Here is a 57,671-nt window from a genome sequence, read left to right on the forward strand (position 1 = left end):
CACGGCCCGCCCGTCCTCGGGGTGCGAGGTGCGCTTGACGAGACCGGTGTCGACCAGCGGAGCCACCTGCCGGGTGACCGTGGAGGAGTCGATCCCCATGCTCGCGGCGAGCGCCTTGACCCCCATGGGGCCTTCCTTGTCCAGGCGGTTGAGCAGCAGATACGCGGCGCGGTCCATGGAGTTGCGCACCTGCCCGACGCCGCCGAGCCGGGTCTGTTCGGCACGGCGGGCGAACACCGCCACCTCGTGCTGCAGCGTGTCGAGGAGACCGGTGTCACCGAGGGTCGTCATGTCCATCGACATTTCAGGTGTTGTGGGCATGGCCGGGGGCTCACTTCATGAAGAGTGCTGGTGTGGGGGACAGAGTACGCGGACGGGGGGTGAGCCGTACCGGCGCTGCGCAAACCGGTCTCGGAGCTTGGTCACACCCGAGCCTTTGGCCTGTGAACTGCGAGACTTGAGTCATGAGCTACAGCACGGCTGACTCCTTGCGCCCCGTCACCCTCGACGACGTACGCGGCGCTCAGAAGATGCTCACGGGCGTGGCGCGGGTGACCGCGATGGAGGGCAGCAGGCACCTGTCCCAGCTGGCCGGCACGCCGGTGCACCTCAAGTGCGAGAACCTCCAGCGGACCGGTTCGTTCAAGCTGCGCGGCGCCTATGTGCGGATCGCCGGGCTGCTGCCCGAGGAGCGCGCCGCCGGAGTCGTGGCGGCCAGCGCCGGGAACCACGCCCAGGGCGTGGCCCTGGCCTCCGCGCTGCTCGGCGTGCACGCCACGGTGTTCATGCCCAAGGGCGCCCCGCTGCCCAAGATCAGCGCGACCCGCGAGTACGGCGCGGAGGTACGGCTGCACGGCCAGGTGGTCGACGAGACGCTGGCCGCCGCCCAGGAGTACGCGGCCGAGACCGGCGCGGTGTTCATCCACCCCTTCGACCACCCCGACGTCATCGCCGGTCAGGGCACGGTCGGCCTGGAGATCCTGGACCAGTGCCCGGAGGTCGGCACGATCGTCGTCGGTATCGGCGGCGGCGGGCTCGCGGCCGGGATCGCGGTCGCGGTGAAGGCGATCAGGCCGGACGTACGGATCGTCGGGGTCCAGGCGGAGGGCGCGGCCGCGTATCCGCCCTCGCTGGCGGCCGGGCGTCCGGTCTCCGTGCAGAACCCGGTGACGATGGCCGACGGCATCAAGGTCGGACGGCCCGGCGATGTGCCGTTCGCGCTGATCGAGGAGCTGGTCGACGAGGTCCGCACGGTCGGCGAGGACCAGCTCTCCGCCGCCCTGCTGCTCTGTCTGGAGCGGGCCAAGCTGGTGGTGGAACCGGCCGGCGCCGCCCCGGTCGCCGCCCTGCTCGCCGAGCCCGGCGCCTTCGCCGGGCCGGTCGTCGCCGTGCTGTCCGGCGGCAACGTCGATCCGGTGCTGATGCAGCGGGTGCTGCGGCACGGCATGTCCGCACAGGGCCGCTACCTGGCGGTACGGCTGCGGCTGACCGACCGGCCGGGTGCCCTCGCCACGCTCCTCGGGGTGCTGTCGGCGGCCGACGCCAACGTCCTGGACGTGAGCCACGTCAGGACCGACCCCCGGCTCGGGCTGTCGGAGGCGGAGGTCGAACTGCACCTGGAGACCAAGGGGCCGGTGCACTGCACCGAGGTCGGGCAGGCGCTGCGCGAGGCCGGTTACACGGTCATCGACTGAGCGGGTCGGCCACTCCCGTCGGGAAACGGCCAGGTCGGGAGCGCTTCATTCACTCGTTCGGGGAAATCCGTCGACGAACGCGATACATCGCGTTATGGTGTGTCGCGTGGCCATGGCCGCGCCCGCCTGCCGTCGCGCCGGCGAAAACCATAGGCGGACCGAAGCGCGCATCCCTAGCCTTTTTCGAAGAATCCTCGATGACGTGGAGACTCATATGCCAGGCGCCATCTATGCCGAAGGCCTGGTGAAGACCTTCGGTGACGTAAAGGCCTTGGACGGCGTCGACCTCGATGTCCCCGAAGGCACGGTCCTCGGACTGCTCGGGCCGAACGGCGCGGGCAAGACGACGACCGTCCGCTGCCTGACGACCCTGCTCCGCCCCGACAGCGGCAAGGCGGTCGTCGCGGGCTTGGACGTGGTCAGGCAACCGGACGCCGTACGCCGCTCCATCGGCCTGTCCGGACAGTTCGCGGCGGTCGACGAATACCTGACCGGCCGTGAGAACCTGCAGATGGTCGGCCGTCTCTACCAGATGCGGGCGAAGCAGGCGAAGGCCCGCGCGGTCGAGCTGCTGGAGCAGTTCAACCTCGCCGACGCCGCCGACCGCCCCACCAAGACCTACTCCGGAGGCATGCGCCGCCGCCTCGACCTCGCGGCCGCCCTGGTCGTCTCGCCGCCCGTGATGTTCATGGACGAACCGACGACCGGCCTCGACCCCCGCAACCGCCAGCAGCTGTGGGAGGTCATCAAGCAGCTCGTCTCCGGTGGTACGACGCTGCTGCTCACCACCCAGTACCTGGAGGAGGCCGACCACCTCGCCCACGACATCGCCGTCGTCGACCACGGCCGGGTCATCGCCCAGGGCACCTCCGACCAGCTCAAGGCCCGCACCGGCGGCGAGCGCGTCGAGGTCGTGGTGCACGAACGCGACCACATCCGGACCGCCGCCGAGGTACTGCACGGCTTCGGCAAGGGCGAGACCACCGTCGAGGAGCACACCCGCAAGCTCACCGTCCCCGTCACCGGCGGCGCCAAGCTGCTCGCCGAGGTCATCCGCGAGCTGGACACCCGGGGCATCGAGATCGACGACATAGCACTGCGCCGCCCCACCCTCGACGACGTCTTCCTGTCCCTGACCGGACACGTGGCCGAGGAGAAGGCCGAGGACAGCGGCGAACAGGACCAGAAGGACACCGGCAAGGACACCGGCAAGGACACCGGCAAGGACAGCCGCAAGGAGACCGTGAAGTGAGTGCCGTCACCGACACCGTGCGGGTAGCCGCTCCGGGCAACGCCGTCACCCAGTCCTTCCGCGACTCGATGGTGGTTGCCAAACGCAACCTGATCCGGATGTCCCGGATCCCCGAGATGCTGATCTTCGGGCTCATCCAGCCGATCATGTTCGTGGTGCTGTTCACCTACGTGTTCGGCGGCTCGATCCAGGTCGGCTCGTCCACCTCCACCCAGGCCTACCGCGAGTTCCTGATGGCCGGCATCTTCGCGCAGACGGTGACCTTCGCCACCGCGGGTGCGGGTGCCGGCATCGCCGACGACATGCACAAGGGCCTCATCGACCGCTTCCGGTCGTTGCCCATGGCGCGCGGTGCGGTGCTGACCGGCCGGACCATCGCCGACCTCGTGCAGACCGCGCTCACCCTCGTCGTGCTGGCCGTCGTCGCCCTGATCGTCGGCTGGCGCACCCACGAGAACCTCGGCAAGGTGCTCGCCGGCTTCGGCCTGCTCCTGCTGCTCGGGTACGCGTTCTCGTGGATCGGCGCGCTGATCGGCCTGTCCGTACGCACCCCCGAGGCGGCGACCTCGGGCGGCCTGATCTGGCTGTTTCCGCTGACGTTCATCTCGAACGCGTTCGTGGACGCGAGCCACCTGCCGGCCTTCCTGCGCCACATCGCGGAGTGGAACCCGTTCAGCGCCACCGTCCAGGCCAGCCGCGAGCTGTTCGGCAACCTTCCGCCGGGCTTCCACGCGTCCGACGCCTGGCCCATGCAGCACCCGGTCTGGGCCTCGCTGATCTGGTCGGTCGCGATCATCCTGGCCTTCCGGACGCTCGCGGTCCGCAAGTACCGCTCGGCCACGGCGTGACACGAACCACGACCGCGTGACACGAACCACCACCGCGTGATGCGGACCACGACCGCGTGATGCGGACCACGACAAAGCCCCCGGCGTCCCATGGACGCCGGGGGCAGGTGTCTGTTCGCGTCAGCCGGAGTAGGGCTCGGCCTTGAGGATCCTCACCGAGGCCTTCTTGCCGTTCGGCAGCTCGTACTCCGCGTCCTCGCCCACCTTGTGTCCGATGACACCGGTGCCCAGCGGGGACTGCGGCGAGTAGGTCTCGACGTCGGCGCTGGCGTATTCGCGCGAGGCCAGCAGGAACGTCATGGTGTCGTCCTCGTCACCGTCGAAGGCGATGGTCACCACCATGCCGGGCGCGACGGCGCCGTCCGTGGAGGTCGGAGCCTCGCCGACCTTGGCGTTCTCCAGAAGCTGGGTCAGCTGGCGCACACGGAGCTCCTGCTTGCCCTGCTCCTCCTTGGCCGCGTGGTACCCGCCGTTCTCGCGCAGGTCGCCCTCCTCGCGCGCGGCCGCGATCTTGGCGGCGATCTCCGTGCGCGCAGGACCAGACAGGTACTCCAGCTCGGCCTTGAGCTGGTTGTACGCCTCCTGGGTCAGCCAGGTGACGTTCTCGCTGGTCTGGGTCACAGGTGCTCCTCGTCGGTACTGGGAATACAAAGCATCGCCCTACCCAGAAGCATGTTCCTCCATGGAAGGGCGAAACCACGAGCCTAACAATTCAACGGCGGAAGGGGGAGGACATAAGCCATCAGAATCACGTCAACGCAGGTGAGGGCCTACGTATTCATGGCTGACGTCAGTCGGCGTGGCAGCCGAGCAGCTCCGCGGTGGTGCCCCGGGCCGTCGTACGGAGCGTGACCACCCGGTCGACCTCGGTGGCGGAACCGGTGAAGCGGAAGTCGGCCCGGCCCACCTCGGAGCCGTCCGCCGCCTGGGAACGCAGTGTGCAGTAGCCGGAGGCGCCGGAGTCCTTGTGGACCTCCAGATGCACCTGGACCGCGCTGTCCGAGGCGTCGAAGGCGACGACCTGGGCGCTGATCTCGCTCTTCACGACGTAGTGGTAGGCGAAATAGCCGACCAGGGCGAGCAGCAGGGCGCCGAGGACGGCGCCGGTGATCTTGAGCCTGCGGTCGGCGACCTCGTCCGAGGAGCGGCCGTAGCGGCCCTCGGGCAGCCGCGTACTCGCGGTACTCATGATCGTCCTCCCGGCAAGAACCACTCCCGGACCCGGCCAGACCCGGACCCCGGAATTATTCGTCCCCTGATTCGGTCACTATAGAAGCGCCGATCGCACCCGAAGACACCGGGGCGCTGACTTACTGAGGATTGAGTCTTGACTGACCAGCTGCGACTGATGGCCGTTCACGCCCACCCCGACGACGAGTCGAGCAAGGGCGCGGCCACCATGGCGAAGTACGTGTCCGAGGGGGTGGACGTGCTGGTGGTGACCTGCACGGGCGGGGAGCGCGGCTCCATCCTCAATCCCAAGCTGCAGGGCGACAAGTACATCGAGGAGCACATCCACGAGGTACGCAAGAAGGAGATGGACGAGGCCCGCGAGATCCTCGGCGTCAAGCAGGAGTGGCTCGGCTTCGTCGACTCCGGCCTGCCCGAGGGCGACCCGCTGCCGCCGCTGCCCGAGGGCTGCTTCGCCCTGGAGGACGTCGACAAGGCGGCCGGCGAGCTCGTCCGCAAGATCCGCGCGTTCCGCCCGCAGGTGATCACCACCTACGACGAGAACGGCGGCTACCCGCACCCCGACCACATCATGACCCACAAGATCTCGATGGTGGCCTTCGAGGGCGCGGCCGACCCGGAGATGTACCCGGAGGGCGAGTTCGGCCCCGTCCACCAGGCGCAGAAGCTCTACTACAACCAGGGCTTCAACCGTCCCCGCACCGAGGCCCTGCACAAGGCGCTGCTGGAGCGCGGCATGGAGTCGCCGTACGGGGACTGGCTGAAGCGGTGGAACGAGTTCGAGCGCACCGAGCGCACCCTGACCACGCACATCCCGAGCGCGGACTTCTTCGAGATCCGCGACAAGGCGCTGATCGCCCACGCCACCCAGATCGACCCGGACGGCGGCTGGTTCAAGGTTCCGATGGACCTCCAGAAGGAGGTCTGGCCGACCGAGGAGTACGAGCTCGCGAAGTCGCTCGTCGATACCTCCCTCCCCGAGGACGATCTCTTTGCGGGCATCCGCGACAATGCCTGACATGAGCGCAAGCGCAAGTCTGGCACTGACGCACCTCGTCCCCCTCGCCAAGGAGGTCGACGAGAACAAGGTCACCCCCGGGGTCCTCGGTTTCATCGTCTTCGCGGTGATGGCCGTGGCGGTCTGGGGCCTGATGAAGTCCATGAACAAGCACATGCAGAAGGTCGACTTCAAGGAGTCCCCGAACGCCAAGGCGGATCCGGGGACTCCCACAGCCGACCCCAAGGGCTGACCGGCGTCACGCCCCGGCCGGTACCGGCACCCCCATCACCTCACGGGCGTGCCGGCTGGGCACCATGCCCAGCCGCCAGGCCTGCCAGCCGGACTCCAGGGTCACCCCGCGGTCCAGCAGCAGGCCGTACGCCGTGAGGTACTCGGTCAGCTTCTCGTCGCGCAGCGGGTGGGCCGCCCGGGAGAGCTGGGCCAGGTCCTCCTGGGCGACCGCCGTACCCACCTCCACTCCGCCCGGTGCGGCGTAGGGGAGCAGGGTGCAGCGCAGGAAGCGCGCCCAGTCCTCGCCGCGGCGGTCGCCGTACGACGAGAACAGGGTGACCGCCTCGTCGCACAGGGCCAGGGCCTGCTGAGTGCGGTTGTTGCCGGCGTCCACGACGGCCAGCTCCAGACAGGTCCAGGCCTCGCCATGGACGACACCGATGCGCTGGAAGTCGGCACGGGCGTCGACCAGGAGCTGACGGGCGAAACCCGAGTTGCGCAGCGAGCCGGTCTGGGCCGCCCGCTGGTCGCGGGTCACCCGGGCCGAGTGGTGGCGGGCACAGGCCAGGCCGTAGACGTCCCGCATCCGGGAGAACATCGTCCGCGAGCGCTCCAGCTCACGGACCGCCACGTCCAGGGTGCCGGTCTCCTCCAGGGCCTGGCCCAGGTAGTAGACCGTCCAGGCCTCGCCGCGCGCGTCCTCGTTCTCCCGGTGCCGGGCGGCCGCCTGCCGCAGGGCGTCGACCGCCGGGGACGCGTCACCGTCCACCAGCCGGGCCCGCGCCAGCTGGGTCAGCGCCCAGGCCTCGCCGCGGGCGTCGCGGGTACGGCTGTAGCGCTCCAGCGCCGCCCCCAGCTCCCGCTCCGCACGCGGCACGTCACCCATCCGCAGCGCCAGCTGGCCGAGCTGGAAGTGCGCCCAGGCCTCGCCGTGCACCGAACCGCCCTCCCGGTGCAGCACGAGCGAACGGGTCAGCAGGTCCATCGCCTCCGGCAGCCGGGCACGGTCACGCTGCACCGCCGCCAGCGCGTGCATCGTCCAGGCCCGGTCGGTCGCCAGCTGCGGGGCCGCCTGGAGATCCAGCGCCTCCTGGAGCTTGGCCGCCGCCTCGGTGAGGTGGCCCTGGTGGTGCAGGGTGATCCCGAGGGAGCACAGGGCGCGGGCCGCGCCGGCGTCGTGGTGCGCCTCCATGTAGAGGTCCACGACCGAGGTGAGGGTGGTGCGCGCCTTGTCCAGCTCACCCAGCTGGCGGGCCGCGATACCGGTACGCCACTGCACCGAACGCACCAGCAGGCCCTGGTCCACCGCCTGCGCCAGCTCGCTGATCTCACCGAGCCGGTACAGGTCGCCGCGCAGCAGGCAGTAGTCGCACAGGGCGCCCAGCAGGTTCTGTACGGCCGCCTGGTCGACGCCCTCCGCATACCGCAGCGCCGCCGTGATGAAGCTCGACTCGTCGTCCAGCCAGCGCAGCGCCTCGTCCAGGGAGGTGAAACCGTGCGGGCTGAACCGGTCCGAGCGGGTCGACATGTTGCCGTCCACCAGCCGTAGCACCGAGTCGGCCAGCTCCCCGTAGTTGACGATCAGCCGCTCCTGCGCCGCCGTGCGGTCGGCCGGCTCCTCCTCGTCGGCGAGACGGGCCTGGGCGAAGGCGCGGACCAGGTCGTGCAGCCGGTAGCGGCTGCCCCGGACATGGTCGAGCAGACCGGCCTGGGCGAGCGCGACGAGATGACGGGTCGCCTCCGCCTCGTCCGTGGCCAGCAGGGCGGCCGCGGCCGCCGCGCCGAGCGAGGCCCGGCCCGCCAGCGCCAGCCTTCTCAACAGGCGGCGCCCGGTCTCCGACTGGTCGGTGTAGCGCAGCCACAGCACCCGCTCCACCGGCTCGACCGGCCCGTACGCGCCCAGGTCCGTGGCCAGCTGGAGCGGTGAACGCGAACCCAGCGACGAACCCGCCACCCGCAGCGCCAGCGGCAGGCCGCCGCACAACTCGCGGATCCGCTCCGCGGACTGCGCGTCGTAGGGCCCGGACGTGTCCTGCGCCGCCGCGTCCAGCAGCTCCTCCGCGCCCGCCGCGTCCAGCGGCGTCACCGGAAGCTGGTGCACCCAGGCCGGCAGGTCCGCGGGCAGGTCCAGCCGCTCCCGGGCGGTGACCAGGACCAGGCTGTCGGACCGCTCCGGGATCAGCGTGCGCACCTGCTCGGCATCCGAGGCGTCGTCCAGCACGATCGTCACCGGAAGACCCGTCAGGTGCTGGTGATACAGCTCGCTGAGCCGTTTGACCTGCTGGTCCGCCGAGGAACGCTCACGGAACAGCAGCTGCTCGCGAGGCGCACCCAGCCGGTTGAGCAGATGCAGCAGCGCGTCCCGGGTGGGCAACGGCCGCTCGCCCCGGCTGTCGCCCCGCAGATCCACCACGACCGCACCCCGGAAGAAGTCCTTCAGCTCGTGGGTGGCCCGGATCGCGAGCGTCGTACGCCCGGAGCCGGGCTCCCCGTGCAGGACGACGACCGTCGGACGGGTCTCCGTGGTCGCCCGCGCCGCCTGTGCCCACTGCCGGATCCGCGCCAGCTCCTGATGACGGCCGGCGAACGGGCCGTCCGGGTCGGGGAGCTGACCGAACGACTGCTGAAGCACCGAACGCCTGCGGGCCGCCGCGCTCTTGTCCGCGCCGCGCAGCCCCGGCCCCTGCTTCTTCGGTCCCGTGGAGGCGCTGAGCACCCGCTGCTGATCGAGGAACGGCCGGATGCCGCGCACCTCCAACGCGGTCAGCCACTGCAGGCGCAGCTGCTCGGGGCCGCCGGGCTGCCCGGCCGCGCCGGCCTGGTGATGAGCGGCGGGGAGATGGGTACCGGCGACCTTGACGACCGTGGCGGCCGCGCCGATCACTCCGGCGGTCACGCCCGCGCCGAGCGCCGTACCGGCGCCGGTGCCCAGGGAGAGGTCGGCGACGGTGGCGGCGACCGCGGCGACGGCCGCGACCAGCAGCGGGGTTCCGGCGCCCTCTCTGGCGTACCGCTGGCCGAAGCTCTGCCGGCCGGCCTCCGTCTCGTCGAGGGCGTGGGTGTAGGTGTCGTACTCCTCGGCGGCGCTCTGTGCCATCGCCTCCAGACCGCCGCGGGCCCGGGACAGCAGCAGCTGTCCGTCGACGCGGCCGCCGGAGCGGCGGACCTCCTCCTCCACGGCCTGGACCAGCAGCCGGTCGGCTTCCGCCCGATGGGCGTCCCGCATGTCCCGTCCCCCTCCAGCGGTAACTCCTTTGCTTATGAGTGTCCTTGGGAGAGGGCGAAGTTGCGAGAGGGCCGGATCATCGAAGAACGGGGTCTAACGCGGCGCGGGCTCGCTCTGCCGTCCCTTCGACAGCGCCAGGAAGACGCACGCCGCGGCCAGTCCCGCCTCCGCCACGGCGCTGCCGAGCGCCTCCAGCAGTTCTACGCCGACCGCCGACGTCGTTATGTCGAACCACGCGTCCAGGATCGCGACCGATGCCGTCGCCGAAGCCGTCAGCCGGGCCCGGGCGTCGCCCCGCAGCCCCAGCACCGCCGTCGCCGCGCAGCCCGCCGCCATCAGGACGTCCAGCCCGATCCAGGCCAGCGACCAGTTGTGCACCTCGGTCTTGGTGGGCAGCGTCAGCGCCAGCACCACCATCCACGGCACGAGCAGCACAGAGGACGACCCGAGAAGAATCAGCGCCCACCGCTTCAACCGCCTCGTCCGCTTCATCCTCTGCGCCTTCCTCGCCGTTGACCGCTCCAACACCTTGGCCCCCTCGCCTTGTTCCAGCTCCGCGGAACCTGTGGATCCCATGGGTCCCCGCCAAACCCCACGCTAGACCGCAGAGAAAATTCTGCAAAGAAAATTCGGCGGACATCGGGGAAGGGTCAGGGTCCTCTCAGGGCTCTCCGGGTTACGGTGATCGCATGACCGACGGCACGCCCAGGACGGCCGCGGCGCCCGACCCCGCCGCACACCCCGAGCTGACCAGCCTCGAACGCACCGCCCTCTACAAGTCCCTGGGCAATCCCCTGCGTCGCCGGATCCTCGACTACCTCGGCCGGCACGGCGAGGCCAACTCCACCGTGCTCGCCCGCGAACTCGGCGAGAGCTCCGGCACCACCAGCTACCACCTGCGCAAACTCGCCGAGCAGAGGCTCATCGAGGAGATCCCGGAGAAGTCCGGCGGCCGGGAGCGCTGGTGGCGGAGCCTGCCCTTCAGCCACACCACGCCCGACCCGGCCACGATGACGAACGAGGAGTACGCCGCGGCCGAGCACCTCGCCCTCCTCAGGATCGAGGTCGACACCAGGCTGTTCCGCCGCGCCCACGAGGAGTACCGGGGCCCGCAGGGCTGGGCCCAGGTGCAGCGCACCGGCACCTGGATGACCAAGGACGACCTGCACGCCTTCGTCCGCGCCTACCAGGAACTCCTCGACCGCCACAGCCACCCGGACGACGCGGTTCCCGAGGGGGCGCGCCGGGTCAACCTGCGCTTCTACGCCGCTCCGGACACCGTGGGAGAGTGGGAGGGTGAACCGACTGGCCCATGAGACGTCCCCGTACCTGCTTCAGCACGCCGACAACCCCGTCGACTGGTGGCCCTGGTCGGCCGAGGCCTTCGACCGGGCCCGCGAGACCAACAGACCCGTCCTGCTGAGCGTCGGATACAGCTCGTGCCACTGGTGCCATGTGATGGCTCACGAATCCTTCGAGGACCGGGCCACCGCCGAGTACCTCAACGAGCACTTCGTCTCCGTCAAGGTCGACCGCGAGGAGCGGCCCGACGTCGATGCCGTCTATATGGAGGCCGTGCAGGCCGCCACCGGGCAGGGCGGCTGGCCCATGACCGTGTTTCTCACGCCCGACGCCGAGCCCTTCTACTTCGGTACGTACTTCCCGCCCGCCCCCCGGCACGGCATGCCCTCCTTCCGGCAGGTGCTGGAGGGTGTCCGGGCCGCCTGGACCGACCGGCGGGACGAGGTCGCCGAGGTCGCCGGGAAGATCGTCCGTGATCTCGCCGAGCGGGAGATCAGCCACCAGGGCGCCCAGCCGCCCGGTGAGCAGGAACTCGGCCAGGCCCTGCTCGGGCTCACCCGCGAATACGACGCGCAGCGCGGCGGGTTCGGCGGCGCTCCCAAGTTCCCGCCGTCCATGGTCATCGAGTTCCTGCTGCGCCACCACGCCCGGACCGGTTCCGAGGGCGCCCTGCAGATGGCCGCCGACACCTGTGAGCGGATGGCCCGCGGCGGCCTCTACGACCAGCTCGGCGGCGGCTTCGCCCGCTACTCCGTCGACCGCGACTGGGTCGTGCCGCACTTCGAGAAGATGCTGTACGACAACGCCCTGCTCTGCCGGGTGTACGCCCACCTGTGGCGGGCCACGGGGTCGGAGCTGGCCCGCCGGGTCGCCCTGGAGACCGCCGACTTCATGGTCCGCGAACTGCGCACCGACGAGGGCGGGTTCGCCTCGGCCCTCGACGCCGACAGCGACGACGGGACCGGCAAGCACGTCGAGGGCGCGTACTACGTGTGGACGCCCGCGCAGCTCGGCGAAGTCCTCGGCGCGGACGCGGATCTCGCCGCCCAGTACTTCGGGGTCACCGAGGCCGGCACCTTCGAGGACGGCCAGTCCGTCCTGCAACTTCCGCAGCAGGAGGGCGTGTTCGACGCCGAGAAGGTCGAGTCCGTCAAGCGGCGGCTGTTCGCGAAGCGTGCGGAACGCCCCGCGCCCGGCCGGGACGACAAGGTCGTCGCCGCCTGGAACGGGCTTGCCGTCGCCGCGCTCGCCGAGACCGGCGCCTACTTCGACCGGCCCGACCTGGTCGAGGCGGCCGTCGCCGCCGCCGATCTCCTCGTACGGCTGCATCTCGACGACCACGCGCGCCTCGCCCGTACCAGCCGGGACGGCAGGGCCGGCGCCAACGCGGGTGTCCTGGAGGACTACGGCGACGTCGCCGAGGGCTTCCTGGCGCTCGCGTCCGTGACCGGCGAGGGCGTCTGGCTGGAGTTCGCCGGGCTGCTGCTCGACCATGTCCTGGTCCGCTTCGTCGACCCGGAGACCGGTGCCCTCTACGACACCGCCTCCGACGCCGAGCAGTTGATCCGCCGGCCGCAGGACCCGACCGACAACGCCACGCCCTCGGGCTGGACCGCGGCCGCCGGTGCGCTGCTCGGTTATGCGGCCCACACCGGGTCGGAGCCTCATCGCACCGCGGCGGAACGGGCGCTGGGCGTCGTCAGGACGCTCGGGCCGCGGGTGCCGCGCTTCGTCGGGTGGGGGCTCGCCGTCGCCGAGGCGCTCCTCGACGGTCCGCGCGAGATCGCGATCGTGGGACCTGACCAACGGGACAGCCGCACAACCGCCCTGCACCGCACCGCGCTTCTGGGCGTCGCCCCTGGTGCAGTCGTGGCCACGGGGACTCCGGAGAGTGACGAGTTCCCGTTGCTCGCAGGGCGGCCGCTCGTCGGCGGGGAGGCGGCCGCGTACGTGTGCCGCAACTTCACGTGCGACGCCCCGACCACCGACCCGGAGCGGCTGAAAGCGGTGCTCGGAGGCTGAATAACGGGAAAGCCCGCGCATCGGGCAGAACAAGTCGCCGGAATTGTGCGTCTGTTCGGGTAGATACCGCTTACGGCATCGCCGTTCCGAAACATGCTATTTATCGGAATGGCTGCCGCGCTTCACAGATCCCCCCTAGGCTCTGCACAGAGACGCGACGGTTGTGACTCACCGTTGCGTACAGGGGGCTTTGGGATCTGGGGGGATCTTCTTTTGCTGACGTCTGTCTTCATCGCGGTCGTCTCGCTCGCCTTGTTCTGGATGGCTGCCTTCACCCTGTGGTGGCAGATGCACGCGTGGCGCACGCCCGAGGTGCTCGCGTCCACCCGGTTCGGCAGACCCGACGGGGGCGAACACGTGTCGTTCTCGCTGCTGCTGCCCGCGCGGCACGAACAGGCCGTGCTCGACCACACCATCCAGCGGCTGCTGGAGTCCACACACACCGACTTCGAGATCATCGTGATCGTCGGACACGACGATCCGGAGACCACGGCGGTCGCCCGTGCGGCGGCCAAGAAGGACCAGCGCGTACGGGTCGTCGTCGACACCCACGAGAAGAAGAACAAGCCGAAGGCCATGAACACGGCGCTGCCGCACTGCCGCGGCGATGTCGTCGGGGTCTTCGACGCCGAGGACCAGGTCCATCCGGAACTGCTCGCCCACGTCGACCACGCCTTTCGCACCACGGAGGCGGACGTCGTCCAGGGCGGCGTCCAGCTCATCAACTTCCACTCCAGCTGGTACAGCCTGCGCAACTGCCTGGAGTACTTCTTCTGGTTCCGGTCCCGGCTGCATCTGCACGCGCAGAAGGGGTTCATCCCGCTCGGCGGCAACACCGTCTTCGTACGGACGGCCGTGCTCCGGGAGGCCGACGGCTGGGACCCCGACTGCCTGGCCGAGGACTGCGACCTGGGCGTGCGTCTGTCGTCGGTCGGCAAGAAGGTCGTCGTCGCCTACGACTCCGACATGGTGACCCGCGAGGAGACCCCGGGCTCGCTCATGTCGCTGCTCAAGCAGCGCACCCGCTGGAACCAGGGCTTCCTGCAGGTCTACCGGAAGCAGGACTGGAAGCAACTCCCGGGCCTCGGACAGCGGTTGCTCGCCCGCTACACCCTGATGACGCCGTTCCTGCAGGCCTTCTCCGGTGTGATCATCCCGCTGAACGCGGCGGTCGCCCTCTTCCTCGACGTCCCCGTGGGCGTCGCCTTCCTCACCTTCCTGCCGCTCGTCACCGCCGCCGTCACCTTCGTCTTCGAGGTGGTCGGGCTGCACGACTTCGGCAAGCAGTACGGGCTGCGCGTCCGCTTCATCCACTACGTGAAGCTCGTCGTCGGCGGCCCCTTCTACCAGGTCCTCCTCGCCGGAGCAGCGATCCGCGCAGTGTGGCGCGAGCAACGCGGCCGGAACGACTGGGAGTTGACCACTCACGTCGGCGCGCATCTCACCGCGGCCGAGACGATCCGAGAGGACGTTCCTGCGTGACCTCCACTCTTCCCGCGGTGACCACTTCGAAGGTCCCCGCGCAGCGCAGAGCTGTGCCGAAAACAGGTTCGCCCGGTCGAACGTCACCGCCGTTACGGCTCCGTTCCTCCCGCGCCGACCTGCTCCTGTGCGGTGTGCTGCTCCTCGCGATCCTCGCGGTCCAGGGCTGGAACATCGCCGACTACCCGACCCTCAGCGACGACGAGGGCACCTACCTCGCCCAGGCCTGGGCCGTCCAGGAGGGCCGGGGCCTGGCCCACTACACCTACTGGTACGACCATCCGCCGCTGGGCTGGATCCAGATAGCCCTGCTCACCTGGACACCCTCCGCCATCGACCCCGGCCTGATGACCGTCGGCTCGATGCGGGTGGCGATGCTGCTGGTCAGCGGCGTCAGCGCGGTCCTCGTCTACGTCCTCGGCCGCCGCCTCTCCCTGCCCCGCTGGGCGGCCGCCCTCGGCATGGCCCTGTTCGGGCTCTCGCCGCTCTCCGTCGTCCTCCAGCGCGAGATCTTCCTCGACAACATCGCCGTGATGTGGCTGCTGCTGGCCTTCTGCCTCGCCGCCTCGCCCAGCCGGCACCTCTGGCACCACTTCGGCGCGGGCCTCGCGGCCGCCGCGGGCGTGCTCACCAAGGAGACGATGCTCGTCGTCCTGCCCGCTCTGCTGGTCACCATGTGGCGGCACGGCCACGCCGACACCCGCAAGTTCGCCCTCACCGGCGCCGTCACCGCCTGCACCCTGGCCGGACTGTCGTACCCGCTGTTCGCCCTTCTCAAGGGCGAGTTGCTGCCGGGCGCCGGTCATGTCTCGCTCTGGGGCGGCGTCAAGTACCAGATGTCCAGGCCGGGTTCGGGCTTCATCCTGGACACCGCGTCCGGCTCGTACGGCGTGCTGCACTCCTGGCTGTACTACGACCGGGTGCTGCCCGTCGGCGGCCTCGCCGCGGCCCTGCTGCTCCTGGTCGCCCACCGCTGGTCGGTCACCGCCCGCGCGCTCGCCGGACCGGCCCTGACCGTGGTGATCCTGGCCGCCGTCGCCCTGCGCCCGGGCGGCTACCTGCCCGCCATGTACATCATCGGCGCGCTCCCGTTCCTCGCCCTGGTCCTCGCCGGGGCCGCCGCCTCCGTCACCCACGCGCTGCTGCGCAGGTGGCGCACGGAGGGCGAGAAGCGGGCCGTGACCTGTGGCCGGTACGCGCTGGCCGCCGTACTCGCCCTCGCCGCCGGCGCCTACGCCGTGCCGAAGTGGTACGACGGTGATCGCACCGCCGTCACCGCCGACGCCAACGCCTCCTACCGGCAGGCCTCGCACTGGCTCGGCACCCAGGTCGCCGACCCCGCCCGCGCCCGCGTCCTGGTCGACGACGCGCTCTGGCTCGACCTCGTCCACCAGGGCTACCGGCCCGGCCTCGGCGCCATCTGGTTCTACAAGGCCGACCTCGACCCGGCCGTCACCAGGACCCTGCCGCACGGCTGGCGGGACCTCGACTACGTGGTCGCCTCGCCGACGGTACGGCGGGACGCCCGCGACCTGCCCAACGTCAGGGCCGCGCTCCAGCACTCGGCGCCCGTCGCCACCTTCGGCTCCGGCGCGGACCGCATCGAGATCCGGCAGATCGCAGGGGGTGCCCGTTGAGCAGCCACGAGTACACCGTCCCGGCGGCGGGACTGGAAGCGACGGAAGTCCCCGAGCCGGGCGCCGTCACCATCGTCGTACCGACCTTCAACGAGTCGGGGAACGTACGGCAGTTGCTGCACCAGATCACCGAGTCGGTGCCCGCGCGGCTGCCCTGTGAGGTGGTCTTCGTCGACGACTCCACCGACGACACCCCCGAGGTCATCCGACAGGCCGCGCAGGACTGCCCGTTCCCGGTGGCGGTGCTGCACCGCGAGGAGCCGGTGGGCGGGCTCGGCGGGGCCGTGGTGGAGGGGCTGAAGGCGGCCACCGCCGAGTGGATCGTCGTCATGGACGGCGACTGCCAGCATCCGCCGTCCCTGGTACCGGAGTTGGTGGCCACCGGGGAGCGGAGCAACGCCGGGCTCGTCGTCGCCTCCCGGTACATCAAGGGCGGCAGCCGGGCCGGGCTCGCCGGCAGCTACCGGATCGCCGTCTCGCGCGGGGCGACCTGGCTGACCAAGTCCCTGTTCCCGCGCCGGCTGCACGGCATCAGCGACCCGATGAGCGGCTTCTTCGCGATCCGGCGGAGCGTGGTCACGGCCCATGTGCTCAAGCCCCTCGGCTACAAGATCCTCCTCGAGATGGCGGTGCGGAGCCGCCCGCGCGAGGTCGCGGAGGTCCCGTTCGTCTTCCAGGACCGGTTCGCGGGCGAGTCCAAGTCGACCGCGCGGGAGGGGCTGCGCTTCCTGCGCCACCTGGCGGGTCTGCGCACGGCCTCGCCGGTCGCCCGCATGGTCGGCTTCGGGCTGATCGGGCTGAGCGGCTTCGTGCCGAACCTCGTCGGGCTGTGGGCGCTGACCGCGCTCGGCCTGCACTACCTCCCCGCCGAGATCCTCGCCAACCAGCTCGGCGTCGCCTGGAATTTCGTCCTCATCGAACACCTGCTGTTCCGCGACCGGCGGGCCCATCGCCGCTGGTGGGACCGGGCCGGCCGGTTCGCGCTGCTCGCCAACGCCGACCTGGTGCTGCGCATCCCGCTGATCGCCCTGTTCGTCGGCCGGTTCGGGATGGGCGCGCTGCCCGCCACCGCCCTCGCGCTGGTGACGACGTTCGTCCTGCGCTTCGCCGGGACCGAGGCGCTGGTCTATCTCCCGCGCCGCACGAAAGATGCAAGGAGAGCCGCGTGACCATGAAGCACAGAAGGACGGCGCTGGTCGGGGTGGGCGCCCTGACCGCCGGACTGCTGCTCACCGCACCCCAGCCCGCCGAGGCGGCCAACCTCGTCAGGAACCCGGGCTTCGAGACCGCCGGCACCGACGGCATGCCGTACTGCTGGGAGAAGTCCGGCTGGGGGGACAACGACTTCGCCTTCGCCACGACGACGGACGCCCACTCCGGCTCCCAGGCCATGAAGGTGACACTGACCCGGCGGGTCGACGGCGACCGCAAGGCGCTGATCACCGAGTCCACCGACTGCGCGCCCGTCGTCACGGCGGGCCAGCAGTACGACCTCTCGCTCTGGTACAAGTCGACCACCCCGGACACGGCGGTCACCCTGTTCCGGCACGACACCACGGCCGGCTGGCAGTACTGGACCGACCTGAAGACCCTGGACATGGCGTCCGCCTACACCCAGGCGACCGTCCGCACGCCCGAGGTCCCCGCCGGTACCGACCGCATCACCTGGGGAGCCTCGGTCTACGGCACCGGCTCGGTGACGACCGACGACTACACGATGGAGCAGGTGGCCGACGCCGTGCCGCCCGCCCAGTGCACGGGTACGAACGCCCAGTGCGCGGACGGCAGCTGGTCGGTCCTGCCGACCCGGAACCCGGTCCGCGCCATGCACTCCGTCGTCCTCAACAACGGCAAGGTGCTGCTGATCGCCGGCTCCGGCAACAGCGAGGAGAACTTCGACGCCGGGACCTTCACCAGCGCGGTGTACGACCCGGCCGACGGCACGTACAAGGTCATCCCGACACCCAAGGACATGTTCTGCTCGGGGCATGTGCAGTTGCAGGACGGCCGGGTGCTCGTGATGAGCGGCAACAAGGCCTACCCGGTCGCGGGCGGGCACGGCTACGAGGGGTACAAGGACTCGTACATATTCGACCCGGTCACCGAGACCTACAGCAGGACGAACGACCTCAACGACGGCCACTGGTACCCGTCGGCGACCGAGCTGGGCAACGGTGACGTCATCTCCTTCGGCGGGCTGCGGGAGGACTCATCGGGGTCGGTGACGGCGGAGTACTGGTCCGACGCCCAGCAGAAGTGGCTGGGTCTCGCGGACGTCCACCAGACCTGGTCGTACTGGGGGCTGTACCCGTCGATGATCCTCATGCAGGACGGGCGGCTCTTCTACTCCGGCAGCCACGTCTTCGGCAACAACATCCCGGGCACCGGCTCCGCGGTCTACGACTACGGCGCCAACACCATCACCCAGATCCCGGGGCTCCGGAACAAGGACGGGCGGGACCAGTCGGCGAGCGTGCTGCTGCCTCCGGCGCAGGACCAGAAGGTCCTCACGCTGGGCGGCGGCAACATCGACTCCAACCCGGACGCGAACCGGCTGACGGACCTGATCGACCTGAAGGACCCGAACCCGTCGTACGTCGCCGGTCCGCCCCTTCCGCAGGGCACGGTCGACCTCGGCAACGGGCCGGTGGCCGAGACCGGCAACCAGGGCAAGATGTACGTCTCCGCCGTACTGCTGCCGGACGGCAAGGTGCTGGAGACGGGCGGCGCGCTGCACAACCGCGCCAACCCGGTGTACGAGTCGTCGATCTACGACCCGGACACCAACGCGTTCGACTCCGTGGCCGCGGATCCCGAGGCCCGGGGCTACCACTCGTCGGCGTTCCTGCTGCCCGACGGGCGGGTCATGGCCACCGGTGACAACCCGGGCAACGGCACCTGGAACCACAACGTGTCGATCTACACGCCGCCCTACCTGTACAAGGGCGCCCGGCCGGCCATCACCTCGGTGATCAACCAGGAGTGGAAGTACGGCGACACCCAGCGGATCACCGTCGACCGGCCGATCGCCAAGGCGGAGCTGATCCGGCCGGCCGCGGTCACCCACTCCTCCGACCCGAACCAGCGGTTCGTGGATCTGCCGCTGTCCGTCGACGGCGACAACGTCGACCTCAACGTCACCAGCAATCCCGATCTGGCACCGCCCGGCTGGTACATGCTGTTCGCGGTCGACGCGAACGGGGTGCCGTCGGTGGCCAAGTGGGTGCATCTGCAGGGGCCGGCCGCGCTGGCGGACGCCTCGCCGCATGTCCACGCCTTCGCCGACTCCCTCGCGGGGAAGACCTCGGGGGCGGGGAAGAAGCGGGCCTCGCAGCCGGTCAGTACGACGATCTCCGGGTGTGAGAGGCACTACGGGTCGGTCAACGTGTGTGTGCCGACCGTCTTCCCGGCGGGGGTCGAGAAGACCGCGGCGGCGCGGTGTGCGTGGCTGAAGACGAATCAGTACGGGCGGCTCGAGGTCAACGGCAAGGACGATCCGCTGGGGCTCGATCGGGATCAGGACGGGGTTGCCTGTGGGAGAGGGGATGTGGGCCGGTAGTCGTCTGCGGGTGCGTGGGGGCCGGTCGCGCGCACGCGCTGGTATCCGCACATCGATGACAGCCCCGCGCCCCTGACGGGGCGCTCCAGCGGGCGGTGTGGAAGTGGCGGGGCGCGTCCCACGGTGGTTGTGGGCGCGCCCCTTCTCGTGTCCGCGTTCGCATGGATGGCGCTTTCTGCTCGTCGCGTCGAAACATGCCATTTATCGGATGAGTTCGTTCTCTTCACATCACCCCCATACAATCCCGATCGTGCCGTGACGCGTGTGACGCGCTGTCACGGCTGGGGAGGGAATGGGGAACTGGGGGTCCCGCACACCGGCCGTCCGGCGGTTCGTCGCGTCTGCGGCGAGCGGTGTGTGAAGATTTTGTAAGTGAAATTTGCGTTTCGTGTGACCCCTGTTCACTCATGAACTCCTAGCATCGCTGGAGCAGTGCCCGGTTCTGTCGCTTTTCGGACCGAGGCAGCCGTGTTATGTGGGGGGAGAGCGCAACATTGTCCGAGTTCTTCGACCAGGTCTGGTCGTGGATCGTCGAGGCTGTGGGGGAAACTTCGTGGCGAGAGGTGATGCCGCTGGGGCTCGCCGGACTCTTCGTCTGGGCGCTCTGGCTGTATCGAGCGGTGCTCTCGCGGTTCGCCAAGCCAGTCGTCAACAACTTCCGCACCAGTGTCTCCGTGGTGGTCCCGGCGTACCGGGAAGACCCCGACATCCTGCTGGAATGCCTGGACACCTGGCTCGCCCAGGATCCCGCTGAGATCATCATCGTCCCCGACGTGGAGGACCACGAGGTACTGCACCGGCTGTCGCTGGTGGAGGACCCCCGGGTCCGGGTGCTCGCCTTCGAGCACCGGGGGAAACGTTCCGCCTTGGGCGTCGGCATACGCGCGGCCACCGGGGAGCTCCTCGTCCTGGTGGACTCCGACACCCGCTGGGAGCCGGGGCTGCTGGACGCCGTACAGATGCCCTTCGCGGACCCCACGGTCGGCGGGGTGGGCACCCAGCAGAACGTCTACCAGCGCACCACCAGTGTCTGGCGCCGAATAGCCGACTGGCTGGTCAACCTCCGCTACTACGACTACGTCCCGGCCATGGGCCGGGCCGGTGCCGTGGCCTGTCTGTCGGGCCGTACGGCCGCCTACCGACGGGCGGCGGTCCTGCCGGTCCTGGAGAACCTGGAGAACGAGTTCTTCCTCGGCCGCCGCTGCGTGGCCGGTGACGACGGCCGGCTGACCTGGCTGGTGCTCGCCTCCGGCTACAAGACGGTGCACCAGTCCTCCGCACGGGCCATCTCCATGTTCCCGTCGTCCTTCCGGGCCTTCGTCAAGCAGCGCGTCCGGTGGAGCCGCAACTCCTACCGGTGCTACCTGACCGCGCTGTACAAGGGATGGCTGTGGCGGGCCCCGCTGGTCACCAAGATCACCGTGCTGCAGATCCTGCTCACCCCGGTGACCATGGGCATGGCCCTCGGCTATCTGCTGCTGAGTCGGCTCGACTTCAGCGGGCGCGGCATCCTCCTCACCCTGGTCTGGCTGATGCTGGGCCGTGCGGTCCGTGGCTACTCGCATCTGCGCAGGCATCCGCAGGAGATCCTGCTGCTGCCGCTGACGGCTCTCGTGGTCATCATGATCTCGCTGCCGATCAAGCTGTACGCCTTCGTCACCATGAACAAGCAGGGCTGGCTCACCCGCAGCTCCACCAGCATCGGAGGCGAGGGCCAGAGCGCGTCCACCCTCTCCGGCGGCGGTCAGAACCACTCCGCTCTCCAGCCGGAGGTGATCTGACGTCATGTCAGCACAACTCATCACCGTCAGACCGCGCCCCGGGATCCGGCTGCGCCGGGCGGGTGCCAGAACAGCGGCGCTGCTGGGCGCCTTCGCGGTGGCGGCGACGCTGCTGCTGGGCACGTCGACCGCGGCGCACGCCGACGGGGACGGCGACAGGAAGAAACTCGCCGCCGAGGACGCCGAGACCCAGGCCGCGCTGGTCGCCGACGAGGACCACCGGCTCAACCAGGTACGGGCCTTCACCTCGGTGGCGCCTTTGCAGAGCACCAAGTGGACCGTGCCGTACCGGCTGGACACCGACAACGGATACACCCTGGTGCTCACCCAGCGCAGCAACGCCTACACCATCGCCGACCTGCTGAAACTCGCCCCGCAGACCTTTGTGCGGCGCAAGGACGGCTCGTATCTGCTGACCGAGAACATCTATCTCAACGTCGGCGCCAAGCTGAAGCTGTCCAACCCGGGCGGCCTCACCCTGCGGATGGCCAGCAACCGCACCGGCTTCGTCTCCATCGTCTCCTTCGGCGGCGAACTGGCGCTCCAGGGCACCGCCCAGGCGCCGTTGACGATCACCAGCTGGGACCCGCAGGCCAACAAGGCCGACCCGGACGTCCGGGACGGCCGCGCCTACATCCGCACCATCGGCGGCCAGTTCGAGATGACGCACACCAAACTCTCGAACCTGGGCTTCTGGAGCGGCCGTACCGGCGGGCTCAGCCTCACCGGAACCGACCGGCCGAACACCGGCTCGCTGGAGGACACCGGCCAGATCCACGGCAAGACCGCGCGCGAGCGGGCCGACGCGCAGGGAGACGCGCAGGACGGCGACGGCTCCAGCAGCGGCGACGTCACCGCCATGCCCTCCGGCGAACTGACCACTCCCGACGCCCGCTTCTCCACCGGCGGACTCTCCTACGTGTCCGGGTCGATCACCCACTCGACCATCACCGGCAACGCCTTCGGGATCTTCATCTCCAGTGCCACGGGGATCGAGATCAGCGACACGACCGTGCAGGACAGCCTGGAGGACGGCGTGGTGCTGCACCGCTTCGTCTCCAGCTCGCTCGTGCAGCGCACGGTCGCGAAGGACAACGGCGGCGACGGCTTCATCCTCTCCCGGGCCACCCAGCAGGTGCGGATCAGCGGCTCCACCGCCCAGGGCAACGGCGGCAACGGCTACACCCTCAGCGGCAAGCCGCTCGCCGACGGACCCTCCGCCTCCGGCCAGGCCGTCGACAGCTACGGCTCCAACTCGGTCGCCAACAGTGTGGCCAAGGACAACGGCCGCTACGGTGTCGAGGTGCTCGGCGGGTTCGACGTCGGGGTGCAGAACAACCGCATCGAGGGCGGTGACATGGGGATCGTGGCCCGCCTGGCGGCGGACAAGGTCTCCATCACCGGCAACCGCCTGACCGGCCAGAACCGGCAGGGCATCTCGGTACGGGACGGCGTCACCGACGCCACGGTCACCGGCAACATCATCGACGGCCCGGAGACCGGCGTGTATGTCCGCGACTCGGCCGCCGAGATACGCGGCAACACCGTCCAGGACGCGACCAACCACGGTGTCAGCCTGGTCGGCGGCGTGGACGGTACGACGGTCTCCTTCAACGTGATCGGCGGGGTCGGCCCCAGCGCACTGGACTCCAGCCGCTCCCACGGCGGGGCCTCCATCAAGGAGAACCAGACCTTCGCCTGGTACGACACCAGTTCCTTCTGGGTCAAGGTCAAGCACTACGCGAGCCCGATGACCCTGCTGTGGACCGGCATCCTGCTGCTGATCCTGTTCTCGGCCGTCATGGGCCGGCGCAGGCGGCGCGGTCACGGGCGGATCGCCCGGATCATCCATCCCTACTCCGACAAGGCACCGCTGCCCGCCCCGCCCCCGGACGAGATCGAGGTGGCGGGCCGCAGCAGGACGCCGGTGATGAGCGAATGAGCGACGACACACCGGACGAGACACCGGACGGGACAGGTGCCGGCACAGCGGCCGGCACCCCGGGAACGCGGCCCACGCCGGCGGAGCGGCTGCGCCGGATCCGGCTCTCCGGCGGCCTGCCGCTGTGGGTGGCCTCGGCCGCCCTGCTGATCTCGGTGGTGGCGCTGATCGTGGCGGCCTCCACCGGAGACGGCCCGCCCGTGGTGTACGGGGCGGGCCCCGACGCGGGTCCCACCATTGCGGTGGCCACCCCCACGGACGACACCGGCGCCACCGACGACCCCGGTGCCACGGCCGCCGATCCGGAACCGAGCGGCACGGCGACCGACGGGGGGACGGCCGCGCCCACCGCGTCCGGCTCCGCCGCGGCCGCCGCGTCCGGACCGGTGAAGTGCCCGGCCGCCACGGTCACCGTCGGGGACGCCAAGTCCCTTGCGGAGGCTCTGGACCAGGCACAGCCCGGGGCTGTCATCAGGATGCGGGACGGGGTGTACGACGACCGGTTCACCGCCGCCAACCCCGGCACCGCGGACCAGCCGATCTTCCTGTGCGGCGGCCCCGGCGCGGTGATCGACGCCGGTGACGTCGACGGCGGCTACGCCTTCCACCTCGACGGCGCCAGCCACTGGCGGCTGATCGGCTTCACGGTCCGCAACGGCCAGAAGGGGGTCATGGCCGACAAGGTCCAGGGCACCGTCATCCAGGGCCTGACCGTCGAGAACATCGGCGACGAGGGCATCCATCTGCGCGACTTCAGCTCCGGCAACGTGGTCGAGGGCAACACCGTCCGTGACACCGGCAAGCGCAAGGAGACCTTCGGCGAGGGCATCTACGTGGGCTCGGCCGAGTCCAACTGGTGCACGGTCACCGACTGCAAACCCGACAAGAGCGACGACAACGTCGTCCGCGGCAACCACGTCAGCGCCACCACCGCCGAGTCCGTGGACATCAAGGAGGGCACCACCGGCGGCTCCCTCATCGGCAACACCTTCGACGGCGCCGAGCTCACCGGCGGCCACAACGACTCCTGGGTCGACGTCAAGGGAAACGACTGGCTGATCAAGGGCAACGTCGGCCGCCACTCCCGTGAGGACGGCTTCCAGACCCACCGGATCCTCGACGGCTGGGGCACCGGAAACGTGTTCCAGGCCAACACCGCGCAGGTGGACGGCCCCGGCTACGGCTTCCATCTCGCGCCCGTCGAGAACAACAAGGTCGCCTGCGACAACAAGGTCAGCGACGCGGCGAAGGGCCTCGCCAACACCGCCTGCTCCTCCTGACGGCGAGGGGCCCGGTTCGCACCCGGGCCCCGCACGCGGCCCCAGCTCCCTCTCCTTCACCCACGCGCGTCTTCGGCATGCGCACTTACTGCTCGGGAATCCCCTCGGAGGCATCATGGACACTCTTCTCGACGGCACCGACGCTCCCCGTCTCACGGTCATCGGCACCGGCTATCTGGGCGCCACGCACGCCGTGTGCATGGCGGCACTCGGCTACGAGGTGCTCGGCGTCGACGTGGACCCCCGCAAGATCGAGCTGCTGAGAGCCGGGGAGGTGCCGTTCTTCGAGCCAGGGCTGCCCGAACTCCTGGTCAAGGCCCAGGAATCCGGCCGGCTGCACTTCACCACCAGCCTCGCGGAGGCCGCGGAGTTCGGCGACATCCACTTCGTCTGCGTGGGCACCCCGCAGCAGCCCGGCTCCTACGCGGCGGACCTGCGCCATGTGGAGGGCGCGGTCACCGAGTTGGCCCGGCATCTGAAGCGGCGGGCCCTGGTGGTCGGCAAGTCCACGGTGCCGGTGGGCACCGCGGCCCGGCTGGCGGAGTTGGTCCGCGAGACCGCGCCGGCCGGGGACGAGGTCGAACTCGCCTGGAACCCGGAGTTCCTGCGGGAGGGCTTCGCCGTGGAGGACACCCTCCACCCCGACCGGCTGGTGTTCGGCACCGAGTCCGCGTGGGCGGAGGAGCGGCTGCGCGCCGCGTTCGCCCCGGTCATCGCCCAGGGCACCCCGGTGGTGGTCGCCGACCTGCCGACCGCGGAACTGGTCAAGGTCGCCGCCAACTCCTTCCTGGCCACGAAGATCTCGTACATCAACGCCATGGCGGAGGTCTGCGAGGCCACCGGCGCCGACGTGCACCGGCTGGCGGAGGCGCTGGCCTACGACGACCGGATCGGCGGCCGGTTCCTCAAGCCGGGCCTGGGCTTCGGCGGCGGCTGCCTGCCCAAGGACATCAGGGCCTTCATCCACCGCGCCGAGGAGCTGGACGTCGCCCAGGCGGTGGCGTTCCTGCGCGAGGTGGACGGCATCAACCAGCGCCGCCGGGCCCGCACCGTGGACCTGGTCCGTGAGCTGGTCGGCGGGGAACTCGCCGGGACGAAGGTGGTCGCGCTCGGGGCGGCCTTCAAGCCCAACTCCGACGACATCCGGGACGCCCCGGCGCTGGACGTCGCCGCCACGCTGCACCGGGCCGGCGCCCAGGTGACCGTCTACGACCCGGTGGCGATGGACAACGCCCGCCGGGTCCACCCCGAGTTGGCGTACGGCACCGATGTGCTGCAGGCCGCCGCGGACGCCGATGTCGTGGTGCTGCTGACCGAGTGGGCGCAGTTCCGGGAGATCGACCCGGAGGTCATGGGTTCCGTGGTGAACCGGCGCCGGGTCGTGGACGGCCGGCACGCCCTGGATCCCGCTGAGTGGCGGGCGGCCGGCTGGGAGTACCGGGCGCTGGGCCGCAACTGACCGGGCCGGGACCGCTTCAGGCGAACTCGGCGAGGGCGCGCTCCACGATGGCCTCCAGCTGCTGGTGGTGCGCGCCCTTCCAGTAGGCGCGGCCGCACTCCGTGCACTGGGCGAAGACGTCGTACGACTTCTGCGTCCCGCCCTTGAGCTGGTCCGCCACCTCCTCCTTCGTCGCCTTCCTCAGCAGGCCGTTGCAGGCCGTGCAGCGGGTCCAGGGGCGCAGCTCGGGGGCGAAGCGGTCGAGGACGTCGTGGAGTTGCTCGTCGGGGCTGGTGCTGTAGACGTAGCCGCCGGCCCACAGCTCGCGGCGGCGCAGCAGGCCCCGGTCGCGGCTGAGCAGCACGCGTTTCTCGGCCGCCGAGCGGGCGGAGAGGGCCGGATCGCCGATGTCCGTCGACTCGTACGCGGTGTCCACGCCGAGCAGGCGCAGCCGGCGGGCGAGGGTGCCGAGGTGGACGTCGAGGAGGAAGCGGAGCGGAGCGCCCGGGACCTTCTGCGGGCGCCGGACCGCGCGCACGGCCACCGACTCGCCGTCGGCCGGGATGTGCGCGGCCGGGACCTCCCGGCCGTCCACCACCAGCGCGCCGACCTCGGTGAGCGGGACGCCCAGGGACTCGATCACATGGCCGAGCGTGGAGACGCCGTCGACGGTGAGCGGGTGCGCGCCGGTGCGGCGGGCGTGCGGGACGAACAGGGCCAGCCCGGGGGCGACTTCGACACGGATCTCGGCAGTGTTCACCTGGTCAGGATGGCACGGGAGGCGCCCGGGACCTCAGGGTTTTTCCGGCGGCAGTCCGTGTTCGATGACGCTCAGGGCGCGGTCCACGAGGACCTTGAAGTCGGGCTCATGGTCCTGCTCCGCCCAGTACATCGAGGTCTCCATCAGCCCGCCGACGATGGACATCGCGTAGACCCGCACCTCCAGGCTGTGCGGGTCGCGCCCGGTGCGCTCGCCGATGGCCTGGCAGAGCAGCCGGCCGGTCTCCGACATGCTCTCCATCATCCGGGAGCGCACCGCCGGCACCTCGACCATCAGCCGGGTGCGCAGCCGGGAGACCGAGTGGGCGTCCTTCATACCGAGGGTGACCGCCCGGTGCATCACGTAGCGGAGGGACTCCGGCCACGGCTCGCCGGCGGGCCGGGCGCGGAGCTCCTCAAGGATCAGCGGGTCGTACTCGTCCGTGAGGACGATGTCCTCCTTGGTCGGGAAGTACCGGAAGACGGTGGACGGCGACACCTCGGCCCGCTCGGCGATCTGCTCGATCGTCGTGGCCTCGTACCCCTGCTCCTCGACCAGCGCGTACATCGCCTCGCGGATCGCCTCGCGGGTCTTGATCTTCTTCCGTTCACGCAGGCCGAGCCGGGGGTTGTCGGCCGGGGAGAAGGAGGTGTGCGGTGCCGTCATGCTGGTCATTGTCCGGCATCGGCGGTGGCGGGGGCCACGGCCGATGCCTCGTTCTCTTCCTTTCCGGCGGGGTGGGCGGTCGGTGTGCCCGGCAGGAACGCGGCGGCCAGCAGCGCGGTGACCAGCGCGGCGACACCGCAGACCAGCAGGACCAGGCCCATGCCGTGGACGTACGCCGCGTTCGCGGAGGCGGCCAGCGGGGCCGAGCCCGCCTTCTGGGCGACCAGGTGGGCGGCGACCACCGACTCGCCGGCGGTGTGGCCGAGCGGGGCGGGCAGGCCGGTCACGTCCAGGCGGTCGCGGAAGGTGCTCGCGAGCAGGCTGCCGAGCAGGGCGATGCCGATGGCGCCGCCGACCTGGCGGGTGGTCATCAGCAGGCCGGAGCCGCTGCCGGCCCGGTCGGTGGGCAGGGCGGCGAGGGCGCCGTCCATCGAGGGCACCACCGAGAAGCCGAAGCCGAGGCCCGCGATGGACAGCCACAGCGCGGTGTAGCCGTAGCCGGAGTCCACGCTCGTACGGCTGCCGAGGATCGCGGCGAAGGCGAGGACGACCAGGCCGGTGGCGATCACGGCGCGTGATCCGAAGCGGGTGACCATCGCCTCGGCGCCCCGCGCGGCCACCAGCAGGCCGCCCATCATGGGCAGCAGCCTCAGGCCGGTGCCGAAGGCGTCGTTGCCGAGGACCGCCTGGAGGTAGGGCGGCAGCACGAACAGCAGGCCGGACAGCACGAACATCACGAGCGTCGCGGCGAGGGTGTTGAGCAGGAAGCCGCGGTGGGCGAGGAGGGTCATGTCGAGCATGGGGCGCTCGACCCGGCGTTCGCGCAGCACCAGGCCCGTGATGAGGACGACGGAGGCCGCCAGCAGGGCCACGACCAGCGGGTCGCCCCAGCCGCGGTCGGGGGCCTCGATGATCGCGTAGATCAGGGCGCCGAGGCCGGTCACGGTGAGCGCGGTGGAGCGGACGTCGACCCTGGGGGAGGCGGGGTCGCTGGTCTCGGGGAGGAGGAAGACGCAGGCGGCGATCCCGATGGCGGCCATCGGGACGTTGATCAGGAAGACCGAGCCCCACCAGAAGTGGTTGAGCAGGAAGCCGCCGATGATCGGGCCCAGCGGCAGGCCGAGCGCCGAGGCGGCCGAGACGATGCCGACGGCCCGGGTGCGCTCCTTCGGCCCGAACAGCGAGGGCAGCACGGACATGGCGAGCGGCATCACCAGGGCCGCGCCGACGCCCATCACCGTGCGGGCGGCGATCACCCAGTTCACGTCGTCGGCGAGGGAGCCGACCAGGGACCCGGCCAGGAAGATCACCAGGCCGGTGACGAGCATCCGGCGGCGGCCGAAGCGGTCGCCGAGGAGTCCGGCGGGGAGCATCAGCGAGGCGAAGACGACGACGTACGCGTCCGCCATCCACTGCTGCTGGCTGGTGGTGGCGCCGAGCTCCCCGGCCATGGTCGGGAGCGCCACATTGAGGATCGTCGTGTCGAAGCCGAGCACCAGCATGCTCGCGACCAGCGCGCCCAGGGCCCACCAGCGGCGGGGGTTCTGATGTGTCTCTTCAAGCTGAGTGACAGTAGCCATGAAATGAGAGTAGCTTTCAAAATCCAGTACCTGTCAATGGGGAGCTGCTGTCAGGACATGAAAAAAGTGGCCACGGCTCGGGAGCCGTGGCCACTCGGAGAGGGGCGGTGGGACTACGCGTGCTGGTAGGCCACCAGGGAGATCCCCACGTAGTGGACGACGAACGCGGCCAGCGTGAGGGAGTGGAAGACCTCGTGGAAACCGAAGTAGCGCGGTGACGGGTTCGGGCGCTTGATGCCGTAGATCACACCGCCCGCGCTGTAGAGGAGGCCGCCGACGATCACCAGGACCAGCACGGCGATACCGCCGGTGCGCATGAAGTCGGGCAGGTAGAAGACCGCCGCCCAGCCCATCGCTATGTAGCAGGGCGTGTACAGCCAGCGAGGCGCGCCGACCCAGAAGACCCGGAAGATGATGCCGGCCGCCGCCGCCGCCCAGACGCCCCACAGCAGCCACTGCCCCTTCGCGGCGGGCAGGAGCAGCAGGGTCAGCGGCGTGTAGGTGCCCGCGATGATCAGGAAGATGTTGGCGTGGTCGAGTCTGCGCAGGATGCCGTCCATGCGCGGGCTCCAGTTGCCCCGGTGGTACAGCGCGCTCACGCCGAACAGCAGACATGCCGTCAGGACGTAGATCCCGCAGGCGACACGGCCGCGCGGTGAGTCGGCGAGGGCGGTGAGGACGAGGCCCGAGATGAGTACGGCCGGAAACATGCCCAGATGCAGCCAGCCACGCAACTTGGGCTTGACCTGGTGCGACAGGGAGGAGAGCGCGCTGGAGCCGCGGCCGGCGGCCGGCGAATCCGTGGGCGCGTCGGGGACGGGCGCAGTCATGCACTGCATCGTACCTACGGAACCGTAAGTCACGGATCAGTCTCGGCCGATGACGGGCCAGGAGTGGCCATCGTCTCACGGGTCACCCGTCGTGCACCCGGTGGGCTTGTGCCGCCGGGCAAAAAGACCTTGAGCCGAACTCAATGTGGACGCAAAGAAACGCAGGTGGGCACCGAGACCGTGGCCTTCCTCACGTCGCTCATCTGTGACTCCCTCTGGACAGATGGGTGATCGAGTCGGAGGATCAAATGAGTGCGGTCGGCACCGGATGAGCGCCAGACAGTCGTGCACTGCGAAGCATCCGGGTCGCGGCCCCGACGGGGCGACAAGGTCCTCAGCGGACCAAAAAGATCAAAAAATCCCTCATTTAGGAGCAATCGTGGCGCGCGACATCGCGGCTCCCACCGTCATCCCCACCAAACATCAGGAACTGATCTCGTGGGTCAACGAGATCGCCGAACTGACGCAGCCGGACAACGTGGTCTGGTGTGACGGATCCGAGGCCGAGTACGAGCGACTGTGCGAAGAGCTCGTGGCGAAGGGCACCTTCAAGAAGCTCGACCCGATCAAGCGCCCCCACTCCTACTACGCGGCCTCCGACCCGACCGATGTCGCCCGGGTCGAGGACCGCACCTTCATCTGCTCCGAGCGGGAGCAGGACGCCGGCCCGACCAACCACTGGAAGGCCCCCGCGGAGATGCGGGAGATCTTCGTGGGCGAACAGGGCCTGTTCCGCGGCGCGATGAAGGGCCGGACGATGTACGTCGTCCCGTTCTGCATGGGCCCCCTCGGCTCCCCGCTCTCCGCGCTCGGCGTGGAGATCACGGACTCCGCGTACGTCGCCGCCTCCATGCGCACGATGACGCGCATGGGCCAGGCCGTCCTCGACGAACTCGGTGACGATGGCTTCTTCGTGAAGGCCGTGCACACCGTCGGCGCCCCGCTGGAGCCCGGCCAGGCGGACGTCCCCTGGCCCTGCAACCAGACCAAGTACATCTCGCACTTCCCCGAGTCCCGCGAGATCTGGTCCTACGGCTCCGGCTACGGCGGCAACGCCCTGCTCGGCAAGAAGTGCTACGCCCTGCGCATCGCCTCCGTGATGGCGCGGGACGAGGGCTGGCTCGCCGAGCACATGCTGATCCTCAAGCTCACGCCTCCGCAGGGCGAGTCCAAGTACGTTGCCGCCGCCTTCCCGAGCGCCTGCGGCAAGACCAACCTCGCCATGCTGGAGCCCACCGTCTCCGGCTGGAGTGTCGAGACCATCGGCGACGACATCGCCTGGATGCGGTTCGGCGAGGACGGCCGCCTCTACGCGATCAACCCCGAGGCCGGCTTCTTCGGCGTCGCGCCCGGAACCGGTGAGCACACCAACGCCAACGCGATGAAGACGCTCTGGGGCAACGCGGTCTTCACCAACGTGGCGCTCACCGACGACAACGACATCTGGTGGGAGGGCATGACGGAGGAACTGCCGGCCCACCTGACGGACTGGAAGGGCAACGACTGGACGCCTTCCTCCGAGACCCCGGCCGCCCACCCCAACGCCCGCTTCACCGTGCCCGCCGCGCAGTGCCCGATCATCGCGCCGGAGTGGGAGGACCCGAAGGGCGTGCCGATCTCGGCGATCCTCTTCGGCGGCCGCCGCGCCACCGCCGTACCGCTGGTCACCGAGTCCTTCGACTGGAACCACGGTGTCTTCCTGGGCGCCAACGTGGCCTCCGAGAAGACCGCCGCCGCCGAGGGCAAGGTCGGCGAGCTGCGCCGCGACCCGTTCGCGATGCTGCCGTTCTGCGGCTACAACATGGGCGACTACATGGGCCACTGGGTCGATGTCGCCAAGGGCAGGGACCAGTCCAAGCTGCCGAAGATCTACTACGTCAACTGGTTCCGCAAGAACGACGCGGGCAAGTTCGTCTGGCCCGGCTTCGGCGAGAACTCCCGGGTCCTGAAGTGGATCGTGGAGCGGCTGGACGGCAAGGCGGCCGGCGTGCAGACGCCGATCGGTGTGCTGCCGACGCGCGAGGCCCTCGACACCAAGGGGCTCGACCTGGCCGACGGCGACCTCGACTTCCTGCTCACCGTCGACAAGGAGATCTGGCGCGAGGAGGCCGCGCTGGTCCCCGACCACCTCAACACCTTCGGCGACCACACGCCGAAGGAGCTGTGGGACGAGTACCGGGCGCTGGTGCAGCGGCTGGGCTGAGTCCCGAGTGAAGACTCCGCGGCCGGTACGGGAATGCCCTGACCAGCGATCGTCACGACCGGCCGCGGTGTGACCGGGCGAGGCCGCGCACAACGGCGTGTGCGGCCCCTGGGCCTGTCGTCACCGACCCGTCCGCCCCGACGGATCAGGTGACGACAGGCCTTCGCCTGCCGACGGGCCGGGGCCTCGGCGGCGCCTGCTCACCCGCCGGGGTGATTTCCTGCGGCCGGTGAGGGCAAGGCTGCTCGTGGCGGGCCGACCCGGGGACCGGTGCCGGGACGCTGTCGCCCATGTTCACACCTCATGTTCGATCGTTCACACCCCGTGTTCGATCGCTCACGGTCCGGGCCGCAACCGTGACTTGTTCCGGTCCTCCAGGTACCGGGTATGCGTCTCCTGGCGCCTCTCCTCCGTGTCCCGCAGCCCGGCCGCCAGCTGCTCGGCCTCCTCCCTGAGGAGGGCCAGCTGGCGCTCCAGGTGCCGCTCCGGCGGCTCCTGCCCCGGCGTCAGACGCGTCCACCACCGGGTGCGGACGAAACTGTCGACCGCCTCCGGGATGTCCTGCCGTACCGTCCGCGACAGCACATGGACGCCCTCCGGGTCCTGGGCCAGCAGCTTGGCCGCCCAGCCCGGGTCCAGCAACGCGGTGAGCAGGTCGGTCAGTTCGCCGAGCCGTGCCTGCGCCGAAGCAGGCAGGCCGACCTCCGCCAGATAGCCCTCCAGTTTCCCGAAGTCGGCCCGCACTCCCGCCAGCTGGGCCGACGGCGTCGGGAAGTCCGGCAGCGGCGGCCGCTGGGGCGGTGCGATCAGCGCGCCCGCGCCGTACAGACCCGCCACCACCACCGGCCAGTACGGGCCGGCCACCCCAGTGAAGGTGAGCACCAGGCCGACCAGGCCGCCCGCGCTGCCCGTGAGGTTCTTGTGGGACTCCAGGTAGCCGAGCAGCTTATTGGTAGCCACGGATCTCCTCGAAGGCGCCGTCCAGGGAGCCCTGCTGGGCGTCGAAGAGACGGCCGCCGGTCAGGGCGGCGATGTGCTGCAGTTCGGTGCGGGAGGAGTCCCCGAACAGGATCGGGAAGACGGGGATGTTCCGCTGGGCGGTGGACAGGCCCCGGTAGAAGTCGTCGAACTCGCCGGCCTTGGCGCCGGTGGTGTTCTCGCCGTCCGTCATCAGCACGATCGAGGTGAAGGTGTCCCGGTGGGTGCGCAGCCGGTCGTACGCCTTCTCCAGCGAGGTGTAGATGGCGGTGTTGCCGTCGGCGCGCAGGGCGTCGGTGTCCTGGCGGATCGCGTTCAGGCCGGTGTCCGGGTCCGCCGGGTCGACGACGTGCGTGCTCACGTCCTTCACGTCCGAGCCGAACGGCATCAGGGTGACCTCCTCACGGTCGCGGAAGTCGCCCGTGAGGTCGGTGAGGGCCTTCTTCAGGCGGGCGAGACGGTCACCCTCCATCGAGCCCGAGGTGTCCAGGACGTAGACCGTGCGGGACGGCCGGCGCAGTTCGTTCTCGTACGCGGAGATCAGTCCGTCGGCCACCGACTTGCTGCCCGGGAAGGGGAGTTCACGGCGGCGGGAGGTGTCAAGGCCGGCGGCCGGCGGCACCGAGGCGACCACCGGGCGGCGGTGGGTGGTGTCCGTGATGAGCTTCTGCACGGCCGTCGTCCGCAGGTCCTCGGCCACCCTGCGGACGTCCTCGCGGGTGTCGGCGGAGGTGGCGGAGAGCGAGGAGAGCGGGTAGTCCGCGGTGATCACGCCGTCGCTGGGGCGGATCACGGTGAGGCCCTGGACGCCCTTGAGCACCGACTCGTAGTTGAGCAGGGCGTCGACGTCGCCGCGTCGCCGGTAGGCGGAGGCCAGCCAGCCGGAGGACCCCGAGGTCAGGGTCTGGCCCTTGAAGAACTTCTTCAGCCGCGGGGTCGCCTTGGTCACGTCGCTGTCCGTGAGCGCCGACTGGGCGCCGGAGAGCGCGGAGGCCACCGAGACCAGGGTGGAGAAACCGGAGTTGGAGCGGGCCGGGTCGGTCATGCCGTAGGTCAGCCGGCCGGCCTCCACGGCCTGCTCGACCTGGGACCAGGTGACGTCGGCCGGCTTCCAGCCGAGCGACCTGACGGTGGCCGTCCTGACGCCGATCGCGACCGGGCTGGACATGATCGAGGTCTCCGAGACCACCTTCTTCGCCGCCTGAGGGCGCAGCCGCAGGTAGTCGTCGGAGGACAGCCACAGGGCGTCGTACCTCCCGTCCGCCTTGCCCTGGGCGACCAGGTCGACGGCGTCCAGAGTGCCCATGTAGGTGGGGCGGATCGTCACGCCGGTGTCCTTGCGGACGCGGTCGAAGACGGCCGTCATGTCACTGAGTTCGGAGGAGGCGAGGACGCGCAGGGTGCCGGGCTTCGGGGCCGTGGCGGCGTCGTCCTGGTGGCTCTCGGAGGTGCACCCGGTCAGCAGGGCGGCGGTGGCGAGCAGGGTCAGCAGCGGGCGTCTGTTCATGCCGGGCCGCCCTCCAGCGCGCCCTTCGAGCGGCTGCGCTCCAGGTAGGCACCGGCCTGCTGGAGTTCGTCCGTGAGGGACTGCACGGTGTCCGCCATCACCTCGGTCGCCTGCACCTTGTAGGTGTCGATGGCGTCGAGGGTGCGGTAGATCTGCTGGAAGGCGGCGCGCAGCGTCTCGGCGCCGACGGCCGGGTCGGCGGCGATGCGCTGGATCTCCCCGCTCTGGCTCGCGAGCATCTCGGCGTTGCCCCGGATGAGGTCCTCGGTCGTCCCGCGCAACGCGTTGACCTGCTCGATGACCTTCTTCTGGTGGTCCAGCGCGGAGGCCAGCATCACCGAGATGCGCAGCGCCGACACGGTGGTGGTGGCGGCGCGTTCGACGCCCTTGATCAGCTCGTCGTTGTTGCGTCGTACGACGTCCATCGCGAGGTAGCCCTGCGCGGACACCGCGAGCTGGGTGAGCAGGTCCTGGTGCTTCTGCCGGACCGGGAAGAGCACGTCCGCGCGGAGCGCGTCGGCCTCCTGGGGGTCCGGGTGCCGGCCGATGTGCTGCTCGACGGCGGTGTCCAGGGCCTGGGTGAGGACGACGAACTCCTGGAGCTTGCCCATGGTCTCCCAGAGCCGGACCCGCTCGGTCCCCAACGCGGCGTTGTCGCGGCGCAGTTCGTCCTGGCCGCCGCGCAGCGACCCCACGATCTTGTTGAGAGTGCCCTGCGCGGAGGCGTACTTGGCGACGTGGTCGCGGAGCTTGTTGCCGCCGGGCAGCCGGGAGAGGAACTTGCGGCCCTTGCCCGCGGGCAGGTCGCGCGGGTCCAGGTCCTCGACGACCCGGCGCAGTTCGACGAGCGATCCGGCGACCTTGGCCTGGGCGTCGCCGCCCTTGTCGGGCAGGCCGCGGACGGCACGCTCCAGCATGCGGTTGGACTGCGCCGCGGCGCTGCGCATCTCGCCGGCGCCGAGCGCGGTGATCTCGCCGACCTTGCTCGCGAACTCCGGTGACCGGGCGTCCAGGGCGGCGAGGTCCCGGACGTAGACGGAGGCCTTGTGCGCCATGTCGGTACGGACGCTGTCGTCGACGGGCACGAGTCCGCCGGCCCTCTCCCGCGGCACCGGCGCGACCACCTCGGGCGGGGTCAGCGTGAAGACGTCCTCACCGCTCAGCGTGGGCGGATGCTCGCCGCCGCTCGGCCGCAGCTTGTCGAAGTTGCTCACAGGATCCCCCCGTCAGCCGCGCGCCCGGCGGGCCATCTCGTGCAGCACCGCGGAGGTGGGCACGGGCGCCTGCCGGACGCCGGTCAGTGTCTGGTTGAGGTACGCGGCCCGGTCGGCGGTGGCCGTGACGAACTCGGCGGAGTCGCCCTGGGGCCGGAAGCCGTGCTTCACGGCGAGCTTGCGCAGGGTCGGATCGGTGCTGAGGAGGTCGCCGAGCTCCCGGCCGGCGTCGTCCATCGGCACGATCGTGTGGTCGCTGTTGACCGTGGTGTCCGGGTAGAGGACCACCAGGTCGTCGGCGCCGTGCTGGTCGGCGAGCAGCGAGACGACCTGCGACTCGTAGAGGCACACCAGCGGGTTGCCGGCGCCGCTGATGAAGTCCCGGAAGACCGAGTCGCTGCTGGGCTGCTGGGCGCCCTGGACGCTGACCAGCTTGCGCAGCAGGGGTGCGGTCTTCGCGACGGCGGCGTCGCTCGCCACGACCTGGCCGCCGTTGGCGACGTAGGAGGCGGCGGCGAGGTAGAGGGCGCCGGAGTTGGAGGTCTCCGGGTCGGTGCTGGTGATGTACAGCGTCCCGGTCAACTCGCCGTGCGCCTTGGCCCCCTTGAGCTGCTGCCAGGTCCGGTCGTGCCGGGCGGCGTCCAGGTAGGCGGCCGTCTTCAGGGTGCCCTTGCCCTTGCCGTCGAGCGCGGCGAGGCCGTTCGCCGCCAGCACCTCGGCGGCGCTGCGGTGGGCCACCACCACGAGGGGCGAGTAGAAGGGCCGGGGGAGGGGCTGGCGGGCGTGGTACTTCGCGGCCAGCTGGTCGGCGGGCGCCGAGCTGGACGGGAACGCGAAGTCATAGCCCTTCAGGTCCAGGCCGTCCATGGCCCAGGACCCCGACGCCTCCGTCTTCACGGTGTAGCCCTTGGCGGCGAGGGCCTTCACCACATCGGGATCGGCGAAGAAGTCCGACTTCTCCGAACCGATCACACCACGCACGGTCTTCGTTGCCGTGCCCTTGTCATCCCCTTGCCGGCCTGCGACGACGGCAGCCACCACGCCACCGATCAGCAGCACCGCCAGGATGATTCCCGCGATACGTCTCACGAGGGGGAGAGTGCTCCCGGAATCCCTCAGTCCTGGGTGGAACGGGTGAACGAGGGGTGAAGGGGGCGCCCCGGAACGAAACCGGAACACCGAGCTCCGCCAAGTGGCGTCAGGCGGGGTCGTTCCCGGCCTTGCCGTAACGGCGGAAGGCGGAGGTCTCCACCTGCCAGGGACCGAAGGACACCACGTCGCCGTAGATGTACGGGTCCATGCGCCGGTAGCGGTCCCCGGACGGGTCGGAATGCACCTCGATCGTGCCCTTCCGGGGGTCGACGATCATGTAGTGGGCGATGCCCATCGCCGGGTATTCGCTGATCTTTTCGACGTAGTCGTTGTCCGGGTGGGACGGTGAGACGATCTCGACGGCGGCCAGCACATGGGCGGCGTCCACGGCGGGACCCTCCTCGTCGAGCACGTCCTCGGGGATGACGACGGCGTCGGGGCGGCGCATGCGAGCGAGGGCCGGGTGTTCGACCTCGAGTCCGGGGACACAGCCGTAGCCAGGGTGGGTGGTGAGGAGCTGTTGGTCCAATTGCTTGCAGATGCGGCGGATGGTGCCCTCATGCCGTTTCGACGGGCACATCATCGCCAGTATCGGTCCGGAGGGTCCGATCTCGACGCTCCAGGTCCCTTCGAGCTGCTCGGCGTAGGCGCCGAGATCCTTGGCGATCGCGCGCATCTTCGCGTAGCCCATGCCCATGACCTCAGCGTACCGACTTGGGGCAACCCGGTCCGCGCGTCGCTGCGGGAGCGCGCGGACCGGGGCCGTCGGGGGTGCGTCAGCCCGCTGCCGTGAGGGCGGTGGCCGCCGCGTGGGCGTCCATGCGTTCCGCCGCGAGGATCGCCGCCGCGGTGTCCGCCCGGGACGCGGCGACGACCAGCGCGCGGCCGGCCAGCGCGTGGGCGCGCTCGTGCAGGGCCGCCGGCTGCCGTACCGCCGTCAGCGACGTGCGGACGGGCGTACGGCCGCCCCGCAGCCGGGTCACCTGCTCGGCCAGCCGGGTCGCGGCGGCGTCGAGGTCGGTGGACGGCGTGAGGCCGCGCAGTTCGTCGGTGACGGCGAGCAGCGCCGCGAGATGTCCCGCGAGCTGGATGTCCAGCTCCTCCTCACGCGTGTGGTGGGGGAAGTCGGACGGCGCGCCGGCCATCGTGCTGTGGACCGACTTGGTGCGGATCGGTTCGTACATGGGAGATGGCCTCCTGTGCTGTCAGGAAGCCATCCTAGCTTAGATCTCGTCTAAAGTTGACCCGGTTCACGGGCGGTGGTCCGGCCGCTACCCTACGGCTGCCCGTAGCCGTCCAGGAACCGGCCGATCCGCGTGATCGCGTCCCGCAGATCACCCACCGACGGCAGGGTCACCACGCGGAAGTGATCCGGCTCCGGCCAGTTGAAGCCGGTGCCCTGGACGACCATGATCTTCTCCTGCCGCAGCAGGTCCAGGACCATCTGCCGGTCGTCCTTGATCTTGAAGACCTGGGGGTCGAGGCGCGGGAAGAGGTAGAGCGCGCCCTTGGGCCGGACGCAGGTCACGCCCGGGATCTGGGTGAGCAGCTCGTACGCCGTGTCCACCTGCTCCTTCAGGCGCCCGCCCGGCAGTACCAGCTCATTGATCGACTGGCGGCCGCTGAGCGCGGCCACGACTCCGTGCTGACCTGGCATGTTCGCGCACAGTCGCATGTTCGCGAGGATCGTCAGGCCCTCGATGTAGGAGTCGGCGTGCGCGCGGGGGCCGGAGATGGCCATCCAGCCGACCCGGTAACCGGCCACCCGGTAGGCCTTGGACATGCCGTTGAAGGTGAGCGTGAGCAGGTCCGGGGCGATCGCGGCGGTCGGGGTGTGCGTGGCGTCGTCGTAGAGGATCTTGTCGTAGATCTCGTCCGAGCAGACCAGGAGGTTGTGGCGGCGGGCGATGTCGGTCAGCCCGCGCAGCATCGCCTCGTCGTAGACCGCGCCCGTCGGGTTGTTCGGGTTGATGATGACGATCGCCTTGGTGCGGTCGGTGACCTTGCGCTCGATGTCGGCGAGGTCGGGCATCCAGTCCGACTGCTCGTCGCAGCGGTAGTGCACCGCCGTACCGCCGGAGAGCGAGACCGCCGCGGTCCACAGCGGGTAGTCCGGCGCCGGTACGAGGACCTCGTCGCCGTCGTCCAGCAGGCCCTGCATCGCCATCACGATCAGCTCGGAGACGCCGTTGCCGATGAAGACGTGCTCGACGTCGGTCTCGATGCCGATGGTCTGGTTGTGCATGACGACGGCGCGCCGGGCGGCCAGGAGGCCCTTCGCGTCGCCGTAGCCGTGCGCCGAGGAGACGTTGCGGAGGATGTCCTCCAGGATCTCCGGCGGGCAGTCGAAGCCGAAGGCGGCCGGGTTCCCGGTGTTGAGCTTGAGGATGCGGTGTCCCGCCGCCTCCAACCGCATCGCCTCCTCGAGAACCGGGCCCCGGATCTCGTAACAGACATTGGCGAGCTTGGTCGACTGGATCACCTGCATGCCGGTGAGCTTACGGCGCGGTAACGCTCGTCGCGTCGTGTTTTCCACCACGTGAGACACGAAAAGTCCCGGCGGTTTGGCCTGTTATCGCCGGTAGCTGTCTCACCGGCCCCTTCCCTCCTAGAATCCGCGTCCATGCCGAGACCTGCCGAGGACGAGACCGGGGCGCCCAGCGTCTACCAACCGCAGGGGGGCGGTCCGGCCCCCGCGTACGAGGAGTACCGGGACCCGGCGTCCGCACACGGCTGGCTCAACGCGTACGACGAGACCCGCGAGCTGCCCCGGATGACGCCCGCCGCGTCCGTCGTACCGGCACCCGCGTCGGCACTCGTACCGGCGGTGGGCCGGGCGGAGCGGCGGCGGTCGGCCCGCGACGCGGAGGGCCGGCGTTCGAGACGCAGGGCGGTCGCCGTGGGCGCGGGGGGCGCCGCGTCCGTGGCCGCGCTGATCGCCGGCTTCGCCCTCTCCTCGTCTTCCTCCTCCTCGTCGTCGGACGGCTCGCAGGACGGCCGGAGCCGTACGGAGCGGACGGTCGGCGAGTCCTCGCAGCAGGGCAGCCCGACCAGCGCGTCGGTCACCCCCTCCGCCACGTCGGCCGTACCGGCGGCAGCGGGCGTGCCGTCCACCCGGGCGGCCTCGTCCGCGAGCGTCCCGCCGTCCACCACCGCGTCCGCGCCGCCCGCCGGCCCGACCACCGGCGCGAGCGCGACACCCTCACCGGCCGCCGGCACCGAGACACCGACCGGGACCCCCACGTACGGGGGGCACGGCTGGGGGCACGGGCGGGGCGGCGGCCGGTCCCACTAGGGCCTGTCCGGCAATTCCCGTAGTCGCCCGGAGGGCGGCCTCGCGGTGTCAGGTGCGTGCTCTCGCCGTCCCGGGCGTAGCCTCGCCGTTTCGGTCAGGAAGGCATTTTCGTATGTCCACCCCAACGTCAGCCATCCCCAAGTGAAACGGCGAGGCCAGTACCAATGCCGTGATGCTGTTGGTGATCTTCGCGCCCGGGGTTGCCGCACGAGGCCTTGCCGAACCTCAGTCGCCTGCGAAGAAGTCGAGGTAGGCCTGGGCCAGGGTGGTCGGGTTCTCGAGCGCGATGTTGTGTCCGGATGCGGGGATGACGACGCCGCGGACGTCGCGGGCCACTTGCGCGAGCTGTCTGGACACGTCGTCGCCGAGATAGTTCTGAGCGCCGACGGCCAGGACCGGGCAGCTGATCGGGTCGGCGTAATGCGGGCGGTTCTGTTCGGCGTCGGTCTGGCGGGCTCGGTACATCTCCAGGATGGCCTTGGTGCCGCCCGGCTGCTCGGCCGAGTACACGATGTCGTCGATGTCCTCCTCGGTCAGCGCGCTGGGGTCCCACATCTGACGTCTGGCGTAGTACGTCCAGAAGGGCCGTTCCCGTCCGGACAGCAGCAGTTCGGGCATGTGCGGCAGGCTGAAGAAGCTGAAGTGCCAGCCGGTGCGGCCGTCGTCGGCGGCGAGTGAGGGGTCTTGCTCGCCGCCCGGCAGTCCAGGGCCGGCCGGCAATCCCGGCAGGAGCGTTTCCTGGAAGACCAGTTGCTGCACCCGGGGCCGGTGGAAGGCGGCGACGGCGTAGGCGATGGCCGCCCCCCAGTCCTCGCCGACGACGCGGAACCGGTCGAAGCCCAGGTGGGTGGCCAGTTCGGCGACGTCGCCGGCCATGGTGGCGGTGTCGTAGCCGGTCAGGGGACGCTGGGAGCCGCCGGCGCCCCGGTTGTCGACCGCGATGACGGTGTAGTGCGGGGTCAGCAGGGGCACGACGTGGCGCCAGTACGACATGGTCTTCGGTACGCCGTGCACCAGGAACACCGGCTCGCCGGCGCCGCCGATCGCGTAGTGGATCTCCACACCGTTGACTTTGGGCTTTCCGTGTGTGAGCCGGACTCCGCCGTGGTCAGTGAGGTTCATCTCGGCGACCTCCTTCTTGTCTTCGGCCGTGCGGGCGCCGACCGAGTGGCGGATCTTCCGGGGCGGCATCTCCGTTCTGCCGTCGGCCCGGCGTCCACGGTCGGCGTGGAAGTTCCACCCGGTACAACCGCGCCTTCGTTGCCGCTGATGTCGCCTGCGTCGCACCTGTCTCAGATGGAGCCCATCTGACGATCAGATGGTCGCGGCATGGGCGCACCGGCGGCCGCGCCACTTCTGGGTCGACAGGGCTGCGTTGGCCAACAGGCGCCGGGTCAGCTGCCCGCGGGGTGAATACGCAGCAGCTGATCGGCGAACTGCCGGGCTGCCGGGCTGGTCTCGCCCGCCGAGGGCAGCATCAGGTAGATGTGCCTTTCCAGATGCACGCCCTCGACCGCGATCAGCCGCAGAACGCTGTCCGGTGCGGTCAGCACCGGGTACTGCAGGCCGACTGGAGCGAAGCCGATACCGACGCCTGCGCTGACCAGTTCGAGGAACAGTTCCCAGTCGCCGACCTCACAGACGACGCGGCGCTGTATTCCTTCGCCGGTGAACGCGGCGTCACTCAACAGGCGTGCCGTCCACCCCGGGGGTACCTCGACGAACCGCTCGTCGGCCAGTTGTCCGACGTTGACCTCGGTGCGCTCCGCCAGGCGATGATCGGCGCGGCAGACGAGGTGCAGCGGCTCTCGCGCCAGGCGGGTCATCCGGACGCCCGGGACCTGGCTGACCGCGGGTCCGATGACGCAATCCAGTTCTCCGGCCTCGAGCATCGAGATCATCGTCAGCGCGGGCGCGTAGTGCAGGCGCAGGTCGATGCCGGGATGACCGCGAGTGAACTCGCCGAGATAGGAAGCGAACGGCACCAGATGCTGAGCGGAGAGCGAGACGCCGAGGCGCAGTGTGCCGATGAGCACGTCACGGGTGTGATGTACGGCCTCTTCCGCCTGCGCGGCGCTGGTCACGGTCCGGCGGGCCGGGCCCACCAGAGCCTCGCCGGCCGCAGTGAGCCGGACGGGCCTGGTCCCGCGGACGTAGAGGGCCGTACCGAGTTCGCGTTCGAGGGCCTGGAGCGAGTTCGACAGGCCTGACTGCACGATGAGTTCGCGCTTGGCGGCGCGAGTGACGCTGCGTTCCTCGACCAACGCCAGGAAGTGACGTAGCTGTCTGAGTTCCATCGGCCACCGCCTCTAGGCCTGAATTGCAGCACATCTGGACAGTTCCATCTGCCAGACAGATGCAGTCTATCTGTGCGCGCTGCCGCCGGACCGCCATCGAAGTTCCGACGGGCGTGGTTGACGCCGACGAACCGGTAAGGAACACCGCCAGGACAGGGGATTCGCCCATGGCAGACCACCCGAGGAATGACGCCACGCCTCGGCACGCTGCGAGCGGCTCACAACGGACCGCGTTTGTCGTCTCGCTGATCTGCGCCGCCCAGTTCGTGCTGCAACTGGACTTCAGCATCGTGAACGTGGCGCTGCCGTCGATCCAGCGGGAGCTGGGCATGCCCGCAGCGGAGTTGCAGTGGATCGTCACCGGGTACGCGCTTGCGTTCGGATCGCTGCTGCTTGCGGGCGGCCGCCTGGCGGACCTGCTCGGCAGGCGGCAGGTCCTGGCCCTGGGCCTGGCCCTGTTCGGGATCGCGTCGCTGGCCTGCGGGCTCGCCCAGTGGCCGATCATGCTGATCATCGCCCGGATCGTGCAGGGCGCGGCCGGGGCGATGGCCTCCCCGGCCGCACTGTCGCTGCTGACGACGACCCATGCAGAAGGGGCCGCCCGTAACCGGGCGCTGGCGATGTGGCAAGCCACCACCGCGGCGGGCGCGACCGCCGGGATCGTGGCCGGCGGGCTGCTCACCCAGTACCTCGGCTGGCGGGCGGTGTTCCTGATCAACCCGCCGGTCATCGCCATCATGCTCGCGCTGGTACCGCGACTGCCGGCCGCGAAGCGGTCCGGCAGTCGCGGCAGCGTCGATGTGCGCGGGGCGCTGCTGGTGACCACCGGCATCGCCGCCCTGATCTTCGGGCTCAGCAGCGGGCAGCAGCACGGCTTCACCGCGCCCGCCACCCTCGTCACTCTCGCCCTGGCCGTGTTTGTGGCCACGGGATTTGTGTTCGCCGAGAAGCGGTCCGCGGCACCCATGCTGCCTCTGTCGATCCTGGCGGAGCCGGCCCGGCGGGCCGCGATCGCGGCAATGCTGCTGATCGGCGCCATCCTGGCCGGCTACGTCTACTTCGCCTCGCTCTACCTGCAGAAGGTGCTGGGGTTCAGCCCGGTGGCGACCGGCCTGGCGCTGGTCCCGTCGACCGCCACCGTCGTGCTCGTCTCCACCCTCGGCACCCGTCGGCTGCTGGCCCGGTTCAGCATCAGGGGCCTCCTGCTTGCCGGGCTGGCCGGCATGGGCGCCGGACAGCTGTGGCTTGCCCAGATCACCGCCGGGGCCGGCTACCCCGCAGCGGTGCTGCCCGGCCTGGTGCTGACCGCGGCCGGGGTCGGGCTCGCCCTGCCGGCCGCGTCGATCGCGATCACCAGCGGAGTCCGGGCCGGCGACCAGGGACTGGCCGGGGCTCTGTTCACCACCAGCCAGCAGACCGGCGCCGCGGTCGGCCTCGCGGTTCTCGCCACCGCCGCTGCGGCCACCTCTGGCCACAGCAGCTCTCCGGTGGACGGCTACCGCCTGTCGTTCCTCATCGCGACCGGTCTCGCAGTCCTCGCCGCGATCATCGTCGCGCTCCAGCTCAGCTCGAAACCCCACCGCGTGGAAGCCGGGCACCAGCACGCCGACGGACCGCCCGCCGCGCCGACCGAGGCACAGCTCGACAAGAAGTGACAGGTGCAACGGCAGCCTGACCGGCAGCGTCTGCCCGGCGAGATGTTCGCGGGGCCAGGGGCGTGTCATCGATTCGGAGTGCGACGCGGGCTCGGCTGTGGATGAGGGATCCGTCATCAAGGTCGACGCCCCCCACACCTCCACTCCGCGAACAGTCGCATCACCGAGGTTGGTGCCATCCGGCAGCCTGTCTTCGCAGACAGAGGCGATCTGGCCGGCCCGCTCGGATGTCCGCCGGACCGAAAGGAAGACCTGAATGGACAACTCAACGCCAGCGGTGACCGACCGGGCACCGATATCCGACAGCTCGCTGCGTCCGCCGGATGCAGCTGTAGCGCCGTCTTTGAGCACCACGAACTGTTCGTGAAGGAACTGAGGATGGTAGTGCCGTGAGGCGGTTGAACGCGTTGATGAGTTCGTGCCGCAGGGCCAGGTCGCGGCGATCCGCAGGCGAAGGCGGTCGCCGCGAGTGATGCGGGTGGTTGCGTGCAGCAGCCGGTAGCGCAGCTGTGCGGAAATCCGCCAACGCCGGTCCTGAAACAACTCCTTGCTCCACCACCCCCCTCCCCTCACAATGCACATGACAAAACAAGTGGCGACCGGAAGATCTCCGGTCGCCTTGTCGTCAAGAGGGGACCCCCCACATGAACAAGCCTCTCGTCGCCGCGCTCGCCTCCCTGGCCATCACCGGGATGGGCGTGGTACCGGCGGTCGCCGCGCCCGCGGCCAAGGCCGACGCGCAGCCGAAGGCGGCCGCCGCGGTGACCGTCGACTTCGCCGGCACCGTCTCGCTCAGCAACTGCTCCGGTTCGGTCATCCGCTTCCCGAACTCCGCGGACACCGACCCGGCGCTGGTCCTCACCAACGGCCACTGCCTGGAGACCGGTTTCCCCGAGCCCGGCGAGGTCATCACCGGACAGTCCTCCAGCCGTACCTTCGGCCTGCTGAACTCCGCCGGCACCAAGGTCGCCACGCTCCGCGCCAACCAGGTCGTCTACTCGACGATGACCGACACGGACGTCACGATCTACCGCACCACCACGACGTACGCGGCGATCAAGAGCTCCTACGGCATCAGCCCGCTCACCGTCAGCAGCACGCACCCCGTCGCCGGCACCGCCATCAAGGTCGTCTCCGGCTACTGGAAGACGATCTACAGCTGCAACATCGACGGGTTCGTGTACCGGCTGAAGGAGGGCGACTGGACCTGGAAGGACTCGGTCCGTTACACCTCCGCGTGCAACACGATCGGCGGGACCTCGGGCTCGCCGGTGATCGACACCACCACGGGGCAGGTCGTCGCCGTCAACAACACCGGCAACGAGGACGGGGAGCGGTGCACCGTCGACAACCCGTGCGAGGTGGACGCGAGCGGGAACGTCACGGTGCGGCAGGGGATCAACTACGCGGAGGAGACGTACATCATCCCGGCGTGCTTCACGACGGGGAACGTGCTGAACCTGAGCGCGAGCGCCTGCACCCTGCCCAAGCCGTAGCACTCCGCCGGGTGCGCCGTCTGCGGGTGCGGGTGCGTGGGGGCTGGTCGCGCCCGCGCGGCGGTAGCCGCACATCGACACAGCCCCGCACCCCTGACGGGGCGCCTGCGCGCGAGGTGTTCACAGCGTGCGGCGGATGGCGCGCCCGGCCATCACGTCCGTCCTTCTGCCCTCCTCGATCACGAACCGGCCGTTGATCAGGACGTAGGGGATGCCCGTCGGCAGTCGGCGTGGGTCCTCGAACGTCGAGCCCGCCGCCACCGTCCTCGGGTCGAAGAGGACGACGTCGGCCCGGTACCCCTCGCGGACGAATCCGCGGTCCGGCAGGCGCAGCCGGCCCGCGGGGCGGGCGGTGAGGTGGGCGACGCACTCCTCCAGGGAGAGGACTCCCAACTCCCGTACGTAGCGGCCGAGGTAGTGCGGGAACGTGCCGTACGCCCGGGGGTGCGGCTTCGTGCCCTGGAGGATGCCGTCGGAGCCGCCGGTGTGGACGCGGTGGCGCATGATCGTGCGGACGTTCTCCTCGTGGCCGACGTGCTGGAGGATCGACGGGGCGAGCCGGTCCGCCAGCAGCAGGCGGCGGGCCGTCGTCCACGGGGTCTCGCCGCGCAGCCGCGCCGACTCCGCCACCGTACGGCCGACGAAGTCCGCCAGCGCCAAGTCGGCCACGCCGGAGATCTCGATCGTGTCCCACTCGATGGGGACGCCGTGGCAGCCGTCGGAGCCGAGGGACTCCAGGTGGTGGCGGACGCGTTCGGACGTCTCGTCGTCCGCCAGCCGGGCCAGGACCGCGTCCGGGCCGCCCTCGTTCGCCCAGCTCGGCAGCATCGCCGCGAGGGTCGTGCTGCCGGGGGTGTAGGGGTAGGTGTCGAGCGTGATGTCGGCGCCGGCCGCGAGGGCCTGGTCCAGCAACGACAGCAGCTCGGGCGCCCGGCCCTTGTTCACGCCGAAGTTCATGGTGGCGTGGGCCAGGTGGAGGGAGCAGTCCGCCTCCCTGGACAGGGCCACCATCTCCTCGTACGCCTCCAGGGCGCCCGCCCCGTACGAGCGGTGGTGCGGGCAGTAGTAGCCGCCGTACGACGCCACCACCCGGCACAGCTCGGTCAGTTCGGCGTCCTCGGCGTACATTCCGGGGGTGTAGGTGAGGCCGGAGGACATGCCGACCGCGCCCTGTTCCATGCCCTCCGCCACCAGCCGGCGCATCCGGTCCAGCTCGGCAGGGGTCGCCTCGCGGTCCTCCCAGCCGACGGCCAGTGCCCGGACCGTGCCCTGGGGGATCAGGTAGGCCGCGTTGACGGCGATGCCCCGGTCCAGGCGGTCCAGGTACTCGCCCACCGAGCGCCAGTCGAAGTCGATGTCGTCGCCGTGGCCGTTCCAGCCGGCGACGGCCCGGCGGACCTCGGCGAGGGTGCGGTCGTCGACCGGGGCGTACGACAGCCCGTCCTGGCCGAGGACTTCGAGGGTGACCCCCTGTGCGGCCTTGGCGCTGTGGTCCGGGTCGCGGAGCAGGGCCAGGTCGCTGTGGGCGTGCATGTCGATGAAGCCGGGGGAGAGGACCAGGCCCTCGGCGTCCAGCTCGCGCGTCGCGCGCGGGCGCTGGCAGCCCGCCGCCGCGGCCTCCTTGACGATGGCGGCGATCCTGCCGTCGTCGACGACCACGTCCGCGCGGTAGGAGGGCGCGCCGCTGCCGTCGACGACATCGGCGTCCCGGATGACCAGATCCTCCATGACCCCTCCTAGAAGAACGTGCGGACGTAGTCGACGACCGTGCCGTCCGCCTCGGCGACCGGGATCAGCTGCCACTTGTCGAACGACGTGCACGGGTGGGAGAGGCCCAGGCCCACCCAGTCCCCGACCCGGACGTCGGCCTCGGGGGCGGTGGCGAGCCAGGCGTGCTGGTCGGAGAGGCCCGTCACGGTGACGCCCGTCGCCGGGCGCTCGGTGCCGTCCCGGCGGATCACCTGGGCGAACGGGAGGTCCAGGTCGTAGGCCGCGTCCCGCTTGCCCGCGTTGGCGAAGGCCTGTTCGGCGCAGGGGCGGGAGACGATCTGCGCCCAGAGCCGGAAGGCCGGCTCCAGGGCGCCCTCCTCGGGGACGCGGTTGAAGGGGGTGATCTCCCGGTAGTGGCCGTCGTCGTGCGAGACATAGGCGCCGGACCGCAGCAACTTCAGCACGGGCAGGGAGAGTTCGGGGATCCCGGCGAAGACGTCGGCGACCGCGTCGAACCAGGCGCTGCCGCCCGCGCTGATGACGACCTCGTCCGTGCCGGCGAACCGTCCTTCCCGGTCGAAGCCGACGGCGAGCGCGACCAGCCGGCGCAGATAGGCGCGCACCCGGTCGGGGTCCGCCTGCGGGACCTCGCCCTCGTACCCGGCGACCCCGACCAGCCGCAGCGTCCCCGCCGCCTTTGCCACCGCGTCCGCGACCGACGCGCACTCCGCCTCGGTACGGACGCCGGTACGGGCGCCCTCCCCGGCGGCCAGCTCCACGACGACGTCCACGGGACGGGAGGTGCCCCTCAGCGCCGCGTCCATCAGCTCGACCCCGCGCACCGAGTCGACGTAACAGACGAAGCGGAACTCCGCGTCCCGCTCCAGCTCGGCGGCGATCCAGCGCAGCGCCGGGGCGTCCACGAGCTCGTTGGCCAGGAAGATCCGCCGGGTGCCGAAGGCCCGGGCCACCCGCACCTGGTGCGGCACGGCGAGCGTGATGCCCCACGCGCCGCGCTCGACCTGGCGCCGGAAGAGCTGTGGGGCCATGGAGGTCTTGCCGTGCGGGGCGAAGGCGAGGCCGTGCCGTTCGGTGTACGTCTCCATGAGCGCGAGATTGTGCTCCAGGTGCTCGGCGGAGAGGGCCAGCACGGGCGTGGCGAAACCGTCGGAGAAGAGGTTGCGGCGCTGGGCGGCCAGCTCTCCGACGGTGAGGCCCTCGGCGTCGGGCGGGAGGCCCTTGAAACGGTGGTCGACGCGTTCGTCCGTGAGACGGGCGAGTGCTTCGGTGCCGGTGTCTGGGGACACGGAGCCTCCCTGATCAGGTTGGTTGCATTATGTGCAACGCCCATTGCGTATATCGCTTACCGCTGTCTAACATCCACGCCAACGCCGGGTCAATGAAGCCTGCAGTGACCCTCCCCCAACTCTCGGCCTCGCTCGAGCCGGGGCCCCATCGACGAGGAGTCACGACCATCGTGAAGCCCACGGACGCCGTTGACGCCGTTGCCGGCGTGGATGTCGTGGATGTCGTCGCGCTCGGAGAGTCCATGGTGACGTTCCTGCCCACGCGGCCGGGGCGCCTCGCGGGCGTGCCGTCCTTCGACCGCGCGATCGGCGGCGCGGAGTCCAACCTGGCGTGTGCGCTGGCGGCGGCGGGACATTCGGTGCGGTGGGTCAGCCGGGTCGGCGCGGACGGGTTCGGCGACCATCTGGTGGAGACCGTCGCCGCGTACGGCGTGGACGTCTCGTGCGTGGGCCGCGATCCGGCGCGGCCGACGGGGGTCTACTTCCGTACCGCCGGTGACCGGGCGACGGATGCGCACGAGGTCGCGTACTACCGGGCGGGGTCGGCGGCGTCCGCGATGTCGGCGGCGACGGTGGACCTGGCGGCGGTGCGGACGGGCCGGATCCTGCACCTGTCGGGGATCACGGCCGCGTTGTCGGAGGGCTGCCTGGGGCTGCTGCGCGAGCTGACGGCTCCCGCCGGGGAGCGGCCACTGGTGTCGTTCGACGTGAACTACCGGGCGGGGCTGTGGACCGGCTCCGGCGGCGCGGAGGTGCTGTTGGAGCTGGCGCGTCGGGCCGACGTCGTTTTTGTGGGGGACGACGAGGCGGAGCAGGCGTGGGGGGTGGGCGGCGGGCCGGCGGCCGTTCGGGAGCTGCTGCCCGAGCCGAGGGTGCTGGTGGTGAAGGAGGGGGCGAAGGGGGCGACGGCGTTTCGGCGGGGTGGTGCGGACGGTTCTTCGCCCGCGGGCGCGTGGGGGCTGGTCGCGCAGCTCCCCGCGCCCCTTACGGGGCGCCACGACCGCCGCTCCTTCCCCGCCGCGGGCAGTCTTGCCGCCGGGGCGCTGGGGGTCCCCTCGCTCGAGCGAAGCCGAGAGCGGGGGAGGGCGGGCGCTGGGGGTACCCCCTCCGGGGGAGGCACCCGGCCGACGCCGGTAAGCGTCCCCACCTCCACCTCGGCCTCCACCCACGGCACCTTCGAACCCGCCCCCACCGTCGACGTCGTGGCAACCGTCGGTGCCGGTGACGCCTTCGCCGCCGGTTTCCTGTCCGGCATCCTGCGCGGCCTGCCGGTCAGGCAGACGCTCAGGCTCGGCCACCTCTTCGCCGCCGCCACCCTCACCACCCCCGCCGACCTCGCCGCGCCGCCCGCCCGCGACACCACCGACCGCCTGACCGCCCTCGACGACAGCGGGTGGGAGAGACTTCGACTCGGCCCCGGCTGGACCCAGGCCGGCACGGCCGAACAGGAGGTACGCACCCCATGAGCCAGACCGTCGACCGAGCGCTCAGCATCCTGCCGCTGCTCGCCGAGGGCCCCGCCGACCTCGGCCGGGTCGCCGAGCGCCTCGGCGTGCACAAGTCGACCGCGCTGCGGCTGCTGCGCACCCTCCACGAACACGGACTCGTCTACCGCCAGTCCGACCAGCGCTACCGCCTCGGCGCCCGGCTCTTCGCGCTCGCCCAGGAGGCGATGGAGAACCTCGACATCCGCGAGATCGCCCACCCCCACCTGGCCCGGCTCAACGAGGCCTGCGGGCACACCGTGCACCTCGCGGTGTTCGAGGAGGGCGAAGTCCTCTACATCGACAAGGTCGAGAGCCGCTACCCGGTGCGCATGTACTCGCGGATCGGCAAGCCGGTGGCCATCACCGTCGCCGCCGTCGCCAAGCTGCTCCTCGCCGACCTGCCCGAGCCCGAGCGGCGCGCCCTCGCCGACAAGCTCGACTACCCCATGTACACGGCCCGTTCGACACCGAACGCGGAGGCCTTCCGCAAGGAACTGGCCAAGGTGCGCGAACAGGGCTGGGCCACCGACCTCGGCGGCCACGAGGAGTCCATCAACTGCGTCGCGGCCCCCATCCGCGGCGCCGACGGCCGGGTCGTCGCCGCGATGTCGGTCTCCGCGCCCAACGTCGTCGTCACCGCCGACGAACTCCTCACCCTGCTCCCGCAGGTGCGCCGTACGGCGGACGCGATCAGCGGCGAGTACTCCGGCAGAACACCGATCAAGGAAGCCAGCAACTGATGACCGAGAAGATCGCGCTCACCCCCACGACCCACACCACCCCGCCCGCCAAGTTCTCCCACGGTGTGCGCAAGGGCAACATCCTCCAGGTCGCCGGCCAGGTCGGCTTCCTGCCCGCCGAGGAGGGCAGGCCTCCGACGCCGGCCGGCCCCACCCTGCGCGAGCAGACCCTCCAGACGCTGGCCAACGTCAAGGCGATCCTGGAGGAGGGCGGCGCCTCCTGGGACGACGTGATGATGATCCGCGTCTATCTGACGGACGTGGACCACTTCGCCGAGATGAACGGCGTCTACAACACCTACTTCGAGGAGCAGGGCCTCACCGCCCCGCCCGCCGCCCGCACCACCGTCTACGTCGGGCTGCCCGCCGGCCTCCTCATCGAGATCGACGCCCTCGCCGTCCTCGGCTGACGGCCCGCCGACTCCCGCACGTCCTGCACGGCACGGCACCCCACCGGGCGCCGTGCCGCGATCCCCCCTGCCCGAAAGCACGATGTACTTACGAAGAGGACCCCCACATGTCCCTACCGCTCGCCGCATCCGCCACCACCGCCCCAGCCACCCCACCCCACACCGGTGGGCTGCTCCTCCTCCTCGACGGCACCGCGGGACTGCTCACCGTCGCCGCCATCGGCATCGCCCTGCTCCTCTTCCTCATCATCAAGGCGCGACTCCAGCCCTTCGTCGCCCTGCTCGCCGTCTCCATAGCCGTCGGCCTGCTGGCCGGTCTCTCCGTCACCGAACTCTTCGGCACCGTCCAGCGCTCGGACGCCGTCTCCACCATCGAGTCCGGCATGGGCGGCATCCTCGGCCACGTCGCGATCATCATCGGCCTCGGCACCATGCTCGGCGCGATCCTCGAAGTCAGCGGCGGAGCAGAGGTGCTGGCCTCCCGGCTGCTCAACCTCTTCGGGGAGAAGCGGGCCCCGCTCGCGATGGGCCTCACCGGCCTCATCTTCGGCATCCCGGTCTTCTTCGACGTCGGCATCTTCGTGCTGGCCCCGCTCGTCTACGCGGCCGCCAAGCGAGGCGGCAAGTCGATCCTCCTGTACTGCCTCCCGCTGCTCGCCGGTCTCTCCATGACCCACGCCTTCCTGCCGCCGCACCCCGGCCCGGTGGCCGCCGCCGCGCTGCTGCACGTCCAGCTCGGCTGGGTCATCCTCATGGGCGTCGTCTGCGGCATCCCGGCGGTACTGGCCGCATGGGTGTACTCGGCGTGGATCGGCAAGCGGATCTTCGTCGCCGTACCGCAGGACATGGTCGAGGCGGCCGACGAGGCCAGGCAGGCGGTCCTGGCCGAGCAGCGGGCAGCCGGCGTCGAGCCGCAGGAGAAGCCGGTGCCGCTCGGCACGGTCCTTGCCATCATCGGTACGCCGCTGGTTCTGATCCTCGCCGCGACCTTCTCCTCGATCGCCCTGGACCCCTCCACCGGCCGCTCGGTGCTCGAGTTCTTCGGCACGCCGATGGTCGCCCTCACCCTCGCCCTGGTGCTCGCCTACTACCTGCTCGGCATCCGGCGCGGCTGGTCCCGCAAGTCCCTGGAGACGGTGTCGACCGCGTCCCTCAAGCCGGTTGGCAACATCCTGCTGGTGGTCGGTGCGGGCGGGATCTTCGGCGCCGTGCTGAAGGCCAGCGGGGTCGCCCAGGCCCTGTCCGACACCTTCAACGGCGTGGGCCTCCCGGTGATCGTGCTCTCCTATCTGATCTCCGTCGTCCTGCGGGTCGCCCAGGGCTCGGCGACGGTGGCGATCGTGACGACGGCCGGCATCGTCGCCCCGCTGCTGAGCGAGGGCCACCACTCCCAGGCCTTCGTCGCCCTCGTCATCATGGCCATCTCGGCGGGTTCCATCTTCGCCTCGCACGTCAACGACGGCGGCTTCTGGATGGTGGCCAAGTACTTCGGCATCAGCGAACGGGACACCCTGAAGACCTGGACCGTGCTGGAGACGGTGTTGTCGGTGGCCGGGTTCGCGGTGGCGGCCGTGCTCGGCGTCTTCGTGTAGGCGTCTGATAACGAAGTCGGGACCGGCTGTCTCCGGCACAGGTTCTTGGACCATACTGCCCGCTGTGGAGCAGCGCATAGGAGCCAACAGCCAGCCCCTGGAAGGCGCCGGATTCGACCCGGCCTTCGTCCCCGGGCTCACCTCACCCGCGTCCGCCGAGCCGGAGGACGCGGGGCCGGAGGACACCCGGCCCGAGGAGGCCGAGGGTGCCGAGGCGGTGGTGGAACCGGTGGCCCTGACCAAGGACGCGGCCGACGCCGACAGCACGGTGGACGACGCCGAGAACGCCGAGAACGCCGAGAACGCCGAGAACGCCGAAGACACCGAGGAGGCCGCTGACGGTCCCGTCTTCGAGGCCTCCGACCGGCGTGCCCGGATAGTGGCCGACCACCAGGGCGTGCGCCTCGGTCTCGACGAGGAGAAGTGCGAGTTCCGCTGGGACGAGATCGGCGCTATCGAGACCGAGGTGCCGCGCTTCGGCAAGCGCTTCACGATCACCGTCCACACCCCGGACCGCCGCTGGTACCCCATCGAGATCGAGGCGACGTCCCGCTCCCGCTTCAAGGAGTGGGAGAACGACCTGGACGCGGTCCTGGACGCGTACTTCGAGGAGGGCGAGGAAGAGGAAGACGCCCTGGAGACGGACGACAAGGCCGCTGCCGAGACCGAGACCGAGACCGAGACCGAGGCCGCTGCCGAGGCCGGCGCCGAGGACAAGGTCCGCGACGAGAAGTAGCCCGGCACAGGCGGGCGGCCCCGGTCCCGTGGCCGCCTAGCCGCAGTACTGTGCTTCCTTCCCGATCGACCGGTACATGCAGTCCGCGTTCTCCAGCAGCTGGAACACCGCGTCCCGGTTCCGGGAGGTCTCCCGCTCGATCACCTCGTCGGGCGGATAGAACCCGCCCCCGGAACTGGACGTCGGGTACATCTCGAACGTGAAGTCGAAGATCTTCTGCGTACCCCACAGATAGTCGTCGATCGACCCGTCCGTGATGTACAGATCACTGGACTGCTCCGGCGTGTAGCCGTTGCTGGCCGCCATCTTCTGTCCCACGGCCTTGAACGCGGCCGCGTCGTCCGCGGTCATCCCGGTGGCCGTGTCGGCCGTCGTGTACCCGAACGGCCACAGCACCAGTTCGCTGTACGTGTGGAAGTCGATCCCGGCCTTGATCTGCTGCTTGCCGCCGACGACCCGGCCGCGCACGAAGTCGGCGACGACCTTCACCTCGGGCGCCGACTCGGCGGCCGCGCCCCGGTAGGTCTCCGCGGACGTGCTGCCCGAGGACCCGCCGCAGCAGCCCCATCTGTAGTTCCAGTTCCGGTTCAGGTCCGTACCGACGTACGAGGAGCCGGAGTTGGGCTGCCGGTTCTTGCGCCACGACCGGTAGGAGCCGGTGGCGATGTCGTACTCGCCGCCGTCCGGGTTGAGGTCCGGCACGATCCAGATCTCCCGGCTGTTGACGAGGTTCGTGACCCGGGAGTCGGAGCCGTATCCCGCGCCCAGTTCCCGCAGCAGATACAGCGCCATCTCCACCGTGAGGTGCTCGCGCGCGTGCTGGTGGAAGGTGAGGAGGACCTCGGGTTCGTTCTCGTCCGTCGCGACGTTGTCGCTGACCTTGATGGCGACGATGTCCCGGCCCTGGTACGACTTGCCGATCACCTGCCTGCTCATGATGGCGGGGTAGGCGGCGAGCCGCTGGCCGATCTCGGCGTTCGCCTCGGCGTAGTTGTGGTACTTCGAGTCGGCCGTCGGGAAGTCGAACAGACGCAGCTCGTCGGCGGCGGTGGACCGGTCGGGGGCCGCGCCGAGGGGCGTGACGTCGTAGCCGAGGCGTTTCAGCGCGGCGATCTGCGGGGCCCGTCCGGAGACGACCACAGTCTCCTCGTCGGCCTCGTCCACGGTGACGCCGGTCTGCTGGATGGCCGCGCGGGTCACGGGCGTGGTGCTCTGGTGGATCTCGTACTGCCGGACGTCGTCGGCCGAGGGCGGCGCCGGGCGCGCGCTGTCGGCGGTCGCGTGGGTGGCCGTCGCCGACACGGGGGCCGCGAGGGCGAGGGCCAGCAGGGCGCCGAGCGCGGCGGTCCGGCCGCGGCCGAGGGCGCCGGAGCCGCGCATGCGAAGTCGCATGAAATCTCCTGGGGAGGTGGGGGTGGTCCAGTGCGACATACCTGTGCAGTTGTTGTGCGGAGGCTGTGCGGGTGCCGCTCATCGTCCAAGGGATGGCATGAACAGGTCAAGACCGTAAAACCGGTCGCGTAAACCAGCCGCGGTGACCGGCCGCGCGAAACGGCCGCGGAGTGTACGCCTTTACCCGCAATCGCAGGCGGCCCCCACCGAAGTACACCCACCCGCGTGACGTCGGTGCGTCTCCCCGGTCCGCCGGGAGCCCGTGGACGGAGGGCCAAGGGGAGGGCTGGGTGATGACGGGTACCAGTACGGGAGCCCGACTGGGCGGGCCGGGCCGGGCGTTCGGCGGGGGAGAGCACCGAGTGGATCCGCTACCGGAATTCATTCGCAGTGCATCGGCCTTCAGGCCGGTGGCGAAGCGAATCTGATGGTGGCGACGCGGAGCGTCGCGGATTCAGGTCCGGCGGAGCCGGACACCGCAGTTCCTCGCTGCGGCGCGGAGCGTCGCGCGGGCTGGTCCCGGCGGAGCCGGGCGGTGCTCACACCGGCCGGTTCCTCCGCCGCCGCGGGCGGTCGCCCGGCCGCCGGCCGCGGAGTCGGTGCGCGCCTGGGCGGCCGGGCAGGGGCTGGGGGCCGTGGACGCGGAGCTCTTCGCACAGGCGGTCGTGGCCGCGGCCGACGCCCATGGTCCGGTCATCGAGTTCCTCGCCTGGGGCGAGGCCCCGGCCTGCGTCTGCGAACTGCGGCTGTGCCGGGCCGTGGCGGACCCGCTCGCCGGGTTCGAACCGCCACGGGGCGGGGAGCCGGGCCCCGGGCAGGGGCTGTGGTTCACCCGCCAGGTGTGCGCGTACGTCGATGTGCAGGCCGGGGGGACGCGTGAACGGTGTGGTTCGAGCTCGGTACGTGTGGCTGCGAGCGGTTCCGCTGGGTGGGCCGCGGCGGTGGGGGCGCCGCGGCCCGTTCGTGGGTGCGGGATCGGCGTGGGTGATCGCGCCCATGCGGCGCGGCAGCCGTACATCGATACGGCCCCGCGCCCCTTCGGGGCGCTACGGCAGGCCGTGGACGTGGGCTCCCACCGAGTTGGACCACGCGTTGCCCGACGACGCGTCCCAGTTGGTCGACCAGGTCATCGCGCCGCGCAGGTCGGGGTAGGTCGTCGACGGCTTGAAGGAGCCGCAGTTGGTGGCCTTGGTCAGGCAGTCCAGGGCGTTGTTGACCACCGTCGGCGAGACGTAGCCGCTGCCCGCCGCGCTGGTCGACGCCGGCAGGCCGAGGCCCACCTGGGACGGGGACAGCCCGCCCTGCAGCTGGATGCAGGCCAGCGCGGTGAGGAAGTCCACCGAGCCCTGGCTGTACACCTTGCCGTCGCAGCCCAGCATCGAACCGCTGTTGTAGTACTGCATGTTGACGACCGTGAGGATGTCCTTGACGTTCAGGGCCGTCTGGAAGTACCCGTTGGACGTCGACTGCATGTCGATCGTCTGCGGCGCCATGGTGATGATCAGCGACGAGCCCGCCTTCGTCGACAGCGAGCGCAGCGCCTGGCTCATGTAGGTGGCGTTGATGCCGTTCTCCAGGTCGATGTCGACGCCGTCGAAGCCGTACGTCTGCATCAGCGAATAGACGGAGTTGGCGAAGTTCGTCGCGGACGCCGAGTCGCTCACCGAGATCGTGCCGTTCTGGCCGCCGATGGAGATGATGACCTTCTTGCCGGCCGCCTGCTTGGCCTTGATGTCGGCCTTGAACTGGTCGACCGTGTACCCGCCGAGACCGGCGGAGTCGAGGGTGAAGCTGACCGCGCCCGGTGTGCTGGTCGCGTCCGCGAAGGCGACGGCGATGATGTCGTACGAGGACGGCACGTCGGAGATCTTCTGGACGGTCGCGCCGTTGTTGAAGTTCTGCCAGTAGCCCGTCACCGCGTGCTTGGGCAGCGAGCCGCCACCGCTGCCGCCGGAGGCGGTCGTGGTCGCCGTCACCGCCGTCGACTTGCCGGACTCGCCCGCCGAGTTGGTCGCGGTGACCTGGAAGGAGTACGCCGTGGAGGCGGCGAGCCCGGTGATGGTGGCCGAGGCGCCGGTGACCGCGCTGACCTTGGTGCCGTTGCGGTAGACGTTGTAGCCGGTCGCGCCCGACACCGCGCTCCAGGACAGGGACGCCGAGGACGACGTCGTACCGGAGACCGCGAGGCCGGTCGGGGTGGCGGGGACGGTCGGGGCCGGGTCGGAACCGCCGCCGCCGTCGGGGCCGTAGACCGAGACGTCGTCGGCGTAGTAGGCGGCCTGGCCGTACCAGCCGTGGGTCCAGACCGTGACCGAGGTGGTCGAGGAACCGGTGGTGAAGGTCGTCGACAGCTGCGTCCAGGACGTGTTCGGGGTCCAGGTCGACACGTCCGTGGTGCCGGTGCCGGTCACACCCAGGTAGGTGTAGGAGCCCTGCACCCACGCGCTCAGCGTGTAGGTCGAGTTGGCCTTGACCGCCACCGTCTGGCTGCACTGGGCGTAGTCCTGCCCGGCCGGGGTCGCCTTCAGGGCGGCGGCGCCGGAGTGCACGGGGGAGGAGACGGTCGTACCGCTGCCGGCGGAACAGGTCCAGTTGGCGAGGGCCGACTCGAAGCCGGCGTTCTTCACGTTGTTGACGTCGGCGGCGGAGGCCGGGGAGGAGGCCAGGCCCGCCATCGCGAGGGCGGTGGCGAGCGCGGCCACGGCCGACCAGGTTCGGATACCTCGCTGTCCGGCATGCCGGGACACGAGTCGGGGGATGAGTCTGGGCATGACAATCAAGGTGGTCCAGACCAATTCACGTGTCAATAGGTCCAGACCAAATTCAAAGCCGCCGCTGA

46 protein-coding genes (1 of these 46 running past the window's edge) are annotated in these 57,671 nt (G+C 70.4%); 24 read left to right on the top strand and 22 right to left on the bottom strand.

Going from position 1 to position 57,671, the window contains the following annotated elements; genetic code table 11:
* Nucleotides 1–303: the 5' portion of a MarR family transcriptional regulator gene (locus AB0D59_RS10680; protein WP_362563329.1), read on the bottom strand. 198 nt of this gene lie to the left of the window's left edge; only the first 303 of its 501 coding nucleotides appear in the window; the start codon lies at nt 301–303; the stop codon falls past the left edge of the window.
* 161 nt (nt 304–464) lie between these two features.
* On the opposite strand from AB0D59_RS10680, the gene ilvA reads away from it, so the two are divergent.
* The 3 genes from ilvA (at nt 465) to AB0D59_RS10695 (ending at nt 3,794) form a co-directional block, all read left to right on the top strand.
* The gene (gene ilvA, locus AB0D59_RS10685; protein WP_362563332.1) at nt 465–1,694 is read left to right on the top strand and encodes a threonine ammonia-lyase; all 1,230 of its coding nucleotides are present in this window, start codon (nt 465–467) and stop codon (nt 1,692–1,694) included.
* 214 nt (nt 1,695–1,908) lie between these two features.
* Nucleotides 1,909–2,946, top strand: a complete 1,038-nt coding sequence (locus tag AB0D59_RS10690; protein WP_362563334.1) for an ATP-binding cassette domain-containing protein — start codon at nt 1,909–1,911, stop codon at nt 2,944–2,946.
* Complete coding sequence (locus tag AB0D59_RS10695) at nt 2,943–3,794, top strand: ABC transporter permease (protein ID WP_362563337.1); 852 nt, start codon at nt 2,943–2,945, stop codon at nt 3,792–3,794. The genes AB0D59_RS10690 and AB0D59_RS10695 overlap by 4 nt, the downstream gene beginning before the upstream one ends.
* A 120-nt stretch (nt 3,795–3,914) precedes the next feature.
* Here AB0D59_RS10695 and greA read toward each other — a convergent pair whose 3' ends face one another.
* Nucleotides 3,915–4,415 (bottom strand): transcription elongation factor GreA, encoded by a 501-nt coding sequence (gene greA / locus AB0D59_RS10700; RefSeq protein WP_362563340.1) that lies wholly within the window; start codon nt 4,413–4,415, stop codon nt 3,915–3,917.
* Between the two features lie 169 nt (nt 4,416–4,584).
* Entirely contained in the window at nt 4,585–4,983 is a 399-nt protein-coding gene (locus AB0D59_RS10705) for a DUF4307 domain-containing protein (RefSeq protein ID WP_362563343.1), read from the bottom strand.
* A gap of 138 nt (nt 4,984–5,121) precedes the next feature.
* Here AB0D59_RS10705 and mca point away from each other — a divergent pair, with 138 nt between their 5' ends.
* Together mca and AB0D59_RS10715 are read left to right on the top strand one after the other, a co-directional pair.
* The gene (gene mca, locus AB0D59_RS10710) at nt 5,122–6,003 is read left to right on the top strand and encodes a mycothiol conjugate amidase Mca (RefSeq protein ID WP_362563346.1); all 882 of its coding nucleotides are present in this window, start codon (nt 5,122–5,124) and stop codon (nt 6,001–6,003) included.
* The gene (locus AB0D59_RS10715) at nt 5,996–6,235 is read left to right on the top strand and encodes a hypothetical protein (RefSeq protein WP_351708430.1); all 240 of its coding nucleotides are present in this window, start codon (nt 5,996–5,998) and stop codon (nt 6,233–6,235) included. Before mca ends, AB0D59_RS10715 begins: the two co-directional genes overlap by 8 nt.
* Nucleotides 6,236–6,241: 6 nt before the next feature.
* On the opposite strand, the gene AB0D59_RS10720 is transcribed toward AB0D59_RS10715, so the two are convergent.
* On the bottom strand, nt 6,242–9,442 hold the full coding sequence (locus AB0D59_RS10720) for a tetratricopeptide repeat protein (RefSeq protein ID WP_362563349.1): 3,201 nt from the start codon (nt 9,440–9,442) through the stop codon (nt 6,242–6,244).
* A 93-nt stretch (nt 9,443–9,535) separates the two neighbouring features.
* Nucleotides 9,536–9,934, bottom strand: coding sequence for a hypothetical protein (locus tag AB0D59_RS10725; RefSeq protein ID WP_362563352.1), 399 nt, complete (start codon nt 9,932–9,934; stop codon nt 9,536–9,538).
* 197 nt (nt 9,935–10,131) lie between these two features.
* Between AB0D59_RS10725 and AB0D59_RS10730 the strand changes: the two genes are divergently transcribed.
* From AB0D59_RS10730 to AB0D59_RS10775, 10 genes are all read left to right on the top strand, one after another.
* On the top strand, nt 10,132–10,758 hold the full coding sequence (locus tag AB0D59_RS10730; protein WP_362563355.1) for a helix-turn-helix domain-containing protein: 627 nt from the start codon (nt 10,132–10,134) through the stop codon (nt 10,756–10,758).
* Nucleotides 10,739–12,766, top strand: coding sequence for a thioredoxin domain-containing protein (locus tag AB0D59_RS10735; protein ID WP_362563358.1), 2,028 nt, complete (start codon nt 10,739–10,741; stop codon nt 12,764–12,766). The genes AB0D59_RS10730 and AB0D59_RS10735 overlap by 20 nt, the downstream gene beginning before the upstream one ends.
* 213 nt (nt 12,767–12,979) lie before the next feature.
* A complete protein-coding gene (locus tag AB0D59_RS10740) occupies nt 12,980–14,248 on the top strand; it encodes a glycosyltransferase (RefSeq protein WP_362563360.1) in 1,269 nt (422 codons plus the stop codon).
* Entirely contained in the window at nt 14,245–15,885 is a 1,641-nt protein-coding gene (locus AB0D59_RS10745) for a phospholipid carrier-dependent glycosyltransferase (protein ID WP_362563361.1), read from the top strand. The genes AB0D59_RS10740 and AB0D59_RS10745 overlap by 4 nt, the downstream gene beginning before the upstream one ends.
* On the top strand, nt 15,882–17,054 hold the full coding sequence (locus AB0D59_RS10750; protein ID WP_362563363.1) for a glycosyltransferase family 2 protein: 1,173 nt from the start codon (nt 15,882–15,884) through the stop codon (nt 17,052–17,054). Before AB0D59_RS10745 ends, AB0D59_RS10750 begins: the two co-directional genes overlap by 4 nt.
* Nucleotides 17,055–17,056: 2 nt before the next feature.
* Nucleotides 17,057–19,444 (top strand): galactose oxidase early set domain-containing protein, encoded by a 2,388-nt coding sequence (locus AB0D59_RS10755; RefSeq protein ID WP_362563547.1) that lies wholly within the window; start codon nt 17,057–17,059, stop codon nt 19,442–19,444.
* 494 nt (nt 19,445–19,938) lie between these two features.
* A complete protein-coding gene (locus tag AB0D59_RS10760) occupies nt 19,939–21,225 on the top strand; it encodes a glycosyltransferase family 2 protein (protein WP_362563365.1) in 1,287 nt (428 codons plus the stop codon).
* 4 nt (nt 21,226–21,229) lie between these two features.
* Nucleotides 21,230–23,167 (top strand): right-handed parallel beta-helix repeat-containing protein, encoded by a 1,938-nt coding sequence (locus tag AB0D59_RS10765; protein WP_362563367.1) that lies wholly within the window; start codon nt 21,230–21,232, stop codon nt 23,165–23,167.
* Nucleotides 23,164–24,447, top strand: a complete 1,284-nt coding sequence (locus tag AB0D59_RS10770) for a right-handed parallel beta-helix repeat-containing protein (protein WP_362563370.1) — start codon at nt 23,164–23,166, stop codon at nt 24,445–24,447. The genes AB0D59_RS10765 and AB0D59_RS10770 overlap by 4 nt, the downstream gene beginning before the upstream one ends.
* Nucleotides 24,448–24,562: 115 nt before the next feature.
* Nucleotides 24,563–25,906 carry a UDP-glucose/GDP-mannose dehydrogenase family protein gene (locus AB0D59_RS10775; RefSeq protein ID WP_362563372.1) on the top strand — a complete coding sequence of 448 codons (1,344 nt, stop codon included), beginning with the start codon at nt 24,563–24,565 and terminating at the stop codon, nt 25,904–25,906.
* Between the two features lie 16 nt (nt 25,907–25,922).
* Here AB0D59_RS10775 and AB0D59_RS10780 read toward each other — a convergent pair whose 3' ends face one another.
* The 4 genes from AB0D59_RS10780 to AB0D59_RS10795 form a co-directional block, all read right to left on the bottom strand.
* Nucleotides 25,923–26,645 (bottom strand): Mut7-C RNAse domain-containing protein, encoded by a 723-nt coding sequence (locus AB0D59_RS10780; protein WP_362563374.1) that lies wholly within the window; start codon nt 26,643–26,645, stop codon nt 25,923–25,925.
* A 33-nt stretch (nt 26,646–26,678) separates the two neighbouring features.
* Entirely contained in the window at nt 26,679–27,320 is a 642-nt protein-coding gene (locus AB0D59_RS10785) for a TetR family transcriptional regulator (RefSeq protein ID WP_362563377.1), read from the bottom strand.
* Nucleotides 27,317–28,891, bottom strand: a complete 1,575-nt coding sequence (locus tag AB0D59_RS10790) for an MFS transporter (RefSeq protein ID WP_362563379.1) — start codon at nt 28,889–28,891, stop codon at nt 27,317–27,319. The genes AB0D59_RS10785 and AB0D59_RS10790 overlap by 4 nt, the downstream gene beginning before the upstream one ends.
* 113 nt (nt 28,892–29,004) lie before the next feature.
* On the bottom strand, nt 29,005–29,721 hold the full coding sequence (locus tag AB0D59_RS10795) for a hemolysin III family protein (RefSeq protein WP_362563381.1): 717 nt from the start codon (nt 29,719–29,721) through the stop codon (nt 29,005–29,007).
* A 379-nt stretch (nt 29,722–30,100) separates the two neighbouring features.
* Between AB0D59_RS10795 and AB0D59_RS10800 the strand changes: the two genes are divergently transcribed.
* The gene (locus AB0D59_RS10800; RefSeq protein ID WP_362563383.1) at nt 30,101–31,924 is read left to right on the top strand and encodes a phosphoenolpyruvate carboxykinase (GTP); all 1,824 of its coding nucleotides are present in this window, start codon (nt 30,101–30,103) and stop codon (nt 31,922–31,924) included.
* 336 nt (nt 31,925–32,260) lie between these two features.
* Here the strand turns inward: AB0D59_RS10800 and AB0D59_RS10805 are convergent, their stop codons facing one another.
* The 7 genes from AB0D59_RS10805 to AB0D59_RS10835 form a co-directional block, all read right to left on the bottom strand.
* A complete protein-coding gene (locus AB0D59_RS10805; protein WP_362563385.1) occupies nt 32,261–32,884 on the bottom strand; it encodes a hypothetical protein in 624 nt (207 codons plus the stop codon).
* Complete coding sequence (locus AB0D59_RS10810; protein WP_362563388.1) at nt 32,871–34,409, bottom strand: VWA domain-containing protein; 1,539 nt, start codon at nt 34,407–34,409, stop codon at nt 32,871–32,873. Before AB0D59_RS10810 ends, AB0D59_RS10805 begins: the two co-directional genes overlap by 14 nt.
* Complete coding sequence (locus AB0D59_RS10815; RefSeq protein WP_362563549.1) at nt 34,406–35,572, bottom strand: toxic anion resistance protein; 1,167 nt, start codon at nt 35,570–35,572, stop codon at nt 34,406–34,408. Before AB0D59_RS10815 ends, AB0D59_RS10810 begins: the two co-directional genes overlap by 4 nt.
* 63 nt (nt 35,573–35,635) lie before the next feature.
* Nucleotides 35,636–36,712, bottom strand: coding sequence for a substrate-binding domain-containing protein (locus AB0D59_RS10820; RefSeq protein WP_362563390.1), 1,077 nt, complete (start codon nt 36,710–36,712; stop codon nt 35,636–35,638).
* Between the two features lie 109 nt (nt 36,713–36,821).
* The gene (locus AB0D59_RS10825) at nt 36,822–37,406 is read right to left on the bottom strand and encodes a Uma2 family endonuclease (protein ID WP_362563551.1); all 585 of its coding nucleotides are present in this window, start codon (nt 37,404–37,406) and stop codon (nt 36,822–36,824) included.
* 85 nt (nt 37,407–37,491) lie between these two features.
* Nucleotides 37,492–37,899: a hypothetical protein gene (locus AB0D59_RS10830; RefSeq protein ID WP_362563393.1), complete on the bottom strand. Its 408-nt coding sequence runs from the start codon at nt 37,897–37,899 to the stop codon at nt 37,492–37,494.
* Between the two features lie 92 nt (nt 37,900–37,991).
* Nucleotides 37,992–39,203 carry a pyridoxal phosphate-dependent aminotransferase gene (locus tag AB0D59_RS10835; RefSeq protein ID WP_362563395.1) on the bottom strand — a complete coding sequence of 404 codons (1,212 nt, stop codon included), beginning with the start codon at nt 39,201–39,203 and terminating at the stop codon, nt 37,992–37,994.
* 135 nt (nt 39,204–39,338) lie between these two features.
* Here AB0D59_RS10835 and AB0D59_RS10840 point away from each other — a divergent pair, with 135 nt between their 5' ends.
* Entirely contained in the window at nt 39,339–40,010 is a 672-nt protein-coding gene (locus AB0D59_RS10840) for a hypothetical protein (protein WP_362563397.1), read from the top strand.
* A gap of 225 nt (nt 40,011–40,235) precedes the next feature.
* Here AB0D59_RS10840 and AB0D59_RS10845 read toward each other — a convergent pair whose 3' ends face one another.
* Together AB0D59_RS10845 and AB0D59_RS10850 are read right to left on the bottom strand one after the other, a co-directional pair.
* Nucleotides 40,236–41,201: an alpha/beta hydrolase gene (locus AB0D59_RS10845; RefSeq protein WP_362563400.1), complete on the bottom strand. Its 966-nt coding sequence runs from the start codon at nt 41,199–41,201 to the stop codon at nt 40,236–40,238.
* 203 nt (nt 41,202–41,404) lie between these two features.
* Nucleotides 41,405–42,307: a LysR family transcriptional regulator gene (locus AB0D59_RS10850; protein WP_362563403.1), complete on the bottom strand. Its 903-nt coding sequence runs from the start codon at nt 42,305–42,307 to the stop codon at nt 41,405–41,407.
* A 167-nt stretch (nt 42,308–42,474) separates the two neighbouring features.
* Between AB0D59_RS10850 and AB0D59_RS10855 the strand changes: the two genes are divergently transcribed.
* The gene (locus AB0D59_RS10855; protein WP_362563406.1) at nt 42,475–43,962 is read left to right on the top strand and encodes an MFS transporter; all 1,488 of its coding nucleotides are present in this window, start codon (nt 42,475–42,477) and stop codon (nt 43,960–43,962) included.
* A gap of 644 nt (nt 43,963–44,606) precedes the next feature.
* The gene (locus tag AB0D59_RS10860; protein WP_362563408.1) at nt 44,607–45,458 is read left to right on the top strand and encodes a serine protease; all 852 of its coding nucleotides are present in this window, start codon (nt 44,607–44,609) and stop codon (nt 45,456–45,458) included.
* A gap of 120 nt (nt 45,459–45,578) precedes the next feature.
* Here AB0D59_RS10860 and AB0D59_RS10865 read toward each other — a convergent pair whose 3' ends face one another.
* Together AB0D59_RS10865 and AB0D59_RS10870 are read right to left on the bottom strand one after the other, a co-directional pair.
* Nucleotides 45,579–47,186, bottom strand: a complete 1,608-nt coding sequence (locus AB0D59_RS10865; RefSeq protein ID WP_362563411.1) for a D-aminoacylase — start codon at nt 47,184–47,186, stop codon at nt 45,579–45,581.
* Between the two features lie 8 nt (nt 47,187–47,194).
* Nucleotides 47,195–48,475: an amino acid deaminase gene (locus AB0D59_RS10870; RefSeq protein ID WP_362563414.1), complete on the bottom strand. Its 1,281-nt coding sequence runs from the start codon at nt 48,473–48,475 to the stop codon at nt 47,195–47,197.
* A gap of 170 nt (nt 48,476–48,645) precedes the next feature.
* Here AB0D59_RS10870 and AB0D59_RS10875 point away from each other — a divergent pair, with 170 nt between their 5' ends.
* The 5 genes from AB0D59_RS10875 (at nt 48,646) to AB0D59_RS10895 (ending at nt 53,440) form a co-directional block, all read left to right on the top strand.
* Nucleotides 48,646–49,941 (top strand): sugar kinase, encoded by a 1,296-nt coding sequence (locus AB0D59_RS10875; RefSeq protein WP_362563417.1) that lies wholly within the window; start codon nt 48,646–48,648, stop codon nt 49,939–49,941.
* Entirely contained in the window at nt 49,938–50,702 is a 765-nt protein-coding gene (locus tag AB0D59_RS10880; RefSeq protein ID WP_362563420.1) for an IclR family transcriptional regulator, read from the top strand. The genes AB0D59_RS10875 and AB0D59_RS10880 overlap by 4 nt, the downstream gene beginning before the upstream one ends.
* Nucleotides 50,702–51,112 carry a RidA family protein gene (locus tag AB0D59_RS10885; protein ID WP_362563423.1) on the top strand — a complete coding sequence of 137 codons (411 nt, stop codon included), beginning with the start codon at nt 50,702–50,704 and terminating at the stop codon, nt 51,110–51,112. The genes AB0D59_RS10880 and AB0D59_RS10885 overlap by 1 nt, the downstream gene beginning before the upstream one ends.
* A gap of 107 nt (nt 51,113–51,219) precedes the next feature.
* Entirely contained in the window at nt 51,220–52,704 is a 1,485-nt protein-coding gene (locus tag AB0D59_RS10890; protein ID WP_362563426.1) for a gluconate:H+ symporter, read from the top strand.
* A 64-nt stretch (nt 52,705–52,768) separates the two neighbouring features.
* Nucleotides 52,769–53,440 carry a hypothetical protein gene (locus AB0D59_RS10895; protein ID WP_362563428.1) on the top strand — a complete coding sequence of 224 codons (672 nt, stop codon included), beginning with the start codon at nt 52,769–52,771 and terminating at the stop codon, nt 53,438–53,440.
* Nucleotides 53,441–53,476: 36 nt separating this feature from the next.
* Here the strand turns inward: AB0D59_RS10895 and AB0D59_RS10900 are convergent, their stop codons facing one another.
* Nucleotides 53,477–54,832, bottom strand: a complete 1,356-nt coding sequence (locus tag AB0D59_RS10900) for a M14 family metallopeptidase (protein WP_362563430.1) — start codon at nt 54,830–54,832, stop codon at nt 53,477–53,479.
* Nucleotides 54,833–55,878: 1,046 nt separating this feature from the next.
* On the bottom strand, nt 55,879–57,603 hold the full coding sequence (locus AB0D59_RS10905) for a glycoside hydrolase family 18 protein (RefSeq protein ID WP_362563433.1): 1,725 nt from the start codon (nt 57,601–57,603) through the stop codon (nt 55,879–55,881).
* Nucleotides 57,604–57,671: the final 68 nt, after the last annotated feature.

It is taken from the genome of Streptomyces sp. NPDC048417, assembly GCF_040651615.1.
Taxonomy (GTDB): Bacteria; Actinomycetota; Actinomycetes; order Streptomycetales; family Streptomycetaceae; genus Streptomyces.

What these genes read in the sequence shown, in the direction of transcription:
- ilvA (WP_362563332.1), top strand. Translation starts at nt 465, where the DNA reads ATGAGCTACAGCACGGCTGACTCCTTGCGCCCCGTCACCCTCGACGAC.
- AB0D59_RS10690 (WP_362563334.1), top strand. Translation starts at nt 1,909, where the DNA reads ATGCCAGGCGCCATCTATGCCGAAGGCCTGGTGAAGACCTTCGGTGAC.
- AB0D59_RS10705 (WP_362563343.1), bottom strand. Translation starts at nt 4,983, where the DNA reads ATGAGTACCGCGAGTACGCGGCTGCCCGAGGGCCGCTACGGCCGCTCC.
- AB0D59_RS10715 (WP_351708430.1), top strand. Translation starts at nt 5,996, where the DNA reads ATGCCTGACATGAGCGCAAGCGCAAGTCTGGCACTGACGCACCTCGTC.
- AB0D59_RS10720 (WP_362563349.1), bottom strand. Translation starts at nt 9,442, where the DNA reads ATGCGGGACGCCCATCGGGCGGAAGCCGACCGGCTGCTGGTCCAGGCC.
- AB0D59_RS10725 (WP_362563352.1), bottom strand. Translation starts at nt 9,934, where the DNA reads ATGAAGCGGACGAGGCGGTTGAAGCGGTGGGCGCTGATTCTTCTCGGG.
- AB0D59_RS10730 (WP_362563355.1), top strand. Translation starts at nt 10,132, where the DNA reads ATGACCGACGGCACGCCCAGGACGGCCGCGGCGCCCGACCCCGCCGCA.
- AB0D59_RS10755 (WP_362563547.1), top strand. Translation starts at nt 17,057, where the DNA reads ATGAAGCACAGAAGGACGGCGCTGGTCGGGGTGGGCGCCCTGACCGCC.
- AB0D59_RS10765 (WP_362563367.1), top strand. Translation starts at nt 21,230, where the DNA reads ATGTCAGCACAACTCATCACCGTCAGACCGCGCCCCGGGATCCGGCTG.
- AB0D59_RS10770 (WP_362563370.1), top strand. Translation starts at nt 23,164, where the DNA reads ATGAGCGACGACACACCGGACGAGACACCGGACGGGACAGGTGCCGGC.
- AB0D59_RS10775 (WP_362563372.1), top strand. Translation starts at nt 24,563, where the DNA reads ATGGACACTCTTCTCGACGGCACCGACGCTCCCCGTCTCACGGTCATC.
- AB0D59_RS10785 (WP_362563377.1), bottom strand. Translation starts at nt 27,320, where the DNA reads ATGACCAGCATGACGGCACCGCACACCTCCTTCTCCCCGGCCGACAAC.
- AB0D59_RS10790 (WP_362563379.1), bottom strand. Translation starts at nt 28,891, where the DNA reads ATGGCTACTGTCACTCAGCTTGAAGAGACACATCAGAACCCCCGCCGC.
- AB0D59_RS10795 (WP_362563381.1), bottom strand. Translation starts at nt 29,721, where the DNA reads ATGACTGCGCCCGTCCCCGACGCGCCCACGGATTCGCCGGCCGCCGGC.
- AB0D59_RS10810 (WP_362563388.1), bottom strand. Translation starts at nt 34,409, where the DNA reads ATGAACAGACGCCCGCTGCTGACCCTGCTCGCCACCGCCGCCCTGCTG.
- AB0D59_RS10825 (WP_362563551.1), bottom strand. Translation starts at nt 37,406, where the DNA reads ATGGGCTACGCGAAGATGCGCGCGATCGCCAAGGATCTCGGCGCCTAC.
- AB0D59_RS10830 (WP_362563393.1), bottom strand. Translation starts at nt 37,899, where the DNA reads ATGTACGAACCGATCCGCACCAAGTCGGTCCACAGCACGATGGCCGGC.
- AB0D59_RS10835 (WP_362563395.1), bottom strand. Translation starts at nt 39,203, where the DNA reads ATGCAGGTGATCCAGTCGACCAAGCTCGCCAATGTCTGTTACGAGATC.
- AB0D59_RS10840 (WP_362563397.1), top strand. Translation starts at nt 39,339, where the DNA reads ATGCCGAGACCTGCCGAGGACGAGACCGGGGCGCCCAGCGTCTACCAA.
- AB0D59_RS10845 (WP_362563400.1), bottom strand. Translation starts at nt 41,201, where the DNA reads ATGCCGCCCCGGAAGATCCGCCACTCGGTCGGCGCCCGCACGGCCGAA.
- AB0D59_RS10850 (WP_362563403.1), bottom strand. Translation starts at nt 42,307, where the DNA reads ATGGAACTCAGACAGCTACGTCACTTCCTGGCGTTGGTCGAGGAACGC.
- AB0D59_RS10855 (WP_362563406.1), top strand. Translation starts at nt 42,475, where the DNA reads ATGGCAGACCACCCGAGGAATGACGCCACGCCTCGGCACGCTGCGAGC.
- AB0D59_RS10860 (WP_362563408.1), top strand. Translation starts at nt 44,607, where the DNA reads ATGAACAAGCCTCTCGTCGCCGCGCTCGCCTCCCTGGCCATCACCGGG.
- AB0D59_RS10865 (WP_362563411.1), bottom strand. Translation starts at nt 47,186, where the DNA reads ATGGAGGATCTGGTCATCCGGGACGCCGATGTCGTCGACGGCAGCGGC.
- AB0D59_RS10880 (WP_362563420.1), top strand. Translation starts at nt 49,938, where the DNA reads ATGAGCCAGACCGTCGACCGAGCGCTCAGCATCCTGCCGCTGCTCGCC.
- AB0D59_RS10885 (WP_362563423.1), top strand. Translation starts at nt 50,702, where the DNA reads ATGACCGAGAAGATCGCGCTCACCCCCACGACCCACACCACCCCGCCC.
- AB0D59_RS10890 (WP_362563426.1), top strand. Translation starts at nt 51,220, where the DNA reads ATGTCCCTACCGCTCGCCGCATCCGCCACCACCGCCCCAGCCACCCCA.
- AB0D59_RS10900 (WP_362563430.1), bottom strand. Translation starts at nt 54,832, where the DNA reads ATGCGACTTCGCATGCGCGGCTCCGGCGCCCTCGGCCGCGGCCGGACC.
- AB0D59_RS10905 (WP_362563433.1), bottom strand. Translation starts at nt 57,603, where the DNA reads ATGCCCAGACTCATCCCCCGACTCGTGTCCCGGCATGCCGGACAGCGA.